The sequence below is a fragment of the Oryzibacter oryziterrae genome (assembly GCF_021864535.1).
Classification (GTDB): Bacteria; Pseudomonadota; Alphaproteobacteria; order Rhizobiales; family Pleomorphomonadaceae; genus Pleomorphomonas; species Pleomorphomonas oryziterrae.
In genome coordinates this window covers 57,672-113,119 of sequence record NZ_JAKJIC010000003.1, presented here as the reverse complement: position 1 = coordinate 113,119, position 55,448 = coordinate 57,672, and the positions used below count along the sequence as shown (strand labels likewise).

The 55,448-nt window shown below is 62.3% G+C and carries 57 protein-coding genes, 1 other RNA gene, 3 pseudogenes and 1 riboswitch (2 of these 62 cut by a window edge); of the genes and pseudogenes, 33 read left to right on the top strand and 28 right to left on the bottom strand.

Annotated elements, in window-relative coordinates; translation table 11 throughout:
• The 3 genes from L2I41_RS05035 to L2I41_RS05025 form a co-directional block, all read right to left on the bottom strand.
• Window positions 1–820: the 5' portion of a M36 family metallopeptidase gene (locus L2I41_RS05035; protein ID WP_237152419.1), read on the bottom strand. Its footprint begins 884 nt before the window's first position; only the first 820 of its 1,704 coding nucleotides appear in the window; the start codon lies at window positions 818–820; its stop codon lies beyond the left edge, outside the window.
• A gap of 212 nt (window positions 821–1,032) precedes the next feature.
• Window positions 1,033–1,779, bottom strand: coding sequence for a pyridoxine 5'-phosphate synthase (locus tag L2I41_RS05030; RefSeq protein ID WP_237152418.1), 747 nt, complete (start codon window positions 1,777–1,779; stop codon window positions 1,033–1,035).
• 72 nt (window positions 1,780–1,851) lie between these two features.
• Window positions 1,852–2,316: an Lrp/AsnC family transcriptional regulator gene (locus L2I41_RS05025; protein WP_237152417.1), complete on the bottom strand. Its 465-nt coding sequence runs from the start codon at window positions 2,314–2,316 to the stop codon at window positions 1,852–1,854.
• Window positions 2,317–2,490: 174 nt separating this feature from the next.
• Between L2I41_RS05025 and L2I41_RS05020 the strand changes: the two genes are divergently transcribed.
• Entirely contained in the window at window positions 2,491–3,210 is a 720-nt protein-coding gene (locus L2I41_RS05020; RefSeq protein WP_237152416.1) for an aspartate/glutamate racemase family protein, read from the top strand.
• Window positions 3,211–3,551: 341 nt separating this feature from the next.
• Window positions 3,552–3,809, top strand: a complete 258-nt coding sequence (locus tag L2I41_RS05015) for a YjhX family toxin (RefSeq protein ID WP_237152415.1) — start codon at window positions 3,552–3,554, stop codon at window positions 3,807–3,809.
• Window positions 3,810–3,829: 20 nt separating this feature from the next.
• On the opposite strand, the gene L2I41_RS05010 is transcribed toward L2I41_RS05015, so the two are convergent.
• The gene (locus L2I41_RS05010) at window positions 3,830–5,704 is read right to left on the bottom strand and encodes a chloride channel protein (protein ID WP_237152414.1); all 1,875 of its coding nucleotides are present in this window, start codon (window positions 5,702–5,704) and stop codon (window positions 3,830–3,832) included.
• 231 nt (window positions 5,705–5,935) lie between these two features.
• Here L2I41_RS05010 and katG point away from each other — a divergent pair, with 231 nt between their 5' ends.
• Window positions 5,936–8,137, top strand: a complete 2,202-nt coding sequence (katG, locus tag L2I41_RS05005) for a catalase/peroxidase HPI (RefSeq protein WP_237152413.1) — start codon at window positions 5,936–5,938, stop codon at window positions 8,135–8,137.
• A gap of 223 nt (window positions 8,138–8,360) precedes the next feature.
• Here katG and L2I41_RS05000 read toward each other — a convergent pair whose 3' ends face one another.
• From L2I41_RS05000 to L2I41_RS04985, 4 genes are all read right to left on the bottom strand, one after another.
• Window positions 8,361–9,005: a hypothetical protein gene (locus L2I41_RS05000; RefSeq protein WP_237152412.1), complete on the bottom strand. Its 645-nt coding sequence runs from the start codon at window positions 9,003–9,005 to the stop codon at window positions 8,361–8,363.
• A gap of 142 nt (window positions 9,006–9,147) precedes the next feature.
• Window positions 9,148–9,768, bottom strand: coding sequence for a spermidine synthase (locus L2I41_RS04995; protein ID WP_237152585.1), 621 nt, complete (start codon window positions 9,766–9,768; stop codon window positions 9,148–9,150).
• Between the two features lie 80 nt (window positions 9,769–9,848).
• Window positions 9,849–11,840, bottom strand: a complete 1,992-nt coding sequence (locus L2I41_RS04990) for an amidase (protein WP_237152411.1) — start codon at window positions 11,838–11,840, stop codon at window positions 9,849–9,851.
• Window positions 11,840–12,871: an agmatine deiminase family protein gene (locus L2I41_RS04985; RefSeq protein WP_237152410.1), complete on the bottom strand. Its 1,032-nt coding sequence runs from the start codon at window positions 12,869–12,871 to the stop codon at window positions 11,840–11,842. The genes L2I41_RS04990 and L2I41_RS04985 overlap by 1 nt, the downstream gene beginning before the upstream one ends.
• A gap of 244 nt (window positions 12,872–13,115) precedes the next feature.
• On the opposite strand from L2I41_RS04985, the gene L2I41_RS04980 reads away from it, so the two are divergent.
• Complete coding sequence (locus L2I41_RS04980; RefSeq protein WP_237152409.1) at window positions 13,116–13,874, top strand: pentapeptide repeat-containing protein; 759 nt, start codon at window positions 13,116–13,118, stop codon at window positions 13,872–13,874.
• 27 nt (window positions 13,875–13,901) lie between these two features.
• Here L2I41_RS04980 and L2I41_RS04975 read toward each other — a convergent pair whose 3' ends face one another.
• The 5 genes from L2I41_RS04975 to miaA form a co-directional block, all read right to left on the bottom strand.
• Complete coding sequence (locus L2I41_RS04975; protein WP_237152408.1) at window positions 13,902–14,294, bottom strand: type II toxin-antitoxin system VapC family toxin; 393 nt, start codon at window positions 14,292–14,294, stop codon at window positions 13,902–13,904.
• A complete protein-coding gene (locus tag L2I41_RS04970) occupies window positions 14,291–14,560 on the bottom strand; it encodes a transcription factor (RefSeq protein WP_237152407.1) in 270 nt (89 codons plus the stop codon). The genes L2I41_RS04975 and L2I41_RS04970 overlap by 4 nt, the downstream gene beginning before the upstream one ends.
• 130 nt (window positions 14,561–14,690) lie before the next feature.
• Entirely contained in the window at window positions 14,691–15,245 is a 555-nt protein-coding gene (ilvN, locus tag L2I41_RS04965) for an acetolactate synthase small subunit (protein ID WP_237152584.1), read from the bottom strand.
• Window positions 15,246–15,296: 51 nt separating this feature from the next.
• Entirely contained in the window at window positions 15,297–17,054 is a 1,758-nt protein-coding gene (locus L2I41_RS04960; protein WP_237152583.1) for an acetolactate synthase 3 large subunit, read from the bottom strand.
• Window positions 17,055–17,336: 282 nt separating this feature from the next.
• Entirely contained in the window at window positions 17,337–18,263 is a 927-nt protein-coding gene (miaA, locus tag L2I41_RS04955) for a tRNA (adenosine(37)-N6)-dimethylallyltransferase MiaA (protein ID WP_237152406.1), read from the bottom strand.
• Between the two features lie 30 nt (window positions 18,264–18,293).
• Between miaA and serB the strand changes: the two genes are divergently transcribed.
• The gene (gene serB / locus L2I41_RS04950) at window positions 18,294–19,184 is read left to right on the top strand and encodes a phosphoserine phosphatase SerB (protein ID WP_237152405.1); all 891 of its coding nucleotides are present in this window, start codon (window positions 18,294–18,296) and stop codon (window positions 19,182–19,184) included.
• A gap of 349 nt (window positions 19,185–19,533) precedes the next feature.
• On the opposite strand, the gene L2I41_RS04945 is transcribed toward serB, so the two are convergent.
• The 7 genes from L2I41_RS04945 to L2I41_RS04915 form a co-directional block, all read right to left on the bottom strand.
• Window positions 19,534–20,814, bottom strand: coding sequence for a murein L,D-transpeptidase catalytic domain-containing protein (locus tag L2I41_RS04945; RefSeq protein WP_237152404.1), 1,281 nt, complete (start codon window positions 20,812–20,814; stop codon window positions 19,534–19,536).
• Window positions 20,815–21,144: 330 nt separating this feature from the next.
• Window positions 21,145–21,393 carry a hypothetical protein gene (locus L2I41_RS04940; protein WP_237152403.1) on the bottom strand — a complete coding sequence of 83 codons (249 nt, stop codon included), beginning with the start codon at window positions 21,391–21,393 and terminating at the stop codon, window positions 21,145–21,147.
• Window positions 21,394–21,609: 216 nt separating this feature from the next.
• On the bottom strand, window positions 21,610–22,395 hold the full coding sequence (locus L2I41_RS04935; protein WP_237152402.1) for a TSUP family transporter: 786 nt from the start codon (window positions 22,393–22,395) through the stop codon (window positions 21,610–21,612).
• Between the two features lie 316 nt (window positions 22,396–22,711).
• Entirely contained in the window at window positions 22,712–22,930 is a 219-nt protein-coding gene (locus L2I41_RS04930; RefSeq protein WP_237152401.1) for a ribbon-helix-helix domain-containing protein, read from the bottom strand.
• Window positions 22,927–23,112, bottom strand: coding sequence for a DUF4169 family protein (locus tag L2I41_RS04925; protein ID WP_237152400.1), 186 nt, complete (start codon window positions 23,110–23,112; stop codon window positions 22,927–22,929). Before L2I41_RS04925 ends, L2I41_RS04930 begins: the two co-directional genes overlap by 4 nt.
• Window positions 23,113–23,203: 91 nt before the next feature.
• Window positions 23,204–23,773 carry an SspB family protein gene (locus L2I41_RS04920; protein WP_237152399.1) on the bottom strand — a complete coding sequence of 190 codons (570 nt, stop codon included), beginning with the start codon at window positions 23,771–23,773 and terminating at the stop codon, window positions 23,204–23,206.
• 129 nt (window positions 23,774–23,902) lie between these two features.
• Window positions 23,903–24,121 carry a type II toxin-antitoxin system HicB family antitoxin gene (locus L2I41_RS04915; RefSeq protein ID WP_237152398.1) on the bottom strand — a complete coding sequence of 73 codons (219 nt, stop codon included), beginning with the start codon at window positions 24,119–24,121 and terminating at the stop codon, window positions 23,903–23,905.
• 501 nt (window positions 24,122–24,622) lie between these two features.
• Here L2I41_RS04915 and L2I41_RS04910 point away from each other — a divergent pair.
• The 4 genes from L2I41_RS04910 (at window position 24,623) to L2I41_RS04895 (ending at window position 27,818) form a co-directional block, all read left to right on the top strand.
• The gene (locus tag L2I41_RS04910; RefSeq protein WP_237152397.1) at window positions 24,623–24,769 is read left to right on the top strand and encodes a hypothetical protein; all 147 of its coding nucleotides are present in this window, start codon (window positions 24,623–24,625) and stop codon (window positions 24,767–24,769) included.
• The gene (locus L2I41_RS04905; protein ID WP_237152396.1) at window positions 24,766–25,752 is read left to right on the top strand and encodes a helix-turn-helix domain-containing protein; all 987 of its coding nucleotides are present in this window, start codon (window positions 24,766–24,768) and stop codon (window positions 25,750–25,752) included. The genes L2I41_RS04910 and L2I41_RS04905 overlap by 4 nt, the downstream gene beginning before the upstream one ends.
• Complete coding sequence (locus L2I41_RS04900; RefSeq protein ID WP_237152395.1) at window positions 25,752–26,084, top strand: HNH endonuclease; 333 nt, start codon at window positions 25,752–25,754, stop codon at window positions 26,082–26,084. Before L2I41_RS04905 ends, L2I41_RS04900 begins: the two co-directional genes overlap by 1 nt.
• 81 nt (window positions 26,085–26,165) lie before the next feature.
• Window positions 26,166–27,818: a terminase large subunit gene (locus L2I41_RS04895; protein WP_237152394.1), complete on the top strand. Its 1,653-nt coding sequence runs from the start codon at window positions 26,166–26,168 to the stop codon at window positions 27,816–27,818.
• A gap of 297 nt (window positions 27,819–28,115) precedes the next feature.
• On the opposite strand, the gene L2I41_RS04890 is transcribed toward L2I41_RS04895, so the two are convergent.
• Together L2I41_RS04890 and L2I41_RS04885 are read right to left on the bottom strand one after the other, a co-directional pair.
• Entirely contained in the window at window positions 28,116–28,832 is a 717-nt protein-coding gene (locus L2I41_RS04890) for a hypothetical protein (protein WP_237152393.1), read from the bottom strand.
• A 9-nt stretch (window positions 28,833–28,841) separates the two neighbouring features.
• Window positions 28,842–29,030, bottom strand: a complete 189-nt coding sequence (locus tag L2I41_RS04885) for a helix-turn-helix domain-containing protein (protein WP_313791130.1) — start codon at window positions 29,028–29,030, stop codon at window positions 28,842–28,844.
• A 115-nt stretch (window positions 29,031–29,145) separates the two neighbouring features.
• Here L2I41_RS04885 and L2I41_RS04880 point away from each other — a divergent pair, with 115 nt between their 5' ends.
• The 8 genes from L2I41_RS04880 (at window position 29,146) to L2I41_RS04845 (ending at window position 34,826) form a co-directional block, all read left to right on the top strand.
• Entirely contained in the window at window positions 29,146–29,571 is a 426-nt protein-coding gene (locus tag L2I41_RS04880; protein WP_237152392.1) for a hypothetical protein, read from the top strand.
• Between the two features lie 84 nt (window positions 29,572–29,655).
• Window positions 29,656–30,153 (top strand): hypothetical protein, encoded by a 498-nt coding sequence (locus tag L2I41_RS04875; protein WP_237152391.1) that lies wholly within the window; start codon window positions 29,656–29,658, stop codon window positions 30,151–30,153.
• Between the two features lie 49 nt (window positions 30,154–30,202).
• On the top strand, window positions 30,203–31,453 hold the full coding sequence (locus L2I41_RS04870; RefSeq protein ID WP_237152390.1) for a phage major capsid protein: 1,251 nt from the start codon (window positions 30,203–30,205) through the stop codon (window positions 31,451–31,453).
• Entirely contained in the window at window positions 31,450–31,776 is a 327-nt protein-coding gene (locus L2I41_RS04865; RefSeq protein ID WP_237152389.1) for a head-tail connector protein, read from the top strand. Before L2I41_RS04870 ends, L2I41_RS04865 begins: the two co-directional genes overlap by 4 nt.
• Window positions 31,773–32,315 (top strand): HK97 family phage prohead protease, encoded by a 543-nt coding sequence (locus L2I41_RS04860; protein WP_237152388.1) that lies wholly within the window; start codon window positions 31,773–31,775, stop codon window positions 32,313–32,315. The genes L2I41_RS04865 and L2I41_RS04860 overlap by 4 nt, the downstream gene beginning before the upstream one ends.
• On the top strand, window positions 32,312–33,523 hold the full coding sequence (locus tag L2I41_RS04855) for a phage portal protein (RefSeq protein ID WP_237152387.1): 1,212 nt from the start codon (window positions 32,312–32,314) through the stop codon (window positions 33,521–33,523). Before L2I41_RS04860 ends, L2I41_RS04855 begins: the two co-directional genes overlap by 4 nt.
• A 3-nt stretch (window positions 33,524–33,526) precedes the next feature.
• Entirely contained in the window at window positions 33,527–33,781 is a 255-nt protein-coding gene (locus tag L2I41_RS04850; protein WP_237152386.1) for a helix-turn-helix transcriptional regulator, read from the top strand.
• Window positions 33,765–34,826 (top strand): tyrosine-type recombinase/integrase, encoded by a 1,062-nt coding sequence (locus tag L2I41_RS04845; protein ID WP_237152385.1) that lies wholly within the window; start codon window positions 33,765–33,767, stop codon window positions 34,824–34,826. Before L2I41_RS04850 ends, L2I41_RS04845 begins: the two co-directional genes overlap by 17 nt.
• Window positions 34,827–34,880: 54 nt before the next feature.
• Here the strand turns inward: L2I41_RS04845 and ssrA are convergent.
• Window positions 34,881–35,237, bottom strand: a transfer-messenger RNA (tmRNA) gene (ssrA, locus tag L2I41_RS04840).
• 129 nt (window positions 35,238–35,366) lie between these two features.
• Between ssrA and L2I41_RS04835 the strand changes: the two genes are divergently transcribed.
• The 7 genes from L2I41_RS04835 to L2I41_RS04805 all read left to right on the top strand — a co-directional run bounded on the left by L2I41_RS04835 (window position 35,367) and on the right by L2I41_RS04805 (window position 42,050).
• Window positions 35,367–37,163, top strand: coding sequence for a methanol/ethanol family PQQ-dependent dehydrogenase (locus L2I41_RS04835; protein WP_255720117.1), 1,797 nt, complete (start codon window positions 35,367–35,369; stop codon window positions 37,161–37,163).
• Between the two features lies 1 nt (window position 37,164).
• Window positions 37,165–37,464, top strand: coding sequence for a helix-turn-helix domain-containing protein (locus L2I41_RS04830; RefSeq protein WP_237152384.1), 300 nt, complete (start codon window positions 37,165–37,167; stop codon window positions 37,462–37,464).
• A 181-nt stretch (window positions 37,465–37,645) separates the two neighbouring features.
• Window positions 37,646–38,974: a chloride channel protein gene (locus L2I41_RS04825; RefSeq protein WP_237152383.1), complete on the top strand. Its 1,329-nt coding sequence runs from the start codon at window positions 37,646–37,648 to the stop codon at window positions 38,972–38,974.
• A gap of 206 nt (window positions 38,975–39,180) precedes the next feature.
• Window positions 39,181–39,409: riboswitch (cobalamin riboswitch) on the top strand.
• Between the two features lie 68 nt (window positions 39,410–39,477).
• A complete protein-coding gene (locus L2I41_RS04820) occupies window positions 39,478–40,146 on the top strand; it encodes an energy-coupling factor ABC transporter permease (protein ID WP_237152382.1) in 669 nt (222 codons plus the stop codon).
• Window positions 40,146–40,460 carry an energy-coupling factor ABC transporter substrate-binding protein gene (locus L2I41_RS04815; protein ID WP_237152381.1) on the top strand — a complete coding sequence of 105 codons (315 nt, stop codon included), beginning with the start codon at window positions 40,146–40,148 and terminating at the stop codon, window positions 40,458–40,460. Before L2I41_RS04820 ends, L2I41_RS04815 begins: the two co-directional genes overlap by 1 nt.
• A 1-nt stretch (window position 40,461) precedes the next feature.
• Window positions 40,462–41,199: a cobalt ECF transporter T component CbiQ gene (cbiQ, locus tag L2I41_RS04810; RefSeq protein WP_237152380.1), complete on the top strand. Its 738-nt coding sequence runs from the start codon at window positions 40,462–40,464 to the stop codon at window positions 41,197–41,199.
• Window positions 41,196–42,050, top strand: a complete 855-nt coding sequence (locus L2I41_RS04805; RefSeq protein ID WP_237152379.1) for an energy-coupling factor ABC transporter ATP-binding protein — start codon at window positions 41,196–41,198, stop codon at window positions 42,048–42,050. The genes cbiQ (L2I41_RS04810) and L2I41_RS04805 overlap by 4 nt, the downstream gene beginning before the upstream one ends.
• Here L2I41_RS04805 and L2I41_RS04800 read toward each other — a convergent pair.
• Genes L2I41_RS04800 through cbiM form a run of 3 tightly spaced genes read right to left on the bottom strand, consistent with a single transcriptional unit; the run spans window position 42,040 to window position 44,781 of the window.
• On the bottom strand, window positions 42,040–42,858 hold the full coding sequence (locus L2I41_RS04800) for an energy-coupling factor ABC transporter ATP-binding protein (protein WP_237152378.1): 819 nt from the start codon (window positions 42,856–42,858) through the stop codon (window positions 42,040–42,042). The two genes, L2I41_RS04805 and L2I41_RS04800, sit on opposite strands and share 11 nt — an antisense overlap.
• Window positions 42,855–43,712 carry a cobalt ECF transporter T component CbiQ gene (gene cbiQ / locus L2I41_RS04795; protein ID WP_237152377.1) on the bottom strand — a complete coding sequence of 286 codons (858 nt, stop codon included), beginning with the start codon at window positions 43,710–43,712 and terminating at the stop codon, window positions 42,855–42,857. The genes L2I41_RS04800 and cbiQ (L2I41_RS04795) overlap by 4 nt, the downstream gene beginning before the upstream one ends.
• Before the next feature lie 13 nt (window positions 43,713–43,725).
• Window positions 43,726–44,781: a cobalt transporter CbiM gene (gene cbiM / locus L2I41_RS04790; protein WP_237152376.1), complete on the bottom strand. Its 1,056-nt coding sequence runs from the start codon at window positions 44,779–44,781 to the stop codon at window positions 43,726–43,728.
• Window positions 44,782–45,066: 285 nt separating this feature from the next.
• On the opposite strand from cbiM, the pseudogene thyA reads away from it, so the two are divergent.
• Window positions 45,067–45,714 (top strand): annotated as a pseudogene (thyA, locus tag L2I41_RS04785) (thymidylate synthase); the annotation flags it as partial.
• 718 nt (window positions 45,715–46,432) lie between these two features.
• On the opposite strand, the gene L2I41_RS21625 reads toward thyA, so the two are convergent.
• Complete coding sequence (locus L2I41_RS21625; RefSeq protein WP_390633872.1) at window positions 46,433–46,693, bottom strand: helix-turn-helix transcriptional regulator; 261 nt, start codon at window positions 46,691–46,693, stop codon at window positions 46,433–46,435.
• 655 nt (window positions 46,694–47,348) lie between these two features.
• Here L2I41_RS21625 and L2I41_RS04780 point away from each other — a divergent pair.
• The 5 genes and pseudogenes from L2I41_RS04780 to L2I41_RS04765 all read left to right on the top strand — a co-directional run bounded on the left by L2I41_RS04780 (window position 47,349) and on the right by L2I41_RS04765 (window position 50,132).
• Window positions 47,349–48,860, top strand: coding sequence for an AAA family ATPase (locus tag L2I41_RS04780; protein WP_237152375.1), 1,512 nt, complete (start codon window positions 47,349–47,351; stop codon window positions 48,858–48,860).
• A complete protein-coding gene (locus tag L2I41_RS21620) occupies window positions 48,847–49,200 on the top strand; it encodes a DUF6634 family protein (protein WP_390633829.1) in 354 nt (117 codons plus the stop codon). The genes L2I41_RS04780 and L2I41_RS21620 overlap by 14 nt, the downstream gene beginning before the upstream one ends.
• 209 nt (window positions 49,201–49,409) lie before the next feature.
• Complete coding sequence (locus tag L2I41_RS04775; protein ID WP_237152374.1) at window positions 49,410–49,688, top strand: hypothetical protein; 279 nt, start codon at window positions 49,410–49,412, stop codon at window positions 49,686–49,688.
• A pseudogene (gene tnpB / locus L2I41_RS04770) lies at window positions 49,685–49,873 on the top strand (IS66 family insertion sequence element accessory protein TnpB); the annotation flags it as partial. The gene L2I41_RS04775 and the pseudogene tnpB, both read left to right, overlap by 4 nt.
• 13 nt (window positions 49,874–49,886) lie before the next feature.
• Entirely contained in the window at window positions 49,887–50,132 is a 246-nt protein-coding gene (locus L2I41_RS04765; RefSeq protein WP_237152592.1) for a hypothetical protein, read from the top strand.
• 227 nt (window positions 50,133–50,359) lie between these two features.
• Here the strand turns inward: L2I41_RS04765 and L2I41_RS04760 are convergent.
• Window positions 50,360–50,599: pseudogene (locus tag L2I41_RS04760) on the bottom strand (helix-turn-helix domain-containing protein); the annotation flags it as partial.
• A 308-nt stretch (window positions 50,600–50,907) separates the two neighbouring features.
• Here L2I41_RS04760 and L2I41_RS04755 point away from each other — a divergent pair.
• The 3 genes in view from L2I41_RS04755 to L2I41_RS04745 are tightly spaced (at most 12 nt apart) and all read left to right on the top strand, a layout consistent with a single transcriptional unit that may run on beyond the window.
• A complete protein-coding gene (locus L2I41_RS04755) occupies window positions 50,908–51,588 on the top strand; it encodes a vWA domain-containing protein (RefSeq protein ID WP_237152373.1) in 681 nt (226 codons plus the stop codon).
• Between the two features lie 12 nt (window positions 51,589–51,600).
• Entirely contained in the window at window positions 51,601–52,383 is a 783-nt protein-coding gene (locus L2I41_RS04750; protein WP_237152372.1) for a PP2C family serine/threonine-protein phosphatase, read from the top strand.
• A protein-coding gene (locus L2I41_RS04745; RefSeq protein WP_237152371.1) for a protein kinase domain-containing protein crosses the window boundary here: on the top strand, window positions 52,380–55,448 show its 5' portion. It continues 705 nt past the right edge of the window; only the first 3,069 of its 3,774 coding nucleotides appear in the window; it begins with the start codon at window positions 52,380–52,382; the stop codon falls past the right edge of the window. Before L2I41_RS04750 ends, L2I41_RS04745 begins: the two co-directional genes overlap by 4 nt.

Here is a 55,448-nt window from a genome sequence, read left to right as displayed (position 1 = left end):
ACAGCGCGGCAAAGTTCTTGTCGCCATTGTCGCGAAGGCTGGAATTGTTCAGGGTATAGACCGGGTTGGGATCGAAAGCCTTGCCGGTGCCATTGGCCGAGACCGACTGCACCAGAACCCGCTTGGCGAGCACGGCGCCGGTCTTGGCGTCGACAATGAGCTCCACCGAACCGAAGGAGACGCGCCAGGCGAGAATGTCGCCGGCATCGGTCTCGAAGAAGCCGAGCTCGCGCGCACCGGCCGTGGGCACCTTGGCCGCGATCGGAGCGCCGGCCTTGTCGTGCAACACGGTGCGCGCCAGCTCGGCGCTTGCCACCTCGCCGGCCTTGGCCGACGTGAGCGCAGGAACCGTGGAAACCGGCGCCTTTTGGGTCTTCAGCGACCGCGAGTTGCTGGTGACGAGCGTGAGTTCGCCGGAAGACTTCACGTGCACGTCGATGACGACGTTGAACACCGGCAGCCCCTGATACTGCTTGCGGAAGGTCAGATGCGTGCTGCCGAGGCCACGACGGCTCTTCGGCGCGCCGAGCGTAAAGCCTTCGAGACCGAAGATTGCCTTGCCATCCTTGAGGAAATGCTCGGCGGAGGCGGCAACATCGACCGTAGACAGCTTCGGGCCGCCGGCCAGACGCTTGATGTCGGTCCCGGACTTGGACCATTCGACGGACAAGGTCCCGGTCTTGCCGGCCGCAAGGCGGCTGAGCGCAGCGGACGCTTCGGCCGTCGTGCCGGCAGCTGCGGCGAAATGGGTGCCGACCGTCAGAACGGACAGCATCGCGACGGACGCGGAAATCAATCGTCTAGCAAGATATTTCGACATGAGAATCCTCAAACTACCTCAACAGGCGTTCAAGACGGAGCATAGTTGCCCCGTCCCCGACCCGAAGGCAGACTTATAGAGGCGAAATATTTACAAGCCGATTGGAAATACGGGCAAATTCGCGACAAAATCTGGCGCGATCCTACCCGCGGAGCACCCAAACCAACAGTACTTTCCGGAAGAGAACCGCAACCGCCAAGCGTTACGACCGCTCAGAGCGTCTCGCCGCAGGCCGTCCGATATTTGCGCACCGTCTCGCCGAGACCATAGAGCAGCGCATCGGCGATCACCGCATGACCGATGGAGGCCTCGGCCACCTGCGGCACGCGATAGAGCAGTGGCGGCAGGTTCTTGAGCGTGAGGTCATGGCCGATGTTGACGTCAATCCCGGCAGCAAAAGCCGCCTTGGCCGTGGCGACAACCTCTTCGAGGCGCATCTGCCGCACGGTCTGCTCGAAGGAGCCGCCATAGGGGCCGGTGTAGATCTCGATCCGCTCGGCGCCCGTGGACTTGGCCGCATCGACGAGCTTGGGGTCGGCGTCGACGAAGATCGACACGCGCGCGCCAAAGCCGTGAATGCGGGCGACGACGTCGGTCAGGAAATCCTTGTGGGCGACCGTGTCCCAGCCGTGATCGGAGGTATTCTGCCCCGGCAGGTCGGGCACCAGCGTCACCTGATCGGGCCGGACGCTCTCGCAGAGTGCGAGGAAATCGTCGGTCGGATAGCCCTCGATGTTGTACTCCTTGCCCGGCCAGTCGCGGCGCAGCATGGCGTCGATCTCGTAGACGTCAGTGCGACGGATGTGGCGCTCGTCGGGGCGCGGATGCACCGTGATGCCATAGGCCCCCGCCTCAAGGGCGATCGCCGACAGGCCGGTGACGCTCGGCCAGGGAAGATTGCGGCGATTGCGCAACTGGGCGATGGCATTGACGTTGACGGAAAGACGGGTGAAGGCCATGGCAGGAACTCAACTGGATAAGGAGGCCTGCGTTTTATCGCCAGCAAGGCGCCAAGTCCAAGTACACTTTGGTCATTTCGCATAGGCCACGGGGATTTCCGTACCGGCTTTCAGGATCTCCATGGAGATGGAGGCCGACATGTCGAACAGCTCGACCTTGCGCACGATCGCCTTGTAGATCACGTCGTAATGCTCGACGCTCGGCAGGATAACCTTCAGAATATAATCGATATTTCCCGTCAGCCGATGCACCTCGACGATTTCCGGAATGTCGGCGATCACCGAGCGGAAGCTCTCCATCCACTCCACCGAATGATGCGACGTTTTGACCAGCACGAAGACAGTGGTCGGAACGCCCATGCGCTCACGATCGAGCACAACGGTACGGCGCGCGATATAGCCTTCACTTTCAAGGCGTTGGATGCGGCGCGAACAGGCCGATACCGACAGATGGACGCGGCCGGCCAGCTCCACGACGGCCAGGGAGGCGTCCTGCTGGAGCAGCTGCAGGATCTTGCGGTCGCGTTCGTCGATCATCGGGCGAATCCCTGGCGCCCTCTGGATACAAGGCGCAAATTATTTCGGCCTATGAGATCATGAGCGCTTATTTTTTGCAAGAGATCGCGGCAATGACGGGAAGAATGCAAACATGCACCACCCTCTTCGCGGCATTCTCCGCGTCATCGGTTCGCGATCATCAGGGGAACAACAATGCGCACCATCGGACTTATCGGCGGCATGAGCTTCGAGAGCACGGCTGTCTACTATCGCATGATCAACGAGGCGGTGCGGGAGCGCCTGGGCGCGCTGCATTCGGCGGAAATCGTCATGCATTCGGTGGACTTCCAGTCAGTGGTGGACCTGCAGAAGGCCGGCCGCTGGGATCTCGCCGCCGAGCGCCTCGGCGCTGCCGCCAAGGGGCTCGAGCGCGCCGGCGCCGACTGCATTCTGATCTGCACCAACACCATGCACCTGGTGGCCGATGAGGTGGCCGGCGCGGTGGATGCCCCGCTCGTTCACATCATCGACGAGACCGCCAAGGCGCTGAAGGCCGCCGGCAGCTGCCGACCGCTGCTGCTGGCAACCCGCTACACCATGGAACACGGCTTCTATTCGAAGCGCATGGCCGCCCATGGCCTGCAGGTGATGACGCCCGACGACGCCGGCCGCACGCTGGTCCACAACGTGATCTTCGATGAGCTCTGTGCCGGCATCGTCCGCGACGAGTCGCGCCTGGCCCTCTTCGATCTCATCGAGGCCGCCAAGGCACGCGGCGCCGATGCCGTCATCCTCGGCTGCACGGAAATCTGCCTTATCCTCGATCCCAAGTCGCTTGCCCTGCCCGGCTTCGACAGCACCGCCATCCACGCCGAAGCCGCCGTCGAGTTTGCCCTCGCCGGCTGCGAGACAAACGCCATCGCGGCGGAGTGACACTTCCGGAACGCGTGGTCTCCCGTCTTGACAGAGACCATCGACCACGCGTTTACTCAAACTCCCATCATGGGAGTGTGGATGTCAGTCGTATCTGAGACCCGGTAAGGACCCGGACCGCGTGGTTTCCCCGCGGAACGGGTCAGACAACGAAGCCCCGGCCTTCGCCTATGAAGCGCCGGACAGTTTTGTTGTGCCCTGGAGCACCTTCCAACCTGATGCAATCATCAGGTCCAAAAGAAACCGCTCCAGAGCCAAAAGCCTGGGCAGCCGCTTTTCGATCATGTCGTTTCCACATGATCGGCGGATGCTCATGCGGCACCGACCGGATCTTCAAGACCATGAACATATCGCGCGACGAACAGCGCATTCTCCACCTGCTAGCCCAGGGCGGGCGTATCGACTATTGCCGCAATGAGCGCGGCAACATCGAACAGCTGGAGTGTATCAGCCGCGACGGCTGGCTTTTCACCGACTTCGGACTTCACCTGTTTCGCAAGCTGAAGCAGAAGCGGGCGATCGCCTCCAAGGACGGCCAGCCTTATCGCATCACAAGGCGCGGGCTGGAGCTGGTCCGCGCCCAGCTCGACAATCGGTAAGATCGTCCTGAAGCAAGGACTCAGGCCGCGCCGCCGGTGAGATCCCGGCGTGCGCGGTCGAGCTCCTCGGCATAGCGGCGCAACAGGTGCTGCTCGGTGAGGAGACCGACGACCTTGCGCGTATGCAGGCTCTCCACCACCGCCAGCTCCTCGCTTTGCGCCGAGCGGAAGACGCGCGCCGCCGCGTCGGCGGTCATCGACGGCAGCAGCAGGCTGTCGCGATGCCGTGCCAGGCTGCTGATGTCGGCCTGCGCATCCGCGTCGGTTCCTGGCTGATAGGCGTCCGCCACCAGCACGATCCCGGCATAGGCGTCCTGGTCGCCGACCAGGATCACCCGCTGGGTCGATCCAAGCGGGAACGTCTTGCGGAAGGTTTCGAGGCTCTGGTTGGCGGCGGCGGTGCGGATATCCGCCCGCATCATGCGCGCAACCGTCAGATTGCGGATCCAGCCCACGTCATGAGCGCTGCGGATGGTCTCGCCACGCAGATGCAGGCGCCAGGTGGAGAAGGAGTAGCCGAAGGTCTCGCGTACCACCACCGCCGACATGATCGACGCGACCAGCACGGCGCCGGTGATGGCGAAGTCATGGGTGGTCTCCAGCACAAGGAAGGACATGGTCATGGGACCGCCGACGACACCCACGGCGATCGAGGCCATGCCGACCACGGCGGAAACCGTCGGTGCGAGCAGCGGCGAGAGTCCGGCGGCAGCCGCCATCAGCGCGTAGGCCTTGCCGAGCAAGGCACCGAGATAGAGCGAGGCGAAGAACAGGCCGCCACGAAAGCCGCCGCCGAGCGACAGCGCGGACGCCAGCATCTTCAAGCCGAACAGCATGAGCAGTGCCGGCCAGCCGCCAAAGGCGGCAAGATCCACGTGCAGCGCCCCGTGTCCCGACGACAGGACATGCGGCGAGATCAGCGCCAACCCACCGATGGCTGCCCCGGCGATCGCCGGCCGGGCCCAGGCCGGACAGCGGCAGACACGGAACAGTCGCTCGACCCCGGACACCAGTTGCATGACGCCGACGGCGGCGAGGCCGCCAAGAACACCGAGCGCCAGATAGGGCGCCAGTTCCAGTGCCGTCATCGGCGGCACGGCACCGATCAGGATAGGCGTCTGTACCGCGCCGAGCCAACCCGCTGTGAGACTGGCCGCAAGCGCCGCCGCCAGCACCGGTGCCACCAGCGCGACCGTATAGGTGCCGATGATCAGCTCGAAGCCGTAGAAGGCGCCGGTGATCGGCGCGCTGAAGGCGGCGGCGATGGCGCCAGCGGCGGCACAGCCCACGAGCATGCGTACGTCGGGCCGGCGCAGCTTGAGAGCCGTCGCCACCCGGGACGCAAGACCGGAACTCGCCTGGGTATAGCCGGCCTCAAGGCCGACCGAAGCGCCGAAGCCGCTCGACACCATGGTTTGCAGGGCCACGTAGAGGCTCTCGCCGACCGACATGCGCCCGCCATAAAGGGCATTGGCTTCAATGGGGTCGACCGGCGGCCGGGTGAACGTGTGGCGGAAGACGGCATTGAGACCGGCGATGACAAGCCCGCCGATGAGCGGGACCAGTGCCAGCCAGGGCGAGGCCAGATGATCCTGTTCGCTGAGCCGCATGTGGCCGTCGAGCTGATAGAGGAGATGATGCGCCTGGCTGGTGATCCAGCTCATCAGCGTCACCACACCGCCTGACAGGCAGCCGATAAGAGCCGCCAGTACCAGCAGCACAAGTTCGCGAAAACGCCCCGAGCGAAAGGCCCAGCGAACGGCAACACGCGGGGAAAGATGCGACAACTCGGCCAAGACAAGACCACGGGGCAGGAGTAGGATCGCGCTTCTATAGGACGACGGCAGCGGCGCCTCAATCAACTCTCCGGGAACGGCCTTCAGAACCGCCCCCATCGCCCCCTTCAGGCGCATCGAACCATCGCCTCGGATCCGAGGGACAGGGCGCCAGATAACTTTATCCTATCGCGTGCATCATAATTCGCAATTTTACCTGATGGAAGCGCAAGTCTAGAACTCAACTGTCGGCCGGGGGTGACGCCAGTTTGCGTGCCTTCGCCTGTTCCTTGCTTCCTGGCGACCGGTGGGTCCGGTGCGCCAGCCACGAAGTCCAACCGGGAGACAGTCATGGACACGAAAGTTGAAACGAGCGCGGGCAAATGCCCCTTCCCGCACGGCGGCGTCACCAAGGCCAGCGCCGGCACCACCAATCGCGACTGGTGGCCGAACCAGCTGAACCTCAAGATCCTGCACCAGAACTCGGCGCTGTCGGACCCGTTTGCAGCCGGCTTCGACTATGCCAAGGCCTTCAAGGGCCTTGACTATGAGGCGCTCAAGGCCGATCTGCGCGCGCTGATGACCGACAGCCAGGATTGGTGGCCGGCCGACTTCGGGCACTATGGTCCGCTGTTCATCCGCATGGCCTGGCACTCGGCCGGCACCTATCGCACCGGCGACGGCCGTGGCGGCGCCGGCACCGGCCAGCAGCGCTTCGCCCCGCTCAACTCCTGGCCCGACAACGTCAACCTCGACAAGGCCCGCCGTCTCCTGTGGCCGATCAAGCAGAAGTATGGCAACGCCATCTCCTGGGCTGACCTGATGATCCTCACCGGCAACGTGGCGTTGGAGAGCATGGGTTTTGCTACCTTCGGCTTCGGCGGCGGTCGCGCCGACGTGTGGGAGCCGGAAGAGGACGTCTACTGGGGTTCGGAAACCAAGTGGCTGGACGACAAGCGCTATTCCGGCGACCGAGACCTTGAGAACCCGCTGGCCGCCGTGCAGATGGGCCTCATCTACGTCAACCCGGAAGGCCCGAACGGCCACCCGGACCCGCTGGCGGCCGCTCGCGACATCCGCGAAACCTTCGCCCGCATGGCGATGAACGACGAGGAAACCGTGGCGCTGATCGCTGGCGGCCACACCTTCGGCAAGACCCATGGCGCCGCGGCTGCCGCCCATGTGGGCGTCGACCCGGAGACCGCCGACGTCGAGGAGCAGGGCCTGGGCTGGACCAACAGCTACGGTTCGGGCAAGGGCGGCGACACCATCACCTCGGGCCTCGAGGTGACCTGGACGTCGACCCCGACCAAGTGGAGCAACAACTTCTTCTGGAACCTGTTCGGCTATGACTGGGAGCTGACCAAGAGCCCCGCCGGCGCGCATCAGTGGACGCCCAAGGGCGGCGCAGGCGCCGGCACGGTGCCGCATGCCCACGACAGCAGCAAGCGCATCGCCCCGGCCATGCTGACCACCGACCTCGCGCTGCGCTTCGACCCCGAGTACGAGAAGATCTCCCGCCGCTTCTTCGAGAACCCCGATCAGTTCGCCGACGCCTTCGCCCGCGCCTGGTTCAAGCTGACCCATCGCGACATGGGCCCGAAGGCCCGTTACATCGGCCCGGAAGTGCCGGCGGAAGACCTGATCTGGCAGGATCCGGTGCCGGCGGTCGACCATCCGCTGGTATCGCCGCAGGACATTGCCGTGCTGAAGGAAAAGGTGCTCGCCTCCGGCCTCAGCGTCAGCGAACTCGTCAAGACGGCCTGGGCCTCGGCCTCCACCTTCCGCGGTTCGGACAAGCGCGGCGGCGCCAACGGCGCCCGCGTCCGCCTCGACCCGCAGAAGAACTGGGCCGTCAACGATCCGGCGGAACTGAACAAGGTGCTGGACGTGCTCTCCGGCATCCAGACGGCGTTCAATGCCTCTGGCGAGGCGAAGATCTCGCTGGCCGACCTGATCGTGCTGGCCGGTTCCGCGGCGGTGGAAAAGGCGGCGGCGGATGCCGGCGTCACGGTGACCGTGCCCTTCACGGCGGGTCGCACCGACGCCACCGCCGAGCAGACCGACGTGACCTCCTTCGCCGTGCTGGAGCCGATCGCCGACGGTTTCCGCAACTACCAGAAGCGCCAGTTCGCCGTCTCGGCGGAAGAGCTGCTGGTTGACCGCGCCCAGCTCCTGACGCTGACCGCGCCGGAGATGACGGTGCTGGTCGGCGGCCTCCGGGTGCTCGGTGCCAACAGCGGCAACGTCAGCCACGGCGTGTTCACCGCCCGGCCTGGCGCCCTGACGAACGACTTCTTCGTCAACCTGCTGGACATGAGCACGGTCTGGCGGGCAACGGACGGCGACAAGACCGTCTTCGAAGGCCGCGACCGTAAGACCGGCGCCATCAAGTGGACCGCCACCCGCGTTGACCTCGTCTTCGGCTCCAACTCGCAGCTGCGCGCATTGGCCGAAGTCTACGGCCAGAGCGACGCCGGCGAGAAGCTGGTCAAGGACTTCGTCGCCGCCTGGGTCAAGGTGATGAACGCCGACCGCTTCGATCTCGAGTGATCGAGGGGGAACAGCAATAGGACAAGGCGGCTCCGGGGAACCGGGGCCGCTTTTTTGCCCAAAGATGGGCCAATGGGCTTAGCCACGCCGATCTCTTATCTGACGACCAGCCCAAAGAAACCAATGCGTTATAGTTTTATGAAGCTTCTCGACTTCATGCTCACTCGATCAAAAAATACGCTTAAAAATCTTAAAAGCGAGCTTTTTTTCCGAAATACTACTTTCATTGGCGCTTTTTTATAGATGGCTTTATGCCTGCAGCACCGACACTGACAGACCCGCTGATCTTCTTATCAATTTTCACATCAGCAAACACAACCGAAACAAGCTGAAATACAGACGACCTAGAAGTCGAAGGCAAAGCACTCAGGATATTCTTGCAGCTTTTGCTGCGTTTAAATATATTCTGAAGCACAACCTGGCCGTCAATATTCAATTTTATTTCTGCTACATTTGATATGTCAACCTTCACCGCCCGATTGAAATTTCCTTCGGCTGATACTCCACCAAAAAAACTTTTGAATATTGAAGGGATAGCCGCACCTGGCTCAAATGTTTGGGAATACTTTAAACTTGGGTACTTTGCTGTCTGCGGTGTAAAACTACCATAGCCATCCACTACAGCACAGGCCAAGTCAATAGATTCCGGATTTGCTTTGGTTTTCTCTGAGAAATTCCGTACGTAATATAAAGCTCCAACCTGACTCTTGCCATCAAGAACAAAATTGTCGGCAGACTGTGCCTCAACAAAAACACCACCACTAGGACCGACTCCCGCAACAAATTTTTCAATTTGAATGTTCGATTGATTGCACCCAACTAGTGGAACGGACGTAGATAGAGCGAGCAATAGACGCAAAAGTTTCATTTTTGTCCCCCTATGAGAACTGCTCAAATGCAGCCCTCAAAAGTGGACATACAATTTCAGTATTTTCAATCAAAAAGAGCAATTTTGAAAACATCAATGCATCAGCGGCATTAGGCCGGCATCGAAAGCAAGCGCACGCGAACTAGACCTTCTGTGCCTTGCTCGCCACCCAGATCATGTGGCGAGCGCCGCCGCGTTTGCCGTTGGCGCGGGTAGGCACTTCGGTGACGGCGAAGCCGACCTGTTTCAGCCGCCGCGTGAAGGCGGGATCGGGACCGGAGGACCAGACGGAGAAGATGCCGCCCGGCGTCAGAGCACGCGATGCGGCGGCGAGGCCTTCGGCGGAATAGAGCGCGTCATTGCCCTTGCGCGTCAGGCCGTCGGGGCCATTGTCGACGTCGAGCAGGATGGCGTCCCAGGTGGACGGCGCGGCGCGGATCACCGCCCCGACGTCTCCCTGGTGCAGGCGCACGCGCGGATCGTCGAGACAGCCGTTGAACACCGGAGCCATCTGGTCGCGCGCCCAAGCGATCACCGAGGGCACCAGCTCGGCGACGGTGACCTCGGCGCGCGCATCGAGCTGGCCGAGCGCGGCGCGCAAGGTGAAGCCCATGCCGAGACCGCCGATCAACATGCGGAGCGGCCGTCGCCCGGCAAGCCGGCTGCAGGCGAGCGAGGCCAGCGCCTCCTCCGAACCGCTGAGGCGGCTGTTCATCAGCTCGTTCGAACCGAGCATGATGGAGAACTCTGTACCGCGCTGCATGAGACGCAGCTCCGGCCCATCCTCAAGCTGCACGGAATCGAGCTTCACCTAGGGGATCATGGACGTGTTCCTTGGGCTATTCAGCCGAGCGGCATCAGCTCGCGATAGGCCGCCGTGCCGTTGACGAAGGTGACAACGACGAGGTGGCCGTAAGGCGCGGACCATTCGCTGTGGACCTGCCGGTTGCGCGGGGCCTCGTGGTCGACATGGAAGCCGTATTCGGTGGCCGTCCAGGCGACGGGGATGCCGTCGAGCGTGACGGCTTCCGGCGGCACGTCGGCGCCGAAGTCGGCGGTGATGCGCACCCTCTCGGCGTCGATCGCCGTGGCGATGGCGGTGAAATCCGGTGCAGGCGACAGAGGCGGGGCCGCCGGCGGAGCGGCAAAGAGATCGTCGAGCTCCGGCGTGCGCGGCGGCGCCTTGCGATAGCGGCCGGTCGCCTCGAAGGCGGCGGCGAGCGAGAGCAGGCGGTTGTCGTCCCAAGCGCGGCCCGCAAAGGTAAGGCCGACGGGCATGCCAATGTCGTCCATCACGCCCATGGGCACGGTGACGGTGGGAATGCCGAGGTGGCGGATGACGAGATTGCCATTGGCGACCCAGACGCCATTGCGCCAGCCCGCATCGGCGGAGACGGGATTGACGTCCATATCGGCAGGGCCGACGTCGGCGACGGCGGGGAACACCACCGCATCGAGGCCCAGGCCATCCATCCAGGCTTCGAGATCGAGCCGGCGCGTTTCCTCAAGCCCCTTCACGCCCTCGGCGATATGCGGGATGGCGCGAAAATCGCTCAGATCGAGCTCGCGGGCATAATCGGGATAGAGGCCGATGACGTCGTCAAAGCCGGTATAGCGATCGGGCAGACTGCCCTTGGGCGCCGGGAAGATCAGCTTGCCGTCCACATCGACAAGGCGGCGGTCGTTCATCTCAAGGAACGCGTTCCAGGACCAGGCCGAGAGATCGATGATCTCGCGCTTGAGGAAGTCAGCGCCGACAAGACCACGCGTAGCGACGGTGGGACAGCCGGGACGGTCGCCCTCATAATTGGAGACCACCGGGAAATCAACGACGACCACCTCGGCACCAGCCGCCTCCAGCGCAGCCCGCGCCGCTTGCCAGAGGGCGATGACCGACGCGCGCGTCTCGATGCGCTGGCCGGTGGGGCCGCCGATGCCGGGATGTGTCCCCGTGCCGGCGGCAGCGTCGGCATTGATATACATGGCGGGCACGCCGATGCGCTTGCCCTTGAGCGAAGCGCCCTCTGCCAGCGCCGCATAGGAGGCAGGCCGGACGGAGGATGCGGCGGGAATGGTCACCCAGGGCTGCAGGCGCCAGAAGTCGCCGCGCGTATCGGGATCGTCGGCGACGATGACATCGAGGAGATCAAGCAGATCGGCCATGCAGCGCGCATGCGGCACCACCACGTCCATGGTGGGCACCAGCGGCCAGTTGCCGCGCACCGAGATGACGCCGCGGCTCGGCGTATAGGCGCAGAGCCCGTTGTTTGACGCCGGCGCGCGGCCCGACGACCAGGTTTCCTCGCCGAGACCGAAGGCGGCGAAGCTCGCCGCCGTGGCCGTGCCGGAACCGTTGGACGAGCCGGAGCCGAAGGCGGCCGTGAGCCAGGTGGCGTTATAGGGCGATTCCGCGCGGCCATAGAGCCCACGCTGCATGCCGCCATTGGCCATGGGCGGCATGTTGGTACGGCCGATGAACACGGCACCGGCCGCCCGCAGGCGAGCGATGGTGAAGGCATCTTCGGACGCGACGAGATCGGCGAAGGCCGGCGATCCCGAGGCGACCGTGAGGCCTTGCACCATGTAGCTGTCCTTGGCGGTATAGGGGATACCGTCGAGCGGGCCGAGGGTTTCGCCGCGCGCGCGCCGGAGATCGGCGGCGCGCGCCTCCTCGAACATGGCCGGATTCAGCACCGGGACGGCGTTGAGCGCCGGACCGTGCCGATCATAGCGCGCGATTCGCGTGAGGTAGCCGGCGACCAGCGCCACGGACGTGGTGCGTCCGGCATCAAGCGCAGCGCGCAGATCGGCGATCGAGGCCTCGACCAGCTTCATCATAGGACCCGCGGCTTGGGTTGCTGCTGGGTGATGCAATGGACGCCACCGCCGCGCGCAAAGAGTTCGCGCGCATCGACCGACACCACGCGGCGGCCGGGATAGGCAGCGGCGAGAATGTCGCGTGCCCGCGCGTCCGCCACCTCTTCGCCGAAACCGCAGGCGATGACGCCGTCGTTGACGGTGAGGTGGTTGATATAGCTCCAGTCGACCGGGCCATGCGCATCGGTGAGCGTGTCGGGCGCCGGAACGTCGATGATCTCGAGGCGCCGGCCACGGGCGTCGGTCGCCTCAGACAGCTGGGCACGGATCGCCGCCATCACGGCATGATCGGGATGCGCGGGGTTGCGCTGATCATGCAGCAGCACCTTGCCCGGCGAGGGGAAGGTGGCGACGATGTCCACATGGCCGCGCGTGCCGAAGCGTTCATAATCGCGCGTGAGGCCCTGCGGCAGCCAGATCGCCTTGGTGGTGCCGAGCGTGCGGGCCATCTCTGCTTCCACGCGCTGCTTGTCGGCATGCGGGTTGCGGTCGGGATCGAGCTGCACGGTGTCGGTCAGGAAGATGGTGCCCTCCCCGTCCACGTGGATGCCGCCGCCCTCGTTGACCAGCAGCGAGGACACCACGGGCACGCCGACCAGATCGGCGATGAAGCGGGCGACGCCCCGGTCATTCTGCGCCGAGGTCCAGTCGCCACCGCCCCAGCCGTTGAAGATCCAGTCGACCGCGGCCAGCGAACCATCGGCGGCGTGCACAAAGGTGGGGCCGGGATCGCGCATCCAGAAATCGTCGATGGCGCGCTCGACGATCTCGATGTCGCCCGAAAGCATGCGCCGCGCCCGCTGGATCTCGCTGGGATCGACGATCATCGTCACCGGTTCGAAGGCGGCAATGGCGTGAGCGACGGCCGACCAGGCGGCATAGCCGGCCTCCCGCGCCGAGGCGCTATCGCCCAGGGTCGCGCCTTCACGTGGAAAGGCCATCCAGATCCTGTCCTGCGGGGCGGTTTCCGGCGGCATGGTCCACGTCATCTTGTGCTCCTGGCAAGTGGCGGGGCAGATCGCCCCATTTTGTTCGGCCCGTAGAATGCATGTTTTCGGAGGAAGGCCAAGCCGGCATCGACAGATCTGAGCCCCACCGCGGCGATATCACTGTGTTTTTTGGACGCGGTCGGGAGGCTTCCGTCTCCGCCCCTAGCCCGAATTGCGCTATGACCTTGCGCCGGCCGCGAGTCATCCCTGATGGCGGCCCTGCTGCAATATGGCTGGGGAATCCATGACTGAAGACGAGATCGCCTCTCTCATCGCAAGGCGTCAGCCGATCGTGGCGCAACAACTTGCCGGCGCCACCTGGCCCGACGTCGAGGCCGCAGAGACCGAGTTTCGCGACTGCCGCTTTGAGGACATGCTGTTTTCCAACGCGGATTTCCGCGAAGCGCGCTTCGTCGACTGCGCCTTCATCCGCTGCCGCTTCTCGCGGGTGGACCTGACCGAAGCACGCTTCGACAATTGCAGTTTCGTCGACCCCGACGACAAATCCAGAGGCGCGGCCTTTGCCTTCTGCCCGATGCAGCAGGCCAGTTTCAACAACTGCAATCTTGCCTTTGCCCGGTTTGACCGCTGCGAGCTCTATGCCTCGGAATGGAGCAACTGCAATCTCCTCGGCGCCAAGTTCCCCGGCGCGGACTTCAGCCACGCGCTGAGCCGCAAGCAGGTGATCGTGCGCGTCCTGTTCGACGACTGCAATCTGGAACTCGCCGAACTGTCCAGCGCCAGACTCTCCACCTCGCGCCTGACCAACTGCCGCATGCGCGAAGCCGATCTCAGCGACTGCGATTTTCGCGAGACCGACTTCACCGGCTCCGACCTGTTCCAGGCTGTGATCGACAGCGCCAGGTTCGACGACGCCGACTTGCGCGATTGCGAGCTGAGCGGCTTCAACTTGTCGGCTCTCGCGAGCTTCAAGGGGCTGAAGATCAACGCAGATCAGCAGTTCCAGCTGCTGGAGGCGATGGGAGTGGATGTGCAGGCGTGAGTGGGAGGAGGCACATTCGGCCCGGTGTCAAAGCCCCAGCGCAGCAAAATCGTTGCCTTTGTAAATCAGCCGCAAGCCGCGCCGCTGAGCCATGGCGAGAGAAAAGCAGTCGCCCATGTTGAGTTGAGCCGGATGGCCGCGTCCCTTGCCGTAGGTTTCAAAGGCGGCAAGAGCAGCGTTGGAGTCTTCAACGGTGACGGGGAGGACATCGATTTCCATTGTCGTCAGGAAGGCGTCAACTTCACGCTGAACGGCAGCTGCATTTGCCTTGCGCAGACGCATCAAGGCGGCCATGACCTCATACTTGCACAAGACCGATGTCTTGCGAACATCGACCTCAAGCAAACGTCTCAACAAACCATCGGCGTCTGGCTCCTGCACCAGCATCGACACCAAGGCTGACGAGTCGACGAAGCTCATTCGTCGTTCAAACTGTCATAAAAGGCCTTGTCGGCCACAAGCCCTGTGCGCGGCCAGCTGTCGATCCGCTCCAGGATGGGCTTGATTCGATCATACTTGGCCTGCTGTTCCGGGGTCAGATTGGCCAAAGGCCTGCGCGCCCGCGCTTCCGCCAGTTCGCTCTCCAACGAGGCGATGATGGCGAGGCGAACGGCGTCCTGCCCCTTGAGGGCGGTCAACTCATCGATCAGCTGGTCGATCTTCGGATCGGAAAGAGCGATACCCATGGCCTTTGCCTCTGACAGTCGAACACCCTCTAAAATAGGCCGAAATCCGCGCTTGGCAATGTGTGAGTGAATGCAGGGACGATAGGTGGCGACTGGTCGACAAGTCCAAGCCGCCACCCGAAGCCTCTCATCACATCCCGATCTTGCCGCGCCCGACAGCCGCCAGACCCGTGCGTGCCACTTCGACGAGGCCGCAATTGGTCATCAGGCTGACGAAGCGGTCGATGTCCGAGGGAGTGCCGGTGATCTCGAAGACGTAGGACTCCAGCGTGGCATCGACGATGCGGGCGTTGAAGGCCTGGGCGAGGCGCAGCGCGTCGTCGCGGATCTCGCCCTTGCCGGCCACCTTCACCAGCGCCAGCTCGCGCTCGATGGTCTCGCCCAGCCAGGTGAGATTGGTGACGCGGTGCACCGGGATCAGGCGACCGATCTGGTGCATGATCTGGGTGACCACCGGCGGCTTGCCGGTGGTGACAATGGTGATGCGCGAGAGATGCTTCTCGTGCTCGACTTCCGAAACCGTAAGGCTTTCAATGTTGTAGCCGCGCCCGGAGAAGAGGCCGACGATGCGGGCGAGCACGCCCGGCTCGTTGTCGACCAGCACGGAGAGCGTGTGGCTGCGCTCGGTGTTGGGGATGTCCTCTTCCAGGAAATAGGCGGACTGGGACTGGCCTGCGACGATCATCATGGTGATATTTCCAATTCAATGCAGTGACGGATCAGGACGGACAGACCGTCACACCAGAACCTTGCCAGCGGCGCCGATGGCGTTGCCGATTTCCTCGTCGCTGACGTCCTCGCCGAGCAGCATCTCGTTATGCGCCTTGCCCGAGGGGATCATCGGGAAGCAGTTGGCGAGATTGGCGACGCGGCAGTCGAAGATCACCGGCTTCTTCACCGAGATCATCTCCGTGATGGCATCGTCCAGCTCGTCCGGCTTTTCGCAACGGATGCCGACGCCGCCATAGGCTTCCGCCAGCTTGACGAAATCAGGCATCGCCTCGACATAGGAATGACTGAGACGGTTGCCGTGCAACAGCTGCTGCCACTGGCGCACCATGCCCATGTACTGGTTGTTCAGGATGAAGATCTTGATCGGCGCGTCGTACTGCACCGCCGTCGACAGTTCCTGAATGCACATCTGCGCCGAGGCGTCACCAGCGATGTCGATGACCAGCGAGTTGGGATGGGCAATCTGCGCACCCAGCGCCGCCGGCAGACCATAACCCATGGTGCCGAGGCCGCCGGAGGTCATCAGGCGGTTGGGTTCATCGAAGCCGAAGAACTGCGCCGCCCACATCTGGTGCTGGCCCACTTCCGTGGTGATGTAAGTATCGTGACCGCGCGTCATGGCATAAAGCCGCTCGATCGCATATTGCGGCATGATCACATCATGCGACTTCTTGTAGCGCAGGCACTTCTTGGCACGCCAGGAAGCGATCTGGTTCCACCAGTTCTTGTGGGCCGCGGCATCGGTCTGCGGGCTCAACTCCTTCCACAGGCGGATCATCTCGGCGAGCACGCTGCCGACATCGCCGACGATGGGAATGTCCACGCGCACATTCTTGTTGATCGACGACGGGTCGATGTCGATGTGGATCTTCTTGGAATTGGGCGAGAAGGCGTCGATGCGGCCGGTGATGCGGTCGTCGAAGCGCGCACCGACGCAGACCATGACGTCGCAATCGTGCATGGCGAGATTGGCTTCGTAGGTGCCGTGCATGCCGAGCATGCCGAGCCAGTTCGGCCCGGATGCCGGATAGGCGCCGAGGCCCATCAGCGTCGAGGTGATCGGGAAGCCGGTGAGCTTGACCAGGTCGCGCAACAGTTCCGTGGCATGACGGCCCGAGTTGATGACGCCACCGCCGGTGTAGAGCACCGGCTTCTTGGCGGCGATCATCAGGTTGACGGCCGCGCGAATAGCATCGGCATCGCCCTCGCGACGCGGATTATACTGGGTGAGCGGCGCCTTGTCCTTGCAGTTTTCGTAGGTGCCGGTCTGGAACTGGATGTTCTTCGGGATGTCGATCAGCACCGGGCCGGGGCGGCCGGTCGTGGCGATGCGGAAGGCCTCGTGCAGGATCCTCGGCAGCGATTCAATGGTACGGACCAAGAAGTTATGCTTGGTGCAGGGCCGCGTGATGCCCACCGTGTCGGCTTCCTGGAAGGCGTCTGTGCCGATCAGATGCGTCGGCACCTGGCCTGTGATGCAGACCATGGGGATGCTGTCGAGCAAGGCGTCGGCCAGCGGCGTCACCATGTTGGTGGCGCCCGGACCCGAGGTCACCAGGGCAACGCCGACCTTGCCGGTGGAGCGGGCATAGCCTTCGGCCGCGTGGCCAGCGCCCTGCTCGTGACGGACGAGGATGTGGTTGATCTTGTCCTGCTGGAAGATCTCGTCGTAGATCGGCAGCACAGAGCCACCCGGATAGCCGAAAATCGTGTCGACGCCCTGATCGATCAGCGCCTGGATCACCATTTCAGCGCCTGTCATCTGCCGTGTCATCTTGGCTTTTCCTCAGCTTTCGTCCCATTGTGCTTGGCGTGCCAGGGACCAGTCATTCCGATGTGTTGAGGTAATAAAAAAGGCCCCGAAAGGGACCTGACATTTTCCGCGCACCATGTCGTTTGGAGTGGCTATCGAGCCTCCATCACGGTGCGCGGACTAAGTACTACGATCGACGAGCGGATCATGGTTTCCTCACGGGCGGCGCAGGTGATGCGTCGTTGAAATCTGGCCGGAACCTACAGGAGCAATCAACAGGAGGTCAAGCCCCTATTTCATTTGTTGCGCGATTTCCTCGACAGCCGCAAGGATATTTCCCGCCACCGAGCTGTCGATCCGCCGCCAATCCGGCATCTGATTGCGGAACCAGGTCTCCTGCCGCTTGGCATATTGTCGTGTTGCAACAACGGCTTGGTCGACAGCGTCGTCGACGGAAAGCTGCCCTCGGGCCGCCGCCAGCAGCTCGGGGACCCCGATCGCCTTCATGGCCGGCAAGGCCGGATCGAGGCCGAGCGCGCCGAAGGCCTGCGCCTCGTCAAGACCGCCATCCGATATCATCGCGCGGAATCGCCGCTCGATCCGCTCGTGCAGCCAGGTCCGGTCGGGGGAGATGACGATGCGGACGGCATGCGCGAGGTCGACCAGCGGCGCCGAGCGGGATTCCTGCCATTCCGACAAGGACTTGCCCGTGCTGTCATAGACCTCGAGCGCGCGGATGATGCGCTGCAGATCGTGCGGATCGAGCCGGTGAAAGGCGGCCGGATCGATGGCCTTCAGCTCGCGGTGCAGCTCGCCCGGCCGGCAGTCCGCGGCCCGCTCGCGCCAGAAGGCCCGCACCTTGTCATTGACCGGCGGGATGTCGGAGAGGCCCTGGGTCAGGGCGTTGAAGTACAATCCGGTGCCGCCCACAATGACAGGGATATGTCGCCCAAGCTCCCGTTGGGCCTCTCTGAAATGTCGCAGATATGTCGCGACGGTATAGCCGTCGGCGCAGGGCACGTGGCCATAGAGCCGATGCGGCACCGCGGCCTCGTCCTCGACCGTCGGGCGGGCGGTGAGAACGCGCAGCTCGGCATAGACCTGCATCGAGTCGGCGTTGAGGATCACGCCGTCGAGCCGGCGGGCCAGCTCGAGCGCAAGAGCCGACTTGCCGCTGGCCGTCGGGCCGGCTATCAGGACCGCGCGCGGGTACTTCATGATCGTGCCTGCCCTCCCGGAGCCCACAGCATGACGTTGATCGCTACGCTTGTCTCATCTCCCGCCAATCCGCAAGTGAGTGTTGCGCGGGTGGCGCAGGCGACCGCCCTGCTCGGCAGCAACGGCCACCGGATTCTGAACCCCGGCGTCGCCGTGGAAATGGACGTCGGGCACGATATCGACCCCGCCGAGGCCGAGCGCCGGCTGCGTGAAACCTTTGCCGACGTGGCCCTCGACCTCGCCGTGCTGCCCGCCGACGACCGCGCCAAGCGCTTGCTGGTCGCCGACATGGACTCGACCATGATCGGCCAGGAATGCATCGATGAACTGGCCGCCTATGCCGGCCTCAAGGAGCATGTGGCCGCCATCACCGAACGCGCCATGCGCGGCGAGATCGCCTTCGAGCCGGCTTTGCGCGAGCGCGTCGCCCTGCTCAAGGGCCTGCCGATCTCCATCGTCGACGAAGTGCTGGCCGAGCGCATCACGCTGACGCCCGGCGGCATCGAGCTGATCCGCACCATGCGGGCGAACGGCGCCTATTGCGCCCTGGTCTCCGGCGGCTTCACCGTGTTCACGAGCCGCATCCGTGCGATGATCGGCTTCAACGAGGACCGCTCCAACACGCTGCTGACCGAGGCCGGACATCTGATCGGCGAAGTGGCCGACCCCATCCTCGGCAAGGAGGCCAAGCTCGCCAGCCTGATCGAGCTGCGCGACCGCCTCGCCCTGCCCCACTCCGCCACCATCGCCATCGGCGACGGCGCCAACGACCTCGCCATGATCGAGGAAAGCGGCCTCGGCATCGCCTACCACGCCAAGCCCAAGGTCGCCGCCGAAGCCCGCGTGCGGATCGACCACAGCGACCTGACGGCTGTGCTGTACTTCCAGGGCTTTGCGGTGGGGGAGTTCGTGAGGGGTTGAGGCGGGAACCAAGTGCAGACAGCCCAGGCAAACGGCTGAGTGCATTTTCGGGCCAGGTGTTAGCGCCACAGCTTGGCAGGCGGGTCGGCTATTTCGTCCCCGACACGGCGCGCGGTGCTACCGCGCCAGTCGGTTGCCAAATGATTGCGACAAGTTGGCCAACCAGCTTTTGTACCAGCTGGATAAATCCAACATGACCCTTGAATATCAATCGCCTGGCCTGAACCCTCGGGGCAATTCGACCTGAGTTACTTGTCAGGTCGATCGGGATTAGCTCAAGGATCAATAGCGTGAGCAGCCGCAACTCGATGATGACATTTCAATATGATTGGTCGATGCTCACGGCCCTTCAAAAATAAGCTGCGAGGAGCGAACCACCTTCCAGCTGTTGAATGACATTTGTCGCATCACTCTCTGAAAAGGCGAAACAGCCGTTGCTGCAGCCAACACGCTTGTATTTGAGAGCCAGCTCTTCAGAGACATAGCCAGCGCTATGGATAACAACTGAACGTTCTCGCGCATTCGAATTCGATGGCTCAAGTCCATCAATTCTAAGGCTCAAACCATGTTTACCCATATAAGTCTCGGAACACCTGAATATCCCCAAAGACGATTGGTTTGAATTGGGGATATTGGAAAAGATCTTCGCAAGGCCATCGTGATCAGGTTCCGATCCCTGACCATGTGCACATAACATGGAGACGACGGTTTTTGCGATTCTGTCAAAGACATGAAACCGCTTTTGGTCCGAACGCTCCTTGAAGTTGCACGCCGCCCAAAAGCGGGGGAACTTACCCGGATGCACAACCTGCTGAAGACTATACATGTCTTCGATTACACTACGCGGTACGCCGACACTATCCGCAAGGGATGACAGCGTAGACGCGATATCCTCCTCTGGAGCCCCAATGAACTCAACCACATCACCCGTAGCGGCCTGGAAAAAACTTTCGCCTGCAACGCCCTCCAAAACCTTGAGAAACAACATAACGCCTACGTTGTCATCGATGGCGTCCGGGTAAAATGAATGGTCTTCAATTGATATTCCTTTTCTATAAAATGGCGTTCCATTGTATATGTAAGGGCTTGCATTTCTCGGTGTAGTATCTTGCATTGAGCCCTTGTAGATACCATCAAATGTTCCTATGCGATTTCCTTGTTTTCGGCAAACAAAATTCTTGACACCACCAACACGATAACCCTTTCCATTATAAAACTCTAGACGACGAAACAGAGCTCCGCAACTCCAGTCCAAAAGGTTTGCATATCCTTCTCTCTGAATGGCGTCTATCGCCGCATCCTCCCAAGACTGCCAGGGCCCTAGGCCGGAAGGTACGTGAACCGTCACCATATCCCAGCGGTCACCATTGTGCAGGCAACCTTTCCATGACTGCGATGCCTCACGATAATGAATTGCTGCAATAAAGTACCATGGAGCGCCGGTAGCAGATGACACGGTTTGATATCGCGCTTTGTTCGCAACAGCCACTGTTGCCGCCCGAGACGCCTCAGTACCTTTGCTTGTCGGCACCGACAGCTGGGACCAAAGCCAAGTATATTCGCGAGATAAAATATTCGGATCAACAGTGGCATAATGGTTGGATTCGGGAAGATCTTCCGGGCGCGGCATGAAATTCTCCTCACAGATTCGGGTAAGAGATGTTCAGAAGCTCTATAGTACAAATATCTGATATTTTCGAGCAATATTCGAAAAGCGAAGATATTGATCACAAAAAGATCTATTTCAGCATGATCCATTCAATTGACCGACGGCGAATAACAGGCCCCTATGGCAATAGTCCCTGATCGTCTTGCGCCTAGTGACACCACCGGATCTATTGTATTTCGTGCCAGTGTCAAAAGCCGGCCAATAGGCATTCACTTGGAAGTACGAGCAGGATCAACGGATGCGCGTGATCTTGCGGTTCACGTTCGGCTTCTTGGCGCTTCAAGCGCATGTTCAATGGGGCGCCGGAGGCTGAGGCACATCTCCGACAGGAAGCTTTGTCTCACCAAATTTCTGAACAACCTTTCCGGTTGTCAACATACCGATGATCGTCATCACATTCTGTGGAATATCGCAGAGGACCTTGCTCTGAATACTCATGTAGATCCAAGCCAACAGCACTCCGGCCACCCAAAGAAGCAGCGCAAGCCGCATGGCGGAGTATGTGCCGTCATTATCTTTGAAAAACTCCAAAAATCGCATGATCAGCTCCTACAAAATTAAAGAATGATACACCCAGAAGTTATACATGAATTTAAATATACAGATTTTTAAAAAAAGAAAGCGTTTTTTTGGGGGGCATAGATGGGACTGCAGCCAAAAAATCATATAGTTGACCGATTCCGCTGGAAGTCGTGGATAACCCTTTGATCTTACTGACAACACAAACTCTTCGGTGAATCCAGGCGCCCATCCCCCTCACCACCCGAGCCACAGCCGCACCGGATTGCCCGGATCCGCCAGCAGCTTCACGGCCAGGCCCAGGCAGGTCACCACCAGGAGCGGGCGGATGATCTTGGCACCATTGCGCATGGCGAGGCGTGAGCCGGTCTGGGCGCCGAGGAACTGGCCGGCGCCCATGATCAGGCCGACTTTCCAGATCACCGCGCCGGTGACGACGAACACCAGGAAGGCGCCGATGTTGGAGGCGAAGTTGAGGAGCTTGGTGTGGGCCGTCGCCGAGATCAGCGTGAAGCCTGCCAGCGTCACGAAGCCCAGCATGAAGAACGAACCGGTGCCCGGCCCGAACACGCCGTCGTAGAAGCCGATCACCGGCACGAACATGAGGCCGAACAGGAAGGGTTTGAGGCGGGCGCGCCGACTCTCTTCGCCGAGGCCTCGCTTGAAGCCGAAATAGAGCGCGATGGCGATCAGCAGCACCGGCATCACCGCGCGCAGCACGTCGGCTGGAATCCAGGTGGTGACGGCGGCGCCAACGGCCGAGCCGAGCCCCGACATCAGCGCCATCGGCAACTGCTTGCGCACATCGACAAAGCCACGCCGGGCATAGGCCAGCGTCGCCGATCCCGAACCGAACAGCGAGCCGAGCTTATTGGTGCCGAGCGTGGCCAGCGGAGGAATGCCGGCGATCAGCATGGCCGGCACGGTGATGAGGCCGCCACCGCCAGCAATGGAATCGATGAAGCCGGCCACGAAGGCGGCGAGGAACAGCAGGCCGAGGAGATAGAGGGGAAGTTCGCTCAAGAGGCACCGGAGAGGGACAAGGGGGCGGTGCAGAACGCGGCCGCTCGGAAGGAGCCCCCTTCTCCCACAGGGAGAGAACGGGCGCAACGGCTGCTCCCGGGCGCCATGGTCCGCGGAGGCAGACCCTCCATGCAGTCACAGGCAAGAAAGCCCGGAAGACCGCTTAAAATATTGATATGATTGACGGATCAACGGCACAGACAGGGCAGCCCCGATTTGCCGCAGGCGCTTTCTTCAGCGACTGTGTGGAGGCCCCGCCTTCGCGGACCATGATGAGCGGCGGCAGGCGGAGAGGACAACAGGTCCAGTCCGCCCCTCAGGCGCCCCCCTCGCCCGAGGTGATAGCCTTCAGCACGGCGACACGGACGGAGCTGGCAAGATTGCGGGCGCCGCGCGACTGGTCGATCTCGGTGATGAAGCCGGCCAGCGACTTGCCGCGCACGGAGGCCAGCCGCTCGACGGCATCCCAGAACTCCGGCTCCAGTGCGATGCTTGTTCGATGCCCCGCCAGCGAAATCGACCGTTTGACGCTCACTCCTGGGTGTCCTCGCGCTTGTGCCCGTCGAGCCGCCGGGTCTCGAGCTTTTCGACCGCAGCCGTCTGCTCCTTCTCCGCCTTCGTGCGCCCGAACTTGGCACGATTCGCGTCCGCCTGTGCTTCGCGCTTCTTGCGGTCCGCCGCTTTCCTGTGGAGTCTCAGATTGACAACGTCGCCCATGGCCGTCCTCCGTCGTCTGACCGCCAAACAATAGCGACATCAACGCGGATAGTTAATAGGGTCCTCATAAACTTAGCGCGAGCGCCCGCCGTCAGGTCTTCTTGCGGAAGGCGTCGAGCGAGACGACGGCGGCGGGAGCCTTGTCCTCGGCGGCCGCGGCCGGCTTGTCGGCGGCAGGCGCGGCTTCCGCCTGCGGCTTGGTCTCGACGGCGCGCGGACCGGGCTGCGGCCGGCTGACGGGCGCCGATCCGATCGCCTTGGCGGGCGAGCCGTCCTCGGCCACGTCGGCGCCGAGGCCGCTCTCGTCGACCAGCGGGAACTGCACGGCGAACTCGACGGACGGATCGAAGAACCCGCGAATGGCGGCAAAGGGCACCACCAGCTTCTCCGGAATGCCCTTGAAGGACAGGCCGATCTCGAAGGACGTCTCGGTGACCAGCAAGTCGCGATACTGGTGCTGGATGACAATGGTCATCTCTTCGGGGTAATCGGCCTTCAGCCGGCTGGACAGCCGGACGCCGGGCGTGCGCGTATCGAAGGCGACGAAGAAGTGGTGATCCCCCGGCAGGCCGGCATGCGATACCTCCGTCAGCACCTTCTTGACGAGGCCGCGAAAGGCCTCCTGCGCAAGTACGTCGTAACGGATCATATCCTTAGCCATGGAAGCCTGCCTGAAATCCCTGAAATGAAAGGGAAGGACGGCCCGCGCCGATTCCTTCCGGTTTTCGTCAATTTAGACCGGCAGGCGACGGGATGCCATAGGCGATGTGTGGCGACGGCGTGGACGCCCTCAACCGGCAAGCGCCAGATGCCGAGACGGTGCAGGGACGGCATGGCCGAGATCGCGCGCCACTTCGATCCATTGCGCGATAGCGTCCTGCACGTTGACGACCGCTTCCTCAGGGGTCTCCCCATCGGACATGCAACCGGGCAGATCGGGAACCAGCGCGACAAAGCCGCCGCCATCTTCCGGCGCCAAAGGCTCGATCACGATTGGATAGGAAATCATCCCAAGGCCCTCACGGTGTCAACAAAGGCGACCAACTTGCGAATATATACCACTTTGATGGGCCGCTTGAAAGGAACAGTCAGCTTTTCCGCAATGCGTGGATGGCCGATCCTGTAGTGCGATCCACCACCGCGTGGCGGTTCGCACAAAATGCCGAACTCCCGACAAAGCGCCTCCACATCTTCGATGCGCCAATCGGCAGCAGGACCACGGCGCATTGCCTCCAGGCGGCGGTTCGTCTTGCCAGCTTACTTCGACAGGGGGATATCAAGTTGTGCCAAATTACACATCAACCAACCTGAAGACGCAAGCCCGACGCTGCCCCGTGCAGAAGGCAACAGGCTCAATAAGCTTCAAAACACTGCATGGAGATAAAAATGAAGTGGAGGCAACCATACACCCGGGAAATTTGGCAACGCTGCCATCGGCATGCGTTTTACACAATATGCAGCAACATATAGTGAACATAAAAAGAACATTCAGGGATTTTGTAAAGCGGACTTGAAGGCTGAATTGCTGTCGATCGCCAAGGCCATCGAGCAGCTCGGCTGTCGCATGGGCGAAGATCCCGAACGTGCAATCCTGCGCAAGGAAGCCGTTGCCGACCGCCTGCGGACCGTTGCGGCCCAGATCGGCGGTGCGGCATGATCGATTTCAGAGCCCGCCAAGCTTGGTTCAATGCCGTTCTCGCCTGCCCCGATCTCCCGCCGACGGTTCGACTGGTAGCCACCGCTCTCGGCTTCGCTATGCACGTCGGCAATGGCCAGTGCTTTCCCAGCTATGAGACGCTCGGTGCCAAGTGCGCGATGAGTGCCCGAACCGCCATGCGTGCCGTCCAGGCCTTGGAGGCTAGTGGCTGGCTTGGCGTTGCCAGAACCAAGGGCCGCCGGTCCAACACATTCACACTCCTCATGCCGAGCGATCAGCAGATCGAGCCGGACCAATCCGGGCAGCTCACGGACCTGCTCGCCCTTGGTAGCACCGCTATAGAGGACTATGCGGCTAAGCCAGCGCCCCCGAACAGTGACAAGGCTATGTCACTGTTGCCCCCCGGTGAACCCTGCCAGAGCTTTGTCACTGTTGTGGATGGGCAACAGTGTCAAACGGCGCATCCAACCGTGACAGAGCTTTGTCACCCTAAAATTATAGAAAATATACCCCCCTATAATCCCCCCATTGCCCAGCCATCGAAGGTCAACGACGCATTCGAACTGCTTTGCGAAATCTGGTCCGATGACATCGGCGATCGGGGACGGGCTCGCACCGCCTTCCATCGTGCCGTGACAGCACTCACCGTCGATCCGGACAAGATCATCGAAGCAGCGAGAGAACGTCGCCTAATGCGCTTCACCGGACGCGCCTTGCCGCCGGAAGCGCTGGCGCAATGGCTTCGAAGAGAAGGCTGGTCCGCCTTGCCCTCCCTGGGCAGCCGGAAGCACGAGCGGCCAAGTGCGGCGCTGTCTCGTGTCTTCGTCGAAGAAGGCAGCGAGGCTTGGCGGGCTTGGGTTCGGTATCGGCAGGCGAACGGGCAGAGCAAACCACCGGCGACAACCTTCGCCGGGGAACGAGGTCGCCGCGGCTGGCACTTCCCAAGCGAGATGCCGCCGACCGCAAAGCTGGGAGTGAACTGATGGCTGATTGGCCCTACTCCACCGCCGCATGGCAGCGGCTTCGTCAAGCCAAGCTGGCAGCGGTGCCGTTGTGCGAACCGTGCGAACGCCTTGGCCGGGTGACGCCTGCCCAGCACGTCGACCACGTGAAGGCGATCAATGCTGGGGGCGACCCGTTCCCGCCGCTCGAAGGCCTGATGTCCATGTGCCCGGGTTGTCACTCGGTCAAGACCAACGCCGTCGATCGCAAGGGCGGCAGCGGTATTCGGTTCAAGGGCGTCGGCCTCGATGGTCTGCCGATCGATCCGGACCACCCGTTCGTCGCCGAGGGGTATACCCCCTCAAATCCCTAGAACGGAGGGGATCGGGACCGCTGGGGTACCAACGGATATAGTTAGTTGAAACAGTGATTTAGGCGAAAGGCGAGGTGGATTATGGGACTGCGAGGACCAGGAGCGAAGGCGATCAGGCGTCAGGTTGGCGTCATCGGTGAGGAACGGCGCGACCTGTTCGGGCCTGTCGTCGTCAAGCCGGCTGCACCGGCGTGGGAAGCTCCAGGCCTCTCCCGTGCCGAACGCGTCGTCGCCTTCCTCGAAAGCCTCGAAATCACCGCTGGCAAGCTCGCAGGGCAGCCGTTCCGCGTCCGCAACTGGCAACGCGACATCCTCGAGGCGATCTACCGCGAGGATGACGAAGGCAAGCGCCCTGTCAGAACCGCCGTGCTGACCTTCGGTCGCAAGAACGGCAAGACTGGCCTCGCTGCAGGCCTCGCCCTCTGCCACCTCGCCGGCCCGGAAGCCGAGCGGCGCGGCGAAGTGTACTCGGCCGCAAACGATAAGGAACAGGCCGGCAAGACCTTCTCGGAAATGGTCGCCATGATCGAAGTTCATCCGATCCTTGCCCAACGCATCAACGTCAAGCGCTTCGGCAAGGAACTGGAGGACATGACCACCGGTTCCGTCTTCCGGGCGCTGTCGGCGGACGTGGCGGGCAAGCACGGCCTTTCGCCCTCCTGCGTCATCTATGACGAACTCGGACAGGCGGCGAACCGAGAGCTTTACGACACTCTCGACACCGCCATGGGTGCCCGCGATAATCCGCTCCTGATGGTGATCAGCACCCAGGCGGCAACGGATATCGCGCCCATGTCCCTCCTGGTCGACTATGGCCGGCGCGTCAACGAAGGTGTCATCGACGATCCGACGTTCTTCCTTGCGGAATATTCCGCCCCGCTCGACGCCGACCCTTGGGCCGAGGAGACGTGGGCGCTTGCCAATCCGGCCCTCGGCGACTTCCTCAGCCTCGCCGAGGTCAAGCGCCAGGCGGATCAGGCGCGGCGTATGCCGGCCAAGGAATCGTCCTTCCGGAACCTGATCCTCAATCAGCGCGTGGCGTCGGTGCGGTCCTTCCTCGGCGTCGGCGAATGGATGGCCTGCAACACGCCCGTCGACCTTGACCGCCTCAAGGGCCGCAAGTGCTTCGCCGGTCTCGACCTGTCAGCCGTGCGCGATCTGACCGCCCTTGTGCTGGTGTTCCCTGACGACGACGGCGCTTTCGATGTGGTGCCGTTCTTCTGGCTTCCCAGCGACGGCCTGCGCGACCGCGAGGAGGAGGACCGGGTGCCCTATACCGCGTGGGTGGCCGGCGGGCACATGCTGACCACGCCCGGCGGCGTGATTAACCCGGCCTTCGTCGCGGCCCACGTGGCACGCATGGGCGAAATCTTTGATTTGCGCATGGTGGGCTTTGACCGCTGGCGTATCGACGAATTTCAGCGGGCACTTGCCGAGACCGGGGCGGACATCCCCATGCATCCGGTCGGGCAAGGCTTCAAGGACATGGCCCCCGCCGTCGACCTCATGGAACGCCTCGTTGCCGAACGGCGCTTGCGCCATGGCGGGCACCCCGTGCTGACGTGGAACTGCTCAAACGCCGTCGCCACGCCCGACCCGGCCGGCAATCGCAAGCTCGACAAGATGCGCAGCCGAGGGCGCATTGACGGCATGGTGGCGCTCGCCATGGCGCTGATCACGGCGGCGAAGTTTGGAGGTGAGGAGGAGTGGGTGCCGATGATGGAAGTGGTATAAGATTTACTAGCCACTCAGGAGAGCGATGATGCAAGCGCGTATTCTCGACCCAACTTTGCAATATAGAAAGCAAATTGAAGCAAAAGCAAGATCATTAAGTCACGACTTAAATCGATGGCGCGGAACAATTGGAGATAGAAATGTTTACTGCAAACACTGCCGCCTAAATGCATTCGTGTATATCACCGGAAGTGGCATTCAGTTCGAAGGAAGTCTAATAAGCTCCTTAAGATCCGAGATAAAATGCACCGGATTTCAATTCAGATTCTAGACAAAGAATTTTACAAAAACTATCGATCACGCCTGCGGATGAGAGGATGCTGAAGTTGGACGCGCCGATGACGTCGTTGTTTTGGTGTCATTTACAAAAGCCCTTATGAACGGTTCCATGTCGACGGAGATAGCGTTTACCTCAAGAAGTTCCTTGTATCTTATAGCCAGAGTCAGCACATTATCAAGCTCATCGCAAATAATTCTATCAATACTTTGAGTATCATTCCAAAGTATATCCCTCGGCATGGCCTGCCTTCGCGCTATGTGATAGTTTATTCTTTTAATTTTAACGATAATATCTATTCTGTTTCTTAACATTTTACTATCATTATTCCATATTTCAAGCTTATCAAACCTATCGATTACATCATTAGCCCGAGAAGCCATCATGCCATCAATTTCGGCCCGCAGATTTCCGCGATTTTTGCTATAGATATCCTTCAGCTCCACTAAATAATGGCCAATATCATATAATGCCTTTGCCTCTTCGTGAACTGATTTTCGTATATATTCATCGCTTATGCTCTTCTCCCTTTTCTTTTGATCATAAAATACATAAACCGAAACAAATATAGCTGAAATTGGACCAATGAGTCCGCCTATAGCTGCAATCCATTGAAGAGAGTCGGCGCGATGTGAAGCGTTGGAATCCACTATTACCGGATAAAAAAAGAGGAGAATAATCAACGCAAGCAAAAGTATAAAGCCCCATGAACCATCAGACTTCAGATTCTCTTTCATGACAAATCTCTATTTCTTTATTCTTACGCCGCCATCAGCAAAAAATTCTACGCCAGATGCTTCAAGGGCGTCTTTTAGCGCCTTTATGGTACGCGGCTTAAGCTCTTCACCAGCTTCGAAACGCGAAACGGTGTTGGTTGAGACTTTCGCGAGCTCCGCGAGTTCTCGCACACTCATTCCAAGACCAGCGCGCGCCATTTTACATTGCTCGGATATCAACGCATTCTCCATGCGAATTCGCATTGACGTTGCGATTTTGTTGCCCTAAGAATCGCAACACTGTTTCGAATTCACATATCACATGGAGTGCGCCATGAACATGCATTTGCGTGAACGGCGGAGCTATGCCCGCGAGTTTGTCGAGGTTTCCGGAGACTTCCGCAGCATGCTCGCCGATGCCATCGAGGCGCTGATTGCCGTTCTCGACCAACTCGACGCCGATCCGGACCTTGAACTTGAATGCGAGGACGAAGGCGCTCAGTGCGAGGACGAAGGCGCTCAGTGCGACGACGAGGGCGACACGGAGACCGACGCCGACCTCGGATGGCCGGAAGCCGGTGGAGGCGTCATCCCGCTCGCTGGCTTCTTCGGCAGCAACGAGGAAGACCTTGCCGCTCCGGAAACCTCTTGCGGTCTCGTCAGCATGGGCAGCGGCCCGGAAGCCCTTGCCTTGCGGCGACTATTCGACCCGCGCCTTGCCCGCCGCTCGGTCAATCGCCGCGCTCGCACGACATGGTGACCACGCTCGCCTTCACCCTTTCAGTTGACGTGTTTCAACGAGACATCTATGATGCTTCGTTGAAACACCATGAAGGAGGGCAACATGCCTGTCACCGCACCTGAGATTTTTGAGCTTTGCGGCATCAAGAGGAACGACTTCAACAACTGGGTCGCTCGCGGCCTGCTGGCAGATGAGCAGATCCCGGAAGCCAAGATCGGCGTTCCGCGCGAGATGACGCTGAAGCTGTCCAAACGACTGGCGCTGATGGGCCTGCTGACCGGTGCCGGCTTCTCGGCAACCGACGCATCCGATTATTCGGCCAAGCTGCTGCAGCACTACGAGACCACCGGCCACCTGCACATGGTCGGCTTTGTCGTGACCGGTCTGGGCCAGGAACTCGCCCCGATCATCGTCGACGCGGGCATCTCGGCGGCGAAGTTCGCTGCGGCTTTGGCAGTGAGCGGCGAGGACGCCGAGGGCGACGACGAGTGGACCGATACCCCCGACATCCACGCCAAGACCATCCCGCATCGGATCATCCGCATCATCGCCCCCGGCCCCGTGCTGGCCGCCATCAAGGAGCGCTTTTCGGCCACCTGAGGCCTTCGCCTCCCACTGAACCGATGACCAGCAAACAAGGATGAACACGATGAAGCTTCACGAACTGCGCGAAACCCGGGCCGGCAAAGTCGCCGAGCTTTCCGCGCTCGCTGCCAAGGACCTCGCCGGCAACGCTGGCGAACAGGAAGTTGCCCGCTTCAATACGCTGGATGACGAAATCCGCGCCCTCGACCGCAGCATCGCCCGTGTCGAGCGTGCCGACGAACTGGCGCGCATGGATCGGGCCGAGCCGGTCGGGGGCCGTGAGATGACCCGCGAACTGCGCAATTACAGCGTTTCGCGTGCCGTGCGTGGTCAGCTCGACGGTCGGCTCGACGGCCTTGAGGGCGAAGTGCACACCGAGCTGTCGCGGGGGCGCGAGGTGCGCGGCGTCATGGTGCCGACCGATATCCTCCTCGGCGAAACCCGCGCCCTGACCACCACGACGCCCGCCGGTGGCCCCGGCTCGAACCTCGTGGCGACCCAGCTGTCGGGCGACCTGATCGACCGCTTCCGCCCCAAGCTCGCCGTCCAGGCGATGGGCGCAAAGGTTCTGTCCGGCCTTGTCGGCAATCTCGACATCCCGCGCCAGAAGGGCTCGGGCAGCGCCGGCTGGGTGGCCGAGCATGGTGCCGCGACCCGCTCCGATGTCACCTTCGACAAGGTGGGCCTGACGCCGAAGACCGTTGCGGCGGAATACGAGCTGTCCCGTCGCATGCTGCTGAACGCAACCGCGATCGAGGATATCCTGAAGGCCGACCTTGGCTGGCTGATCGCCCAGGCGATCGACAGCGCCGCGATTGCCGGTGCCGCCGCACCGTCGCCGGTCGGCCTGTTCAACATTGCCGGCGTCCAGACCTATGCCATGGGCACCAACGGTGCCGCGCTCACCTACACCAGCTTTCCCGACATCATCGGCCTGATCGATGCCGCCGACGACAGCGACGGTGCCCGTGGCTTCCTGACCAACACCAAGGTCAAGAAGGCGGGCCTGAAGATTCTCGACGGCATGAGCCGGCCCCTCGGCTGGGATGTGCTGACCGGTGGCGAGCGGATCGTCTTCAGCAACCAGATGCCGTCCAACCTGACCAAGGGCACCGGCACCAACCTCTCCTCAATGATCTACGGCACGTGGTCCGATCTGATCATCGCCTACTGGTCCGGCGTCGACATCGTCGCCAACCCCTACCACTCGGACGTGGCGAGCAAGGGCGGCGTTCTGCTGCACGCCTTCCTCGACGCCGACGTGCAGTGCCGCCATCCCGAAAGCTTCGTCGTGGTCAAGGACATCATCGCATGACCACGATCACCGTCTCCGATCTCCGCGCCCATATTGGCGGCTCCGCCAACGCCAGTGACAGCGAGCTTGATGCGCTTATTCAGGCTGTTGAGACGTGGGTTGCGGCGATCGGCGTCGACCTGACCGGGGTAGTCCCGTCCCCGGTCAGGTCGGCAATCCTGCTGGGCGCTGCCCAGCTCCATGCCCTTCGAGGAGAACCGCAGATCAAGAAGACCGTGACCCAGGATATCGGCAGCCAGGAGTTCGACCGGGAAGCCTCCGACCGCCTGCTGACTGCCACCATTTCCCGCCTGATCGCCCCCTACCGAGAGGTGACGCTATGACCCAGCACGAGCGCCGCGCCGCTCTCCTCGAAATCCGCGCCAAGGGGCGCAAGATCGAAGGCTATGCGGCCACCTTCGGCACCGAGACCCGCATCGGGGCGCGCTTCACTGAGGTGATCGCTCCCGGTGCCTTTTCCGCATCTCTGAAGACCAACGGCGATATCCTCGCCCTGGTCGACCATGACCCGGCCCGGGTGCTCGCCCGCACCCGTTCGGGCACGCTGCGCCTCTCCGAAGATACGCGCGGCCTCGCCTTCTCGCTCGACCTTCCCGACACCACGGCGGGCCGCGACGTGCTGGCGCTGGCCGAGCGGGGCGACCTCGGCGGCATGTCCTTCGGCTTTGCGGTTCGCGACGGCGGCGAGCACTGGCAGGGCGACCACCGCGAACTGCGCGCGGTCGACTTGTTCGAAGTTTCGATCGTCTCCGCCTTCCCCGCCTATCCCGACACCACCATTGCCGCCCGGTCGCGGGTTGCGAATGCTCCGCGCCTGTCGCTGACCCGGCGCTACATCGATCTCATGGAGGCCGGCCGATGAGCTTTCTTTCCCGCTTCCTTGGGCGCGAGCGGCGCGACGTGGCGGCGTCCGATCCCTATCTCGCTGAATATTTCGGCCTGAAGGGCACGACGGGCTATGGCGTTTCGCCCACCGAGGTTGAAAGTAACCTCGCCGTCGCGGCCCGTTGCATCTCGCTCCGCTCGGAGACGATGGCGTCTGTGGGCCTGCACCTCTACCGCCGCACCGAGAACGGTGGTCGGATGCGTGCCGACGACAGCCCGCTCTATGCGGTGCTGCACGACATTGCCAATGGGCGCATGTCGGCCTTTGAGCTTCGGGAGTTCCTGATCCGTCAGTTGGACACCTTCGGCAACGCCTTCGCCCGGATCGAGCGCAATGCGCGCGGTCAGGTGGTCGCGCTCTGGCCGGAACCTTGGGGCAATGTCGGGGTCGAGCGGCTCGCCTCTGGCCGGCTGCGCTACCGTGTGAGCTTTCCGAACGGCGGTTCGGCTGTGTTGCTGGACGATGAAGTCTTGCACGTCCGCGGCCCCAGCCGCGACGGCATCATTGGTCTGTCGCCGATCCAGATCGCGCGCGGTGCCTTCGGCCTTGCCCTCGACCAGAAGCGTACGGCGGACAGCCTGATGGAGAACGCCCTGCGCCCGTCCGGCCTCTTGTCCTTCCCCGACAAGCTCGGCAAGGACGCCCGCGAGGCGATGCGGACGGCGGTGCAGGCCAGCCACGGCGGCAGCGGCAACGCAGGCCGGCTGATGATCCTCGACGGTGGCGCCAAGTTCGACGCCATCACCTTCACGCCCGCCGATGCCGAGTTTCTGGAAACCCGCAAGCTGTCGGCGCTGGATGTCGCCCGCGTCTACGGTTGCCCGCCGACCACCGTGGGCATCACCGACAACGCCACTTACAGCAACGTGGAAGGCGAGAGCACGGCCCTCGTGCGCAACGCACTCGGCCCGCTGGCTGCGCGCATCGAACAGGCGATGATGCGTTGCCTGCTGTCCGAGCAGGCCCGCCGCAGCCTCTACATCGAACACGACCTCTCGGCCCTGCTGCGCGGCGACGTCCAGGCCCGCTTCGAGGCCTACCGCATCGGCCGCGAAATCGGCGCGCTCTCGCCGAACGACGTGCGCCGCCGCGAGAACGAACCGCCGGTCCCCGGCGGCGACGTCTATCACCAGCCCGCGAACTGGGTGCCGCTCGGCACCGTCGCACAGAACGGAGGTGCATAACGAATGGCCGACCGCTTCGACCGCCCGCCATCTTTCATGTCTGTTGCCACACTCGCGCGGGAACTCGACGTGTCGGAGACGACCGTGCACGAGATGGTCCGCCGTGGCGTGCTTCCGCAGCCGCTCCGCCTGTCTTCAGGTTGCGTCCGCTGGAACTGGACTGACGTCCAGGTGGCTCTGAACTCGCTGGCACCGGTTGCAGGCGGCGCGGCGATCGATCCTTTCATGTTGGGGGTGAAAAATGCCGCGCAGACGTAAGGACGCCGTCGTCGCTCTGCCCCCCGGCGTGCATCGCGTAGTGTCGCGCGCCCGGGAGTATTTCTATTATCAGCAAGGAAGGGGCACAAAGTTCCCGGGTGAGCGTATCCGGTTGCCGAACAACCCGCAGTCGCCGGAGTTCTGGAATGCCGTGAGGCAGGCGCAAGGGCTCGGGGGTCCGGTGGCAACGGACACAATGAATGCGCTTGCCGACGCTTACGAAGCGGCATGGCCCGTCCTCCCCCGCAAGCTCAGCGAGGGCACCAAGGCAAAATACCGTTCCTCGCTGGCGATCGTTCGAAGGGCTTGGGGCGACCTGCCGGCTCGCGGCCTGCGCCCTTCTCATGTTCAGGCCCTCATGGACAGCCTTGCAGCAAAGCCGGGCACGGCAAACGGTATGCTCGATGCGCTTCGTTCCATGAGCCGTTGGGCGATGGGGCCGCGCGAATTGCTGGACCGCGACCCGACCCTCGGCGTTGTTCACTTCGAGGCGGGTGAAGGACACAAGCCCTGGTCTCAGGAGCAGCTGCGATGTGCCGATGAGAATTTCACCGGCACGCTTCGGCGCGCCTATGTTCTGATGCGCTTCACCGGCCAGCGCATCAGCGACATTGTTCGCTTGAGCTGGACCGACATCGACGAGGGCGGCTTCGCACTCCGCCAGAAGAAGACCGGCGTTCGCCCCTGGTGCCCGATCTTTCCCGAATTGGAAGCTGAAATGGCGTCATGGGAACGACGCCCTGGTCCCTTCCTGCTGCAAGACAACGGACGGCCGTTCTCGACAAATCAGCTTTGGAAGGTATTCGACGCAGCCCGCGAGAAGCTTCCAGCCCTTGAGGGAGCAGTGCCGCACGGCCTTCGCGCCGTTGCGGTGATTCGCCTTCGGCAGGCTGGATATTCCATCCCCCAGATCTCGGACATGATTGGCATGTCGCCTCCCATGGTCGAACGCTACTGCCGCCATGCCGACCGAAAGGCCGGTGGGCAAGCCGTGCTGCTTGCTCTGTCCGAAGGGCAGAACAAGAACAGAACTGTAAAACATTGAGAAAATGCGAAACACTTTCGCATGAATATCAATAGCTTATGGAGCATGAAATTGAGTGGAGGCTTCTGTTGCCAGGTGCCTCCGGACCCCGCCTGAAAGTGCTACCCCTCAGGACTTGATTCCCAGTACGGGCGCCGCATTACGCGGCGACGGCCACCGGAGCATAGTTGTCATTGGCAACTATAAGTTTAGCCCGATAACGGCGGTACAATGCCGAGTGAAAGAGCCGCCTTTACGCCCTCGTCGATCCTATTTCGCCCCCGCCAAAACCCTTCGTCGCCGAAGGGCTTTGGTGGAGGCGCCGGGTACCGCCCCCGGGTCCGAATGGTTTATTTCGCGATCCGTTTATCACCATAGCCGGATTGCTCCGGCAGGGGACATATAGGATGGATTGCCGGCCGTGTGAAGGGGCTCGGACAGGATTGTCAGACCGGGCGGCAAAGAGCTGCGGACACACAGGCGGATGCGACACAGCCGGCAGTGGCTTCGGCCGGAATTACGCGATATCACGGACAAATCCCCGGGAGGATACTCACGATCATGCCGATAGTCGCCGTCATCCTTGCCTTTTTCCTCGCGCTCTGCCCGGCGCTTGCCAATGACAGCTTGATGGGGCGCATCAAGGATCCGGACCAGTGGGCGACGCCGCTCGGCGACTATGCGGGAACGCGCTATTCCAAGCTCGCCGAGATCAACCGCGACACGGTCAGACAGCTGACGCCGGCCTGGAGCTTTTCCACCGGCGTGCTGCGCGGCCACGAGGGCGGGCCGCTGGTGGTGGGCGGGGTGATGTATATCTCGACGCCCTTCCCCAACGTGGTCTATGCGCTCGACCTCGACCACGACGGCGCGATACTCTGGAAATACCAGCCGGTGCAGGACACCAAGGCCATCGAGGTGATGTGCTGCGACACCGTGCATCGCGGCGTGTCCTATGCCGAGGGCATGATCTTCTTTCAGCAGGCCGACATGACCGTGGTGGCGCTCGACGCCAAGACCGGTGACGTCCGTTGGACCGTCAGGAATGGCGACGTCAATCTCGGCGAGACCGGCACCAGCGCCGTGCTGCCGGTGAAGGACAAGCTGATCGTCGGCATGGCCGGCGGCGAGATGGGCGCGCGCTGCCACCTGACGGCCTACAGCCTGAAGGACGGCAAGCTGATCTGGCGCGCCTATTCCGAAGGGCCCGACCAGGACATGCTGGTCGATCCCGACAAGACGACCGAGCTGGGCAAGCCGATCGGCAAGGACTCCTCGCTCTCCACCTGGGACGGCGATCAATGGAAGATCGGTGGCGGCTGCACCTGGGGCTGGCTGACCTATGACGCCGACCTCAACCTCATCTATTACGGCACCGGCAACCCGGCCACATGGAACCCGGTGCAGCGCCCCGGCCTCAACCGCTGGACCGACGCGCTGATGGCCCGCGACGCCGACACCGGCATGGCCCGCTGGGTCTACCAGATGACGCCGCATGACGAATGGGACTATGACGGCGTCAACGAACTGACGCTGACCGACCGTGATATCGGCGGACGGACTCACAAGCTGATCAGCCATTTCGACCGCAACGGCTTTGCCTATCTGCTCGACCGCGAGACCGGCATGCCGCTCAAGGCCGACGCCTACGACCCCTCGGTCAACTGGGCCAAATCCATCGACATGGACCCCAAGTGCGCCGGTTTCGGCCGCCCCGTGCTCGACCCCGCCTATTCCACCGACGACAACGGCAATGGCGAGGACACGGTGCACGAGGGCATCTGCCCGAGCGCGCTCGGCGCCAAGAACCAGCAGCCGACGGCCTATTCGCCGGAGACGGGCCTGTTCTACGTACCGACCACCCATGTCTGCATGGACCAAGAACCCTTCCGCGTGAACTATACCGCCGGCCAGCCCTATGTGGGTGCGACGCTGACGCTCTATCAGGACAAGGCCAGCCCGCACATGGGCGGGCTGATGGCCTGGGACCCGCTCAAGGCCAAGGTGATCTGGGAAAAGCCGGAAGCCTTCTCGGTCTGGTCCGGCGCGCTCGCCACCGCCGGCGGACTCGTCTTCTATGGCACGCTGGACGGCTATCTGAAGGCGGTGGACGCCAGGACCGGCGAGGATCTGTGGAAGTTCAAGACGCCCTCGGGCATCGTCGGCAACGTCAACACCTGGTTCTGGCGCGGCCATCAATATGTCGGCGTGCTCTCGGGTGTCGGTGGCTGGGCCGGCATCGGCCTCGCGGCGGGATTGACAGATCCGGCTGACGGCTCGGGCGCGGTGGGCGCCTATGAGGGGCTTGGCAAATATACCGCAGCGGGTGGCGTCCTGACGGTGTTCGCGTTGAAGTGAGGTGGTTTCCCCGCTGGAAGAGTCGAGGGACGTCGCCCTCTATGACGCGCACAAGCGGGAGTTTGCCGAAGGCGGCGACGTGGTCCTGCCCGCCGAAGCAAGTGCCTTGCTCCTCAAGAGCAACAGCCGGCCGCGCGCCGTGCGGCTGTGGCGCGGGCTGACGCAGGTGGATCTCACCGAGAAGGTGGGAATTGCGCGAGGCTATCTGTCGGAGATCGAGAGCGGCGCCAAGGGCTGCTCGGCGGAGACGCTGACCGCACTGGCGCGGGTGCTGGCCGTGCCGGAACGCTGGATCGGATGACGCGGCTTCGCGGTGTGATGTGCTGTAAACGGCCGATCACAATGTCGCCATCGGGCGGCAAGCCGGCCCGGGCGCGATTGACAAGCCCGCGCTCACGGGCGCAGGAGCACGTGTGGTGCGATCGCCGCCGCTGCGGGACGAGATCTGTTGCGCACCAGGACGCCAGCCCATCGAGCCCCTCATGACGCGCTTTCGCAAACGGCAAGTCTACTATCGCTTCTCGAGATTGGGCGCCTGGCGACTGCAGCAGCGGGCGCTGTTCGTCATCGGCGGAATTCTGGTGGGCGCTGTGGCGATCCTGGTGGCAAGACTCGCCGATCAGGCGCAAGCGGCCTACCGCTGGATGCTGTCGATCAGCCCTTATGCGGGGCTCCTTGTGACGCCGCTTGGCTTTGCCGCCGCTGTCCATGTGGCCCGCACCTGCTTCCCCGGTTCGCAAGGATCCGGCATCCCGCAGGTGATCGCCGCACGCCGGCTCCCTGCAGGGCACTCTCGCCACCACCTCGTGTCGATCCGCATTGCGGCGGGCAAGATCGGACTGCTGCTCTTCGGTCTCCTCTGCGGCGCCTCGACGGGACGCGAGGGACCGACGGTGCAGGTCGGAGCCGCCATCATGCAGGCCGTGGGACGGCTGGCGCCGAGCCGGCAATCCGGCTTTCTGCTGGCCGGGTCGGCAGCGGGCGTCGCCGCCGCGTTCAATACCCCGCTGGCCGGCATCGTCTTCGCCATCGAGGAAATGAGCCGCTCCTTCGAGATCCGCGCCAGCGGTCTCGTCATTGCCGCCATCATTGTCGGCGGTCTGACCGCCCAGGCCCTGACAGGCGACTACACCTATTTCGGATCATCCTATCTGCACATGGCCAGCGGCACGCAATGGCTGGCGGTTCCGGTGACGGGCGCGATCGGAGGCCTCATGGGCGGCCTGTTCGCGCGCTGCAATGTGGCTGTCGCCCGAGGCCTGCCGGGACGTCCCGGCCTCTGGATCAAGGCGCATCCCATCATCACCGCCGCGCTGCTCGGCCTGCTGGTGGCGGGGTTGGCGCTGCTGTGCGGCGTGGAACTGGCCGGCACCGGCTATGAGCAATCGCGCGACGCGCTGCATGCCGTCAATCCGCAGCTGAGCCTCTGGTATGGCCCGGCGAAGTTCGTGGCAACGCTGGCGTCGGCGGTGAGCGGCATCCCCGGCGGCGTCTTCTCCCCGTCGCTCTCTGTCGGGGCGGGCCTCGGGGTCGATATCGCCCATGTCCTGAACATCGAGACGATCGGTTCGGTCGCCCTGCTCGGAATGGCCGCCTATCTGACCGGCGTCATCCAGGCCCCCATCACCTCCTTCGTCATCGTCGCCGAGATGACAGAGAATCACGGCATGCTGCTGCCGCTGATGCTGACGGCTCTGATCGCCCAGGCGACGGCCAGATGGGTCTGCAAGGACGGCCTCTATCATCAACTGGCCGATCTCCTGGTGCCGCACGCCAGCACGTCGACCAGCGACCGACAATCGCCGGCCTGAACGCGGCGGCATGTCCGCCACGACCGGGCCAACGGCGGAAATACCGGCGACGCGGATGGCGGCGGTGCACGGGCGTGCGATCGAGGTTGGAAAATCGCCAATTGTGCCAAGGCCTTCGCTGCGGACGCATCACTCCCGAGGTCCGGGCACCAGTTGCGACCAGCTCGCAATTATTGCAGCTGCACCTTGACGCCCGCGGCGGCATCGGAATAATGGGTGGCGATGGTTCCCGTTACAGGGACTAACAGGGAACACGGTGCGGGACCGATGAGGGACCAAATCCGTGACTGCCCCCGCAACTGTGAGCGGCTAGGAACTGGTCGAAAAGCCACTGGCGGTGCCTCTTCTTTCCACGAGGGGCAGACTTGAGCCGGGAAGGTGACCAGCATCCCGTGATCCGTGAGTCAGGAGACCTGCCATCGACGGTGTGTGCGTGACAAAGCCCGGGCGGGGTGCCCCGGAGCAAAACATCGCGACACGTTGCATGTGGAAAGGTTCTACTGATGCATATCATGGAAGGGTACCTGCCCGCGGCCCATTGCGCCGGCTGGTTTGCCGTATCCGCCCCCTTTGTGATCGCCGGCGCAATCCGGATCCGCAAGATCGTGGCCGAACGCCCGCAGGCGCGCATGACGCTGGCAGCCTCCGGCGCCTTCACTTTCGTGCTCTCCGCGCTGAAGATGCCGAGTGTCACCGGCTCCTGTTCGCACCCGACCGGCACCGGTCTCGGGGCCGTGGTCTTCGGCCCCTCGGTGATGGCCGTGCTCGGCGTCATCGTGCTGCTGTTCCAGGCGCTGCTGCTGGCCCATGGCGGACTGACCACGCTGGGCGCCAACACGTTTTCCATGGCGATCGTCGGCCCCTGGGTCAGCTACGGCCTGTGGCGCCTGGGCGGCAAGGCGGGATTGCCCGCAGCGGTTTCGGTGTTCCTCGCCGCGTCGCTGGGTGATCTTGCCACCTACATGACCACGTCGGTGCAACTGGCCCTCGCCTATCCCGACCCGGTGAGCGGCTATGTCGGTGCCGCCCTGAAATTCTGCGGCGTGTTCGCCATCACCCAGATCCCCCTCGCCATTGCCGAAGGCCTGCTGACCGTGGTCGTCATCGACGCTCTGGCCGGCAAGACGTCCGGCGCCGACAAGGTCGGCTTCCTTGCAGGGGAGACGCGCTGATGGCCGCACATCGTTCCTTCTGGCTTCTCGGGGCCGTGGTGCTGATCGTTGTCATCCCCCTGATGATGGGCGGAGAGTTCTCCGGCACGGACGATCAGGCAAGCCAGGTGATTGAAAAATCGCAGCCGGGCTATCAGCCCTGGTTCACGCCCCTGTGGCGGCCGCCGAGCTCGGAAATCGAGAGCCTGCTGTTCGCCCTGCAGGCAGCCCTCGGCGCCGGCGTGATCGGCTATGTGATCGGCCGACGACATGGTCAGACCAAGGACCAGGACGCCGACCGCAGCCCCTCGGACACGCGCCGCACGGTCAAGTGAGATGGCCGCCTCGACAATCGATCGGGCGGCGGCACTCAATCCCTGGCGCAAGCGACCGCTTGGCGAAAAGGCAACCCTCAGCATCGGCATGCTCGCCCTTGCTGTCGGCTTGCCGCCCGGGGCGGGTGCCTGGGCCGTGGGGGCGATCATGCTGGCCGTCACCTTCATCGGCGCTCGCGTGCCGTTCCGGCTGTGGCTGATGACGGCCCTGGCGCCCATGGGCTTTCTGGCGACCGGGGCCGCAACGCTGCTGGTCAGCGTCAGCTCCGGGGGGATTGCCTTCGCGCCGGCCGGCGTGCCGGTGGCCTTGCATCTGGCGATCCGCTCGCTGGCGGCTCTCACCTGCCTGCTGTTCCTGGCGCTGACCACGCCCGTCAGCGACATGCTGGCCGGGCTGAGGCGCTTGGGGCTGCCGCGCGAGATCGTCGACATCGCGCTGCTCACCTATCGCTTCGTCTTCCTGGTCGCCGATCAGGCCGCCGCCATGAGCCACGCGCAGGACGCCCGCCTCGGGCGAGCGACCCGCCGACGCTGGCTGGTATCGCTGGGCCTTCTGGTGGCCAACCTGCTGCCGCGCACGCTGGATCGGGCGCGACGGCTCGAAACGGGATTGGCTGCGCGCGGCTGGGACGGGGAAATGCGCGTGCTGAGCGACAGCCCGAAGGCGTCGCCGTCGGTCCTGATCTTCATCCTGGCGCTGGAGGCCCTGGTGGCCGCAGCGGGAGTGCATTTTTCATGACCGCACTTGTGGCCGAAAATCTCACCTACACCTTTGCCGGTGGGGTGCCGGCACTGAAGGGGTTGAGCCTGTCCATCGCCAGGGGGCGGCGGCTTGCCATCCTGGGCCCGAATGGCGCCGGCAAGTCGACGCTGTTCCTGCACCTCAACGGCACGCTCCAGCCGGACAGCGGCCGGGTGCTGGTGGCCGGCGAGCCGGGCAGCTACTCGCGCAAGGGCCTGAGCGACTGGCGCCGCCGCGTGGCACTGGTGCTGCAGGACCCAGACGACCAGCTGTTTGCCGCCACTGTGGCCGAAGACATTTCCTTCGGCCCGCTCAATCTGGGCCTCTCGGACGACGAGACGCGGAACCGGGTGAACGAGGCGCTCGAGGTCCTGAAGATCGGCGACCTCAGGGATCGGGCCACGCACATGCTCTCGGGCGGGCAGAAAAAGCGCGTGGCCATCGCCGGCGCCATCGCCATGCGTCCGGACGTGCTGCTGCTGGACGAACCCACCGCCGGCCTCGACCACGCGGCCTCCATGCATCTGATCGCCCTGCTCGACCGCATGGCCGAGGCGGGCATGACGCTGGTGTTCTCCACCCATGACGTGGATCTGGCGCTGCGCCTTGCCGACGACGTGGCACTGTTCAGCGACGGCCGCGTGATGGCAGAGGGGCCAGCGGAGACCATCCTCAGCAATCGCGCGCTGCTGGAAGAGGCGCACCTGCGGCCGCCGCTTCTGACCGAGCTTGGCCTGAAAGCGCGCGCCTTGGGACTGCTTGCTGCCGAGGACGCCCTGCCGCGGGACATCCAGGGTTTCGAAGCCCTGATGGCGCGGTGGCAGGAGCGCTCCGAAATCAGGTCGTAGCACCGCCGTCGGGCGCGGCGTGCAAATGGCCATGCAGCGCGGCGGCGGCGATGCCGTGGCTGTGGCGATGCTCGAACACCAGATGGGTGCGGCGCAGGAGATCGATGTCGTGCAGCACGTCGAGCGTCGGCGCATCGGCGGCGACCTTGCCCCGGTCGAGCACGATCGAGCGATCGGAAATGTGGTCGATGATGTCGAGGTCGTGGATGGCGGTGATGACCGTCTGGCCCTCGCGCAAGCCATGCGACAGGAAGGCGACGAGATCGGCGCGGCTTTCCGGATCCAGGGCGGCGGTGGGCTCGTCGAGCAGCAATACGTCCGGTTCGGTGATCAGCACCGAGGCGATGGCGACGCGCTTCTTCTCGCCGCCCGACAGCCGATGCGGCGAGCGATCGCGTAGGTGAGTGATGCCGAAGCGATCGAGCATGGCATCGATGGCCCGGCGGACGCGCGCCGTGTCCCAGCCGAGTTGCAGCGGTCCGAAGGCAAGCTCGTCGAGCACCGTGGGATTGAACAGCTGGACATCAGGGTTCTGGAAGACGAGGCCGACGCGCTGGCGGAAGGCGAAGTTGGTGGCCTCCTCGGCAAAGGCCGCTTCGGTGAGCGGTCCGCCCAGGGCCAGCGCCGTCCCGCCGACGGCAAAGACCAGCGCATCCATCATCCTGAGCAAGGTGGACTTGCCGGACCCGTTGGCGCCGAGTAGGGCAACGCGCTCGCCGAGACCGATGGAGAAGCTGACGCCGTCGAGCGCCCGCTGCGACCGGTAGGCATAGACGACGTCGCGGAAATCAAAGGCGGATCCGCTCACAGGCGTCCTCCGAGGATGGTGGCGGCGACGGCCAGCGTCGCCAGGAGAAAGGCCCAGTCGGACGGCCGGGTGCGGAACTCGTCGAGCAGGCGCACCTCGCCGCGATAGCCACGCGCGATCATGGCGGCATGCACCTCGGTGCCAAGGGTCAGCGTGCGCGACAGCAGCATGCCGATCATGGTCAGCATCAGGCGTCGCCGGGCCGGGCCGTCGAGCGGCGCCATCAGCCGGCTCTGTCGCGCTTCCGCCATCTGCAGCGCCGACTGCATCAGCACGAAGATATAGCGGTGGGTCATGCCGAGAATGGCAACGACCGCAGCGGGCATGCCGAGACTGCGCAGGGCCTTGAGGACATGCGGCCAGGGCGTGGTGAGCACCAGCAGCAGCGACAGCGTCGCCGCCGTCTCGGCCCGGCCGATGACGAAGCTGGCGCTGCGCAGGCCTTGCAGGGTGATCGGCCAGCCGAAGAGCGGCAGATGGGCGATCGTCTCGCCCGGCACAAGGACAAGCGCCGGCAGCACGATGACGCCCGAAAACAGGAACACGCCGATCCACACCTGGCGGACCAGTCTGGCAAGGCGGATCTGGGAGACCACAGCGAGGCCGACGGCCAGCAGGAACAGGGCCGCCAGCACCGTCAGCCTCTGGGTCGAAACCGCCGCGACGATCAGCGCCAGCAGCGACACCAGCTTGAGGCGCGGATCGACGCCCTGCAGCAGACCGGGCAAGGCCGAGGTCGTCTCCGCCTCGAGGGAATGGGTGTCGGCGCCGATCAGGCCGAAGATCAGGCTTTCGAGCAGACCGCGCCGCTTCTTGCCGCGACAGGTACAGACACCATAGGCCGGATCCTCCATGCTGCCCTGCCTATCAAGCGCTCTGGCTTCTGCGATCGCGCAGCGCCCCGAAGCCGACGAAGACCAGCAGCACGAGACCACTGCCCATCACCGCCGAGAGGATGTAGCCGAGGCGCTCGTCCTTGAGGAAAGCCGGTGCGTAGTCAGGGATCGGAGCCGACCAGACACCCGACAGGCGCTCGAGACCGGCGGGAACGGCGGCGGGTGGCGCCACGTTGCCGGAGGCGGCGGCGATCTCCTGCCGGACGGCGGGATCGGCAAAGTCTTCCGCGCCCCATTCGCCCCAGGCCGTACCGGCCGCGAGCAATCCGAGCGGGCTGAGCAGCATGAAGAGGCCGAGCCCGAACCAGAGGCCACGGGTCTGCCCCCATCCGCGCTCCGCCACGTGACGGCTGGCGGTGAGATCGAGGAGTTCCGGCTCGTAGCGCTGGAGCACGGCAACCAGCCCCGCGGCGGCCACCGCCTCGGCGATACCGGCGATCGTCAGGTGACCGATCATCATCGCCGGTACGGCAATCGACAGGGGATAGGGCGCATAGAGCGGCGCGCCGGTGGTATCGTGGAACAGCATCGGCTGCAGGCCGAACGCGATGGCCGCGATCAAGGCAGCCATGTTGATGCCGACATAGCCGGCAACGCCCGCCGCCACCACGCGGCGGACCGAGGTCAGCGCCGAGCGACCGGCGATCACCTGATAGACGGCGTAGGCGACGAAGGGGCCGACGATCGCCATGTTGAAACAGTTGGCGCCAATGGCGGTGATGCCGCCGTCGCCGAAGAATACCGCCTGGATCAGAAGTGCAATGGAGATCGACAGCACCGCCGCCCAGGGGCCGAGCACGATCGCCGCGACGGCCAAGCCGACCGCGTGGCCGGTCGTCCCGCCCGGCAGCGGCAGATTGAACATCATCACCACGAAAGAGAAGGCCGAGACGACGGCCATCAGCGGCACCAGCTTGGTGTGCAGCTGCGCCTTCACCTTGCGCGAGGCCACATACCAGAAGGGCGCCGCCATGGCGAAGGTGGCCGCGCAGGTGCTGGGGGAGAGATAGCCGTCAGGAATATGCATGGCTCAACCTTCCAAACGCCTTGAGAGCCGCGAAAGAGTGGCCCCGAAGGTAGAGCCGGAACAGGGGCGACGTCAACGAAAAGGTATGAGGAAAATTGTAGTTCCTCATACTTATATCCTGAACCAAAATGGCAACAACCCATGCGGGGAACGGGGCCTTCGAGCGACGTCGGGAGCCGTGGGCATCAGACGCGTCTCCTGGGGAAAACAGTCGAATCGGGACAAGACGGGACATGATCTGCTAGTAAGAACGAGACACACCCGAGGTCCATCGCTCGGGACCGCATGGACAGGAGCGCAGGCGTGCGTCACCCCGAATACCAGTATCTCGACCTCATGGAATTGATCCTTGCCAAGGGGGATCAACGTGTTGACCGTACCGGCGTCGGCACGCGCTCGCTGTTCGGTGCCATGCTGCGCTTCGATCTCTCGGACGGCACGCTGCCAATCCTGACCACCAAGCGCGTCTATTGGAAGACGGCGATCAAGGAGATGCTCTGGTTCCTGACCGGTGGCACCAAGCTGCGGCCGCTGCTCGCCGACAATGTGCGCATCTGGACCGACTGGCCACTGGCGAAATATCGCAAGGCGACGGGGGAGGACATCGACCAGGCAACCTTCGAGGCGCGCATCCTGTCTGACGACGCCTTTGCCGCCGAATGGGGCGAGCTTGGCCCGATCTACGGCAAGCAATGGCGCCGGTGGCTCGGCAACGACGGGCGCGAATATGACCAGATCGCCGATCTGATCCGCATGCTGAAGACCACGCCGGCCAGCCGCCGCATGCTGTTCCACGCCTGGAACGTGGCGGAGTTGCCGGACATGGCCCTGCCGCCCTGCCACATGGTCTATCAGTATCACGTCACCAGCGACGGCCGGCTGAACGGGATGCTCTACCAGCGCTCCTGCGACGTGTTCCTCGGCCTCCCGTTTTTTTCCGGCATAACGATTCACAAAATTCACTAATTATTTTTAAATTCAATGATTTACGGGAAATATCCGACAATAACACTATGATCAGCTAGTTAGCCCAAACCACAAGAAATCTCTGGCAGACAGGCCCATATAACTCACAGCTCCCAGAGCGGAAACGCAACCCTATCCGTTGCGGGATTTCTCACAGCCGGCGAGAAAAGCAGGTAACTCTATCGGTTCCGTTGCTACTTTTGAATTTGCATACCTCGATCCGCGCTACAGACACGCGAAGGGGCCGTCTGTTCCCCGAACCGCATGCTGCCTGACGAGCGGAAAGCCCACCTAGTGGAGCTCGCAAAACCCGCAACCGCCATTTCCTCTCGACGCAACGGGGTCAGTCGGGCATGCTTATGGATGATCATTCAGGGTTTCCGATCCAAGAGCTGAGGTGTGGTAACTCCAGTCTCCACAATCTACCCGAATGGACAACCTCCCGAAAGTTCACAACTAGACGCACAATTTGAGAAGATTTATATAGTGCAGTAGTCTCAATCTTCGTCCGGCGTTAAGATCAGGCTTCTATTAGAGAGGGAATTGGACTCGGCCGAAGGCCGGTCTTATAGGCCTTGATCCTGAGATACGCTGTTCTGTAGCGCCAATTTGCTTCGCGATCCCGGGGCCAGACGTCCATTACGAACAGAGGACAATTAGTGGCCATAAAAACTACTTGTCGAGCTTAGTCGTCAACCTGGGCGCGCCCTGGTTCCGATAATCGTTCTTTTGCCGATACCCGAAATCTAATTCTACCAAGGTATTCATCGACCTCAGTCGCTACTTCGACTCCCATGGCGGCGAGACATAGTCTGAGTTTTTCGACCGTTTTCGTTGATGTCGATTTGCCCTGTTCCATCCGAAAAATGGTCGCACGGCTAACGCCCGCCGCATCGGCTAGCTCACGCTGCGACATGCCGAGGGCTCGGCGACCGGCCCTTATCATCAAGTTCAGATCACTCATGGCCCTGCGTGGCAGCTGACGAACTCACCAGTTCTGGGGCAGTCGGCTGAATGCGTCAAACGAGTGCTTTTTGAATCGCAAAACGAATCCATATGGACTCATAAAAGATGCTGTGTGGATTCATTTGTTGTTGACGAGCTCATTGGCGAGGGCATACTCCACCTTGTCGCTCAGTGATTCGCGCGTCTATGCGAACGGATTTGGAGTCGCAATGCCTCGTTGGAAATCGATAAAACGCGAGAAGCGTCGCCCCATCTCCGCGCTGGATACGGCGGGGCAGCACCAATTCTCAAGTGTATGCGTCTGGGCAACCCTGATCTCATCAATTCGGCATCTATTGAAGCGGATGGAGACGGGACCTGTGACTGTGGTCTGTGTCGCTCCTGCAGGGACTGATCCAGCTCTCTACCAGATTGCGTGGGACGCTCTGTGCAGAAAGCTCGCGTGGAAGCTAAGCGACCCACGGAGCGTCTCCGGCAAGACATTCCTATTTCCGACAGACAAGGCGAGCGCCAATGGACCGACGACTGACGAGAGATGGTGCGCAGGGTTTGCTTCCGACCTCTCAGACGTCCCAGCTTCCTTTGCTTCATACGTGGAGGATGTAATCTCAATTCGGCCCGTCTCGGCGCGTGACTTGCAGGCAGCCGCAAGACTGACCGTCGGTTTTGAGCTTGAATCAACCGAGGTCTTGGGCATCGCCACATCCAATCTTCCGGCGTATGACCACATTTTTCAGATTGGGCGAAAGCCGGAGCAGGTGGTAAAGGCCGTGAGACGCGTAACAGAAGCTCTCGGCCAAAGAAGCGCCACGCCGAGGAAGGAAACGCTCACGCTTGACGAACTCCCCGGTATGGGAACCGCCACGATTTGGGCGAAAGAAGTGATTCGCGATTTGGAGGACTGGAAGGCCGGTAAGATAAAGTGGGCCGATGTGGACCGTGGCATCGTCCTTTACGGTCCGCCGGGAACAGGAAAAACCACCTTTGCAAAGGCGATAGCAGGTTCCGCGAAGATCCCATTAATCGCCGGAAGCATCGCGAAATGGCAAAGCTCAGGGCATCTTGGCGACATGCTCAAGTCGATGCGTAGCGCTTTTGCCAGCGCCGTAAGGCAAGCTCCGTCAGTCCTACTGATTGATGAGATCGATGTCGTCGGCGATCGAGCGAAATTCGACTCGCAGCATCGTGACTATGACAACAAAGTGGTTGCGGCTCTACTCGAACTGCTCGACGGAGCGGACACGCGCGAAGGTGTTATCGTCATCGGTACATCCAACTTCCATCCGCCAGACGTACTCGATCCGGCCCTCATTCGGCCTGGCCGCCTTGAGGCATGGATCGAAATTCCGATGCCCGACTGCCGTACCCGAATTGAAATTATGAGGTACCACGGCGCGACGATACCGGACGTAGAACTCGCACGGATAGCGGACAGAACCGAGGGAAGGACCGGCGCAGATCTGGAAGCTCTCGTTCGCTTCGCCAAGCGCTTCGCGCGCCGGGCCTCTCGTCCACAGCGCTTCGACGATTATCTGCTCGCGCTTCCGGTCGTCCATCCTTTACCGGAGCAGATCAGACGCCGGGCGGCCGTTCATGAATGCGGTCATGGACTTGCGGCTGTCGTTCTGGGCCATGGACGCCTGGATAGCATCAAGATCTTGCGCGAAATCGCTTCGGACACGGGGCAGATCGCGGCTGGCAGAACCACATTTGAAGCATCTCTGTTCGGCTCCCGGTCTCGATCAGAGATTCAAGACGAGATCGTTGTGATGCTCGCCGGTATGGCCGCAGAAGAACTGGTGTACGGAGACTGGACCGAGGGATCGGGTCTTTCGGAGTTGTCGGATCTCGGCCAAGCGACCTCGCTCGCGCTCTATATGGCCGGCACGCTCGGAATGAGCGGATCGCTCGCTCGGATTATCGACGATCCTACCAAGGTTCGGCATATGGATAGTGGCCTAAGGCGCAGTGTTGACGAGGTTCTGGCAGTCTGTATGGAGCGTGCTAGAGCAATCGTTCGCGGAGGCAAGAATGCCCTCATGAGGATGTCGGAGTTGCTCGTCACCGAGAGCGAGCTGACCCTTTCCACAATCCGTTCCATAATTGACGACGACATTCTCCCGGAGGCTCTCAGTGATCGACATTGACAATCCCACCTCGCTTAGCGGCGGGGGGGCACTGGACAGGGAAATCGTCCGGCTGGAGCGATTGCTGGCCGATCTTCGACATCTGCGGGATCGAGGCGAACCGGATGAGGTTTCCCTTCATGTAGCGCCGGTACTCGATGGGTGGTCAATTGCGTTTGCGTCAGTTCCGTGCCTGGTGGGATGCGTAACGGGTCACCCTATCCTCGCTGGGGCGGGTCGCTACATTGCCACAAGCGATCTTTGCGTCGTCTCTGCGCGCGGAAAATGGGGGCGAACGCGGTCGAGATACTATCAGCTGGGGAGCAAAAGTGAGTTAACCCCTCGGATTGTTCTTTCGTAAATGGCTCAATGGTCGTAACCGGTGTTCTAACCCCACGTTGTCTGCTGTCGCCTGATCTGGGATCGACATTCCATGGATGAGCGACAAGGAGTTTCTCCATGGAGAGTACGTTGGAGGTTCTCACAACGCGACGAAGCAGACGTGAGGCACATCGCCAATGGCCTGACGAGGTCAAGGCCTGGATCGTGTCGGAGAGCTGACTACCAGGCGTGACGGTGAATGAAGTGGCCGAGTGCTACGGGCTGAAGGCCACCCATCTGTCTTCCTGGCGCGCGCAAGCGAGGCAAGGCAAGTTGGTGTTGCCAGAGCCGGAAGACGCGGTCGAGTTTGCGGCCATGGTTGTGGAACCACCATCCCCTGAGCCGCTGACGGTCAAAGCTATTTCCCGTGCCGAGATTGTCGTCGGTCCGGTGACTATCCGTCTGGAGGAAGGCGCGTCTGTGGCCCGGATCGCTGCCATCGCGCGTGCACTGGCTGCGGCGACATGATCTTTCCGTCGAACCGCGTCAGAATCATGGTGGCGACCAAACCGGTGGATCTCCGCAAGGGTCATGACGGGTTGGCGGCCTTGGTGAATAACGAGTTGCACAAGGACCCGTTCGCCGGAACGGTCTTCGTGTTCCGGTCTCGTAAGGCGGACCGGTTGAAGCTGATCTACTGGGATGGCCCGGGATCATCATGGCCTGATGACGCTCTTTCACTTCCGCCGCAAACCGGGCTGCGATCGAACCGAACCGCAGAAGGCGGCCAACCCGGCGAGATCGAGGGTGCGTTCGGTGGTCGAAGGTGTCTTTGCTCACGAGAAGTCGATCTTCGATTTGTTCATCCGCACCATCGGCATGGCAAGAGCCAAAACCAAGATCGGCCTCGCCATCATCGCCTACAACATCCGCCGTTACATCCACTTTGAGGGCCGAAGCGCACCCGCCTGACGGCAGATGCCGCAGTCCAAGGCCTCCGAACAGGGTTGAGGGCGATGACAAGAGCGTGCCGACCGTTTGTCTCCACATGCCGAAGCACCTGGTTGCACCCTTCAGAGGAAAAAGTCTGGTTCTTCGAGGTGTCCGCCACGCGGAAACGCCGTCGCGATCCGGGTCAGGACCGCGCAGGACGAGGCCCCGCAATACCGCCTGCTGACCCTCATTCAGAAACAATCCGCCGCCGGGGCGTTTGCGGTCGCAAAGGCCGTCGACACCTTCGGCGTTGAAGCGGATGACCCAATCGCGCGGCGTCTGCCGATCCATGCCGGCGGCCCGCGCAGCCACGGCCCGGCTCATGCCGTCAAGAGCGTTGGCGATGGCCAGAAGCCGAGTCGCAACCCGCCCGTCCGTTCAAGCCGCGCCCTTCGACGCAGTGTCTCCACGTCGATGTCCGTCCGGATGATGAGTTTGCTCGACATCGAAGTCCCTCCCCAGAACGGAGGGAATCAGAACCGAGCTGATTTGCATAGCCTGAGAGTCAGGAATGCGCGGGACCGGTATGATCTGCCAGTCCACCCTGATGCATCGCGTGCAGCAGGTGTCGAGCTTGCACTTCGGATTGGCGGCGATCCACCGTCACATGACTTTGGAATGTGTGAGGAAATGACGCTTCGCCCTTTATCCCATCAAATCGGTTTTAAGGTGCGCCACGGGTTTGCGCTACTATGCGTGGCAAGCTTGATATGCTACTCAACTTCATGCAATTTGATTCATTGGGAGTTTGGAAATGTCCGATGGCAAATTTGACGATTTTGAATTTGCGATAAACCAGGAAGATCGCTGTCCGGTAGTGCTTCTACTGGACGTGTCGGGGTCTATGTTTGATGATGGCAAAATTGACCGTCTCAATGAGGGCTTGATTTCGTTTAAGAACGAAATAATGTCTGATCCGATCACATCGTTGCGCGTCGAGGTTTCGATCATAACCTTCGGTGGCAGCGTAAATGTCGTCCATGAGTTTTCGAGTGCCGAGCTGATCAACCTGCCGCCGCTGCAGGCAATGGGCGCCACGCCGCTGGGAGAGGCGGTGGACGCCGCGCTCGCCGAGATCGAGCACCGCAAGGCCGAGTACCGGACCAACGGCATCAACTACTATCGTCCTTGGATCTGGATACTGACTGACGGAGCGCCTACTGACGACGATTGGCAGTCGGCGGCAGAACGGGCTCGCGAAGCCGAGGCGAACAGGAAGGCGACGGTGTTCTGTGTCGGCATAGGGCGCGACGCCAACCTGCAAGTGCTCGCCGAGTTCTCGTCGCGTCCACCGTTACGCCTTGAAGGACTGCAATTCCGCGAGATGTTCAAGTGGTTATCGGGGTCGCTGGCCAAGGTTTCACAGGCGAAAGCCGGCGTTGGTGATCAGGTGTCGCTCCCCCCTGTACAGGGGTGGGGCACTGTCATGTCCTAAAGGCGATCGACCATGCCTTGGCTCGCTGGGCAGGCTAGCTTACGCGGCACAAGTCACATCCGGAGCGGAGCCCCTTGTCAGGATTCAGGCCGCGTTTGGGTGTCGCCCGACGGTCGTGCTATGGTCGGCGCGGTGGCGGATGGCGGCGGCTCTCTGGATCGATCCGATCTGGGCTCGGCCGTTGCCGCGTCGTTATTGGTGTCGGCGACGGTCGTTCGGCTTCCCGGCTGGGGTTGTTTGAAAAACCTGTCTGAAAACGTGTTTGAAGAACATTGGCGTACCGTTGTCCGCGATATTCGCGCCGTGCTTGCGCTGGAGGCCGCTTTGACGCAGGGAGCGGCGACGCGCGACTATGGTACGACACTGATCGGTTTTGTGGCGTACGATGATGTCTTTGCCGCCATGCAGATCGGCGACGGCTTTGTCGTCATCGGCAGCGGTGCCGATGACCTCTCGACACGCTGCAGGTTGCTGTTTGATGCGCGGCCGGTCGAGCAGGCCGGAGAGGTCGTCTGGTTGACCAGTTCGCTCTGGCAGGAAGATTTTCGCTGTGCTCTTGTCAGGGGCGGCGTCGACTTTGTCGCCGCCTCGACCGACGGACTCGAGAAGGTGGCGATATCACGGCGCGAACAGGAGCCGTTTCCCGGATTCTTCGCGCCGCTCGCGCAGCGTGTCAGCGAAGCTGGCTCATCGGCGGATCTGTTAGCGCTGGCGAAGTCCGTGATTTCGATGAAGAGCCTCGACAACAAGGTCGATGACGACAAAACTCTTTTACTGGCGCGACGATTGTCATGAATGCAAACGGACCGCTGACTGGTCAATCCCTGTTGCAGAAGCCAAGGAAAGGCGCACCGGTCAAGCTGACGACGTTGGTTGCCGAGAGCGGCGAGGGTGCGGTCTATCGCTGCAACCGGTCTGGATTTGTCGCCAAGATTTACAACAAGCCGCAGCCTGAGCATTTCCGCAAGTTGTTGGTGATGATCGCCCGTCCACCCCGCGATCCGGCGGCTCCGGCGGTGTCCATCGCCTGGCCAGTGTCGATTCTCGAGCGAAGCGATGGTGCCCCGGTCGGCTTTCTCATGCCTGAGATCAGCAAGGCGAAGCGACCAACCATTCTTTATGTGCCGAAAGCCCGGATGCAAGACGCTGCGGGCGTCGACTGGTACTATCTCCATGCCGCAGCTCTCAACGTCGTACGGCTTTTCCGAGCCATCCACGAACTCGGTTATGTCATCGGCGACGTCAAGCCGGAAAACCTCCTGGTCAACGCGTCGATGCAGATCTGTGCTATCGATACGGACTCCTTCCAGGTCACAGATCCGACAACGAAGTCCGTGTATCGTTGCCCGGTGGGAACGCCCGACTATACGCCGCCGGAGTTGATCGGCCGAAGCTTCACGGAGGTCGATCGGACTCCTGAGCACGACCTGTTCGGTCTGGCGGCTTTGGTCTACTTGTTCCTATTTGGCAAGCATCCCTTTAGCGGCGGTACTCTGCCCGATGCGCTGGTCGGGCTCGAGACGAGCGAACGCATCGTCCGCGGTCTCTGGCAGTGGAATCGCAGCATACCGCTCAAGCCGCATCGCGGAGCACTGCCACTCGAGATCGTGCATCCTGATCTGGTGGCACTGTTCCGGCGATGCTTCGACCGTGGCGGTCAGCGACCCAAACTGCGGCCGACCGTTCAGGATTGGCAGACAGCTCTCGAGAAGGCGATTGAAGATCTGGTCTGGTGTCAGGTGTCCCCGCTGCACGTCTTTGCAGGCCACGGCAGCTGTCCATGGTGCGAGTTGGCCCGATCGGGCTCCGGCGTCGATCTTTTCCCAGCGCGCGCGAACATTACCAGTTCATCTTTCTCTCACGTGATCAACGTCCTCAATCGTCAGGTGAAAAACGGCGACTACGTCACGGCGAAATCGCTGTTCGACCGGTATCCGCAACTGACTTCCGATCCGAGGACTTCGCAGGCCTGGAGCGAAACTCGCAAGTATGCAGCGACTTTGGCGCGGTTCGAAGCGTTCCGAAAGGCCATAAGCCGTACCGCCGACTTCGACGAAGAGAACCTCGCGCTTCTCAAGACCACGCCAACGGACGTGTTCCAGCTCACGGACAAGAACCCTCAGACTTCGCCAAATCTCGAACGATTGCGTTTGCTCGCGAAAGCAATCGACGAAGTTGAAACAGCGATCCGTGCCTCCAAGCCTACCAACGGACGGTACTTCCTGGCAGGCGAACAGGCGATACTGGCTGCAGCCCGCGCACATGCCACGATCCTTCAATCTGCACCATCCACCTATCCACGCTATGCTGCGCGGATGCAGGATGCCTGGGATCGGAAAGAAGCATTCGCGGCTCTGACCAACGCCGAAACGTCCGGCAGTTTGGTGTCGATCGCTGCGGTGCTCGATAAGCATGGACCGCGTCTCCAGCAAATCTCCGAGTTCAATGACCGTCAAGCTCGGTATGCCGACATTCGCAAGGTAGCGGTCAGTCTTTCCGACTTTCTCGACGCCGCGACTCGTCTGGGTGCTGATCCGGAGGTTGTGTGCGCCAGTTGGGAAGCCACTGCGGATCTGGCATCCTCAGATTTGGCGCGTGAAGCGAATCCGATGTTCGGAGGCAAGAGCCCGACCAAGGTCTTCGAGGAATTTGCCGCTCGCCGGACGGCATTGCGGTCGCTGGCCGAAACGCTTGAGCGCATCGCACCTACAGTGCGGCCGGTCACCGAAGCATCGCTCAGCGCCGCCTACGCCGAAGTATCCGCCTATGTCAAGGCTTACGGTGCGGTGCCGACTCTGTCGCCGCTTCTCCAGCGAATCACCGCTCTTGAGACCGCCACCAGCGTACTCGCCAAGCTTCGCAAACTTGCGGCACGCGGACGGAAATCGACACTCGACCTCGCCCGCGCCTGGCGGGCCCGGGAAGGCGTTGACCTCAGTCTCGATCCTGACCTGGGCTCGGCTGTGGCCAGCGCCGACGCGTTGTTGACGGGGGTCGAAGCTTTCATTGGCATGGCTCGCAGTACGGCCTGTGACGAAACCGAGTTGCTACGTCTTTGGATGGAGAACGGTCTCGACCATCCTGCAGCCGCCAAGATTGCGCTCGGCGAGATGACGATTCGGGGGCGGGCCGATCTCGCTCGTCGTCGCCTTGCTGCTGTCGCTGAGATGGAAAGTTTGCTCGCCGCGGCGGATGCCGGCCTGGAACGCAGTCGCGCCGGCGAAACCGCGTTGCTCGAAGGTTGGGAGCACCACGCCGGAGTATTGGCGGCTTGGGGAGACGCTATACGGCGGTTTTCACCGCGCCTCGAGTTGGCCCGACAGAGGTTGTGGCGTGCAGCCGCACTCTCCATCGCTGTACAGACGCGCGACGTGATGGCTGCCAGCTCCGCCTGGGGTGCCGACGACCTGCTCGCCAGCTTCCGCGAGGCCAAGTCTGATGCGCAGTTCGGTATGGATGCAGCTCGCGTTGTCTCCACGGTCGAGGCGGTCATGTCCCAGCTTTCGATCGCGCCGGAGAGCGAGACCGAGGCGTTGGTCAGTTTGGGGGGCGTGCTCGAACGAAGTCTTCCTTCTGTTTCCGCAGCGCCGCTCTCCTTGCTTGCCGGTCGGACGCCTCTTGATTTTGAAATCCAGCTCAAGGCACGTGCGGTGTTTCGGTCCAGCCTCCAGCGCTGCAATTCTGCGGACGGCAGCGCAATGTTCGCTCTAGCGGAAGCCTGGAAGGCAGAGTTCGGCGATGCCGATCGAAGGTTTGCCGAGTCGCCGGTTCTAAAGGACGCATTGGCACTTCTTTCGCGGTGGCGACAGCTTTGTGAAGCTGCGCAAACCGGTGCGGACGCAACGGTTGCCAGCCTTTGG

Coding starts and splice junctions, on each gene's coding strand:
- L2I41_RS05030 (WP_237152418.1), bottom strand. CDS start 1,779: ATGGCCTTCACCCGTCTTTCCGTCAACGTCAATGCCATCGCCCAGTTG.
- L2I41_RS05025 (WP_237152417.1), bottom strand. CDS start 2,316: ATGATCGACGAACGCGACCGCAAGATCCTGCAGCTGCTCCAGCAGGAC.
- L2I41_RS05020 (WP_237152416.1), top strand. CDS start 2,491: ATGCGCACCATCGGACTTATCGGCGGCATGAGCTTCGAGAGCACGGCT.
- L2I41_RS05015 (WP_237152415.1), top strand. CDS start 3,552: ATGAACATATCGCGCGACGAACAGCGCATTCTCCACCTGCTAGCCCAG.
- L2I41_RS05010 (WP_237152414.1), bottom strand. CDS start 5,704: ATGGGGGCGGTTCTGAAGGCCGTTCCCGGAGAGTTGATTGAGGCGCCG.
- katG (WP_237152413.1), top strand. CDS start 5,936: ATGGACACGAAAGTTGAAACGAGCGCGGGCAAATGCCCCTTCCCGCAC.
- L2I41_RS05000 (WP_237152412.1), bottom strand. CDS start 9,005: ATGAAACTTTTGCGTCTATTGCTCGCTCTATCTACGTCCGTTCCACTA.
- L2I41_RS04995 (WP_237152585.1), bottom strand. CDS start 9,768: ATGCAGCGCGGTACAGAGTTCTCCATCATGCTCGGTTCGAACGAGCTG.
- L2I41_RS04990 (WP_237152411.1), bottom strand. CDS start 11,840: ATGAAGCTGGTCGAGGCCTCGATCGCCGATCTGCGCGCTGCGCTTGAT.
- L2I41_RS04985 (WP_237152410.1), bottom strand. CDS start 12,871: ATGACGTGGACCATGCCGCCGGAAACCGCCCCGCAGGACAGGATCTGG.
- L2I41_RS04980 (WP_237152409.1), top strand. CDS start 13,116: ATGACTGAAGACGAGATCGCCTCTCTCATCGCAAGGCGTCAGCCGATC.
- L2I41_RS04975 (WP_237152408.1), bottom strand. CDS start 14,294: ATGAGCTTCGTCGACTCGTCAGCCTTGGTGTCGATGCTGGTGCAGGAG.
- L2I41_RS04970 (WP_237152407.1), bottom strand. CDS start 14,560: ATGGGTATCGCTCTTTCCGATCCGAAGATCGACCAGCTGATCGATGAG.
- ilvN (WP_237152584.1), bottom strand. CDS start 15,245: ATGATCGTCGCAGGCCAGTCCCAGTCCGCCTATTTCCTGGAAGAGGAC.
- L2I41_RS04960 (WP_237152583.1), bottom strand. CDS start 17,054: ATGACAGGCGCTGAAATGGTGATCCAGGCGCTGATCGATCAGGGCGTC.
- miaA (WP_237152406.1), bottom strand. CDS start 18,263: ATGAAGTACCCGCGCGCGGTCCTGATAGCCGGCCCGACGGCCAGCGGC.
- serB (WP_237152405.1), top strand. CDS start 18,294: ATGACGTTGATCGCTACGCTTGTCTCATCTCCCGCCAATCCGCAAGTG.
- L2I41_RS04945 (WP_237152404.1), bottom strand. CDS start 20,814: ATGCCGCGCCCGGAAGATCTTCCCGAATCCAACCATTATGCCACTGTT.
- L2I41_RS04940 (WP_237152403.1), bottom strand. CDS start 21,393: ATGCGATTTTTGGAGTTTTTCAAAGATAATGACGGCACATACTCCGCC.
- L2I41_RS04925 (WP_237152400.1), bottom strand. CDS start 23,112: ATGGGCGACGTTGTCAATCTGAGACTCCACAGGAAAGCGGCGGACCGC.
- L2I41_RS04920 (WP_237152399.1), bottom strand. CDS start 23,773: ATGGCTAAGGATATGATCCGTTACGACGTACTTGCGCAGGAGGCCTTT.
- L2I41_RS04915 (WP_237152398.1), bottom strand. CDS start 24,121: ATGATTTCCTATCCAATCGTGATCGAGCCTTTGGCGCCGGAAGATGGC.
- L2I41_RS04905 (WP_237152396.1), top strand. CDS start 24,766: ATGATCGATTTCAGAGCCCGCCAAGCTTGGTTCAATGCCGTTCTCGCC.
- L2I41_RS04900 (WP_237152395.1), top strand. CDS start 25,752: ATGGCTGATTGGCCCTACTCCACCGCCGCATGGCAGCGGCTTCGTCAA.
- L2I41_RS04895 (WP_237152394.1), top strand. CDS start 26,166: ATGGGACTGCGAGGACCAGGAGCGAAGGCGATCAGGCGTCAGGTTGGC.
- L2I41_RS04890 (WP_237152393.1), bottom strand. CDS start 28,832: ATGAAAGAGAATCTGAAGTCTGATGGTTCATGGGGCTTTATACTTTTG.
- L2I41_RS04885 (WP_313791130.1), bottom strand. CDS start 29,030: ATGGCGCGCGCTGGTCTTGGAATGAGTGTGCGAGAACTCGCGGAGCTC.
- L2I41_RS04880 (WP_237152392.1), top strand. CDS start 29,146: ATGAACATGCATTTGCGTGAACGGCGGAGCTATGCCCGCGAGTTTGTC.
- L2I41_RS04875 (WP_237152391.1), top strand. CDS start 29,656: ATGCCTGTCACCGCACCTGAGATTTTTGAGCTTTGCGGCATCAAGAGG.
- L2I41_RS04870 (WP_237152390.1), top strand. CDS start 30,203: ATGAAGCTTCACGAACTGCGCGAAACCCGGGCCGGCAAAGTCGCCGAG.
- L2I41_RS04865 (WP_237152389.1), top strand. CDS start 31,450: ATGACCACGATCACCGTCTCCGATCTCCGCGCCCATATTGGCGGCTCC.
- L2I41_RS04860 (WP_237152388.1), top strand. CDS start 31,773: ATGACCCAGCACGAGCGCCGCGCCGCTCTCCTCGAAATCCGCGCCAAG.
- L2I41_RS04855 (WP_237152387.1), top strand. CDS start 32,312: ATGAGCTTTCTTTCCCGCTTCCTTGGGCGCGAGCGGCGCGACGTGGCG.
- L2I41_RS04850 (WP_237152386.1), top strand. CDS start 33,527: ATGGCCGACCGCTTCGACCGCCCGCCATCTTTCATGTCTGTTGCCACA.
- L2I41_RS04845 (WP_237152385.1), top strand. CDS start 33,765: ATGCCGCGCAGACGTAAGGACGCCGTCGTCGCTCTGCCCCCCGGCGTG.
- L2I41_RS04835 (WP_255720117.1), top strand. CDS start 35,367: ATGCCGATAGTCGCCGTCATCCTTGCCTTTTTCCTCGCGCTCTGCCCG.
- L2I41_RS04825 (WP_237152383.1), top strand. CDS start 37,646: ATGACGCGCTTTCGCAAACGGCAAGTCTACTATCGCTTCTCGAGATTG.
- L2I41_RS04820 (WP_237152382.1), top strand. CDS start 39,478: ATGCATATCATGGAAGGGTACCTGCCCGCGGCCCATTGCGCCGGCTGG.
- L2I41_RS04815 (WP_237152381.1), top strand. CDS start 40,146: ATGGCCGCACATCGTTCCTTCTGGCTTCTCGGGGCCGTGGTGCTGATC.
- cbiQ (WP_237152380.1), top strand. CDS start 40,462: ATGGCCGCCTCGACAATCGATCGGGCGGCGGCACTCAATCCCTGGCGC.
- L2I41_RS04805 (WP_237152379.1), top strand. CDS start 41,196: ATGACCGCACTTGTGGCCGAAAATCTCACCTACACCTTTGCCGGTGGG.
- cbiQ (WP_237152377.1), bottom strand. CDS start 43,712: ATGGAGGATCCGGCCTATGGTGTCTGTACCTGTCGCGGCAAGAAGCGG.
- cbiM (WP_237152376.1), bottom strand. CDS start 44,781: ATGCATATTCCTGACGGCTATCTCTCCCCCAGCACCTGCGCGGCCACC.
- L2I41_RS21625 (WP_390633872.1), bottom strand. CDS start 46,693: ATGATAAGGGCCGGTCGCCGAGCCCTCGGCATGTCGCAGCGTGAGCTA.
- L2I41_RS04765 (WP_237152592.1), top strand. CDS start 49,887: ATGACGCTCTTTCACTTCCGCCGCAAACCGGGCTGCGATCGAACCGAA.
- L2I41_RS04755 (WP_237152373.1), top strand. CDS start 50,908: ATGTCCGATGGCAAATTTGACGATTTTGAATTTGCGATAAACCAGGAA.
- L2I41_RS04750 (WP_237152372.1), top strand. CDS start 51,601: ATGCCTTGGCTCGCTGGGCAGGCTAGCTTACGCGGCACAAGTCACATC.